Source organism: Streptomyces lunaelactis (assembly GCF_003054555.1).
Taxonomy (GTDB): Bacteria; Actinomycetota; Actinomycetes; order Streptomycetales; family Streptomycetaceae; genus Streptomyces; species Streptomyces lunaelactis.
This window is the reverse complement of record NZ_CP026304.1, coordinates 7,969,718-8,024,860: the sequence shown is the minus strand read 5'-3', so window position 1 is coordinate 8,024,860 and position 55,143 is coordinate 7,969,718. Positions and strand designations below refer to the sequence as shown.

The 55,143-nt window shown below is 70.1% G+C and carries 54 protein-coding genes, 2 pseudogenes and 1 riboswitch (1 of these 57 running past the window's edge); of the genes and pseudogenes, 22 read left to right on the top strand and 34 right to left on the bottom strand.

Going from position 1 to position 55,143, the window contains the following annotated elements; all coding sequences use genetic code 11:
* A protein-coding gene (locus SLUN_RS36705; protein ID WP_159100416.1) for a hypothetical protein crosses the window boundary here: on the top strand, nucleotides 1–370 show its 3' portion. 248 nt of this gene lie to the left of the window's left edge; 370 of the gene's 618 nt are visible here — the last part of the coding sequence; its start codon lies off the left edge, out of view; the stop codon is at nucleotides 368–370.
* A 149-nt stretch (nucleotides 371–519) separates the two neighbouring features.
* Nucleotides 520–2,409, top strand: a complete 1,890-nt coding sequence (locus SLUN_RS36700; RefSeq protein WP_108154184.1) for an ABC transporter ATP-binding protein — start codon at nucleotides 520–522, stop codon at nucleotides 2,407–2,409.
* A 39-nt stretch (nucleotides 2,410–2,448) separates the two neighbouring features.
* Here SLUN_RS36700 and SLUN_RS36695 read toward each other — a convergent pair whose 3' ends face one another.
* Nucleotides 2,449–3,318 carry a UbiA family prenyltransferase gene (locus SLUN_RS36695; protein ID WP_108154183.1) on the bottom strand — a complete coding sequence of 290 codons (870 nt, stop codon included), beginning with the start codon at nucleotides 3,316–3,318 and terminating at the stop codon, nucleotides 2,449–2,451.
* 119 nt (nucleotides 3,319–3,437) lie between these two features.
* On the opposite strand from SLUN_RS36695, the gene SLUN_RS36690 reads away from it, so the two are divergent.
* From SLUN_RS36690 to SLUN_RS36665, 6 genes are all read left to right on the top strand, one after another.
* A complete protein-coding gene (locus SLUN_RS36690) occupies nucleotides 3,438–4,493 on the top strand; it encodes a type III polyketide synthase (RefSeq protein WP_108154182.1) in 1,056 nt (351 codons plus the stop codon).
* A gap of 12 nt (nucleotides 4,494–4,505) precedes the next feature.
* Nucleotides 4,506–5,033, top strand: a complete 528-nt coding sequence (locus SLUN_RS36685) for an isoprenylcysteine carboxyl methyltransferase family protein (RefSeq protein ID WP_108154181.1) — start codon at nucleotides 4,506–4,508, stop codon at nucleotides 5,031–5,033.
* Nucleotides 5,030–6,043, top strand: a complete 1,014-nt coding sequence (locus SLUN_RS36680) for an NAD(P)/FAD-dependent oxidoreductase (protein WP_108154180.1) — start codon at nucleotides 5,030–5,032, stop codon at nucleotides 6,041–6,043. Before SLUN_RS36685 ends, SLUN_RS36680 begins: the two co-directional genes overlap by 4 nt.
* Before the next feature lie 50 nt (nucleotides 6,044–6,093).
* Nucleotides 6,094–6,858, top strand: coding sequence for a YqjF family protein (locus SLUN_RS36675; RefSeq protein ID WP_108154179.1), 765 nt, complete (start codon nucleotides 6,094–6,096; stop codon nucleotides 6,856–6,858).
* 117 nt (nucleotides 6,859–6,975) lie between these two features.
* Nucleotides 6,976–7,407, top strand: a complete 432-nt coding sequence (locus SLUN_RS36670; protein ID WP_159100415.1) for a hypothetical protein — start codon at nucleotides 6,976–6,978, stop codon at nucleotides 7,405–7,407.
* A 118-nt stretch (nucleotides 7,408–7,525) separates the two neighbouring features.
* Nucleotides 7,526–7,984, top strand: coding sequence for a DUF5709 domain-containing protein (locus SLUN_RS36665; RefSeq protein ID WP_108154177.1), 459 nt, complete (start codon nucleotides 7,526–7,528; stop codon nucleotides 7,982–7,984).
* A gap of 91 nt (nucleotides 7,985–8,075) precedes the next feature.
* Here SLUN_RS36665 and SLUN_RS36660 read toward each other — a convergent pair whose 3' ends face one another.
* The 4 genes from SLUN_RS36660 to SLUN_RS36645 form a co-directional block, all read right to left on the bottom strand.
* Complete coding sequence (locus SLUN_RS36660; RefSeq protein WP_108154176.1) at nucleotides 8,076–9,047, bottom strand: NAD(P)-dependent alcohol dehydrogenase; 972 nt, start codon at nucleotides 9,045–9,047, stop codon at nucleotides 8,076–8,078.
* A 5-nt stretch (nucleotides 9,048–9,052) separates the two neighbouring features.
* The gene (locus SLUN_RS36655) at nucleotides 9,053–9,277 is read right to left on the bottom strand and encodes a helix-turn-helix transcriptional regulator (protein ID WP_108154175.1); all 225 of its coding nucleotides are present in this window, start codon (nucleotides 9,275–9,277) and stop codon (nucleotides 9,053–9,055) included.
* Nucleotides 9,271–9,699, bottom strand: coding sequence for a hypothetical protein (locus tag SLUN_RS36650; protein ID WP_108154174.1), 429 nt, complete (start codon nucleotides 9,697–9,699; stop codon nucleotides 9,271–9,273). The genes SLUN_RS36655 and SLUN_RS36650 overlap by 7 nt, the downstream gene beginning before the upstream one ends.
* Before the next feature lie 85 nt (nucleotides 9,700–9,784).
* Nucleotides 9,785–10,609, bottom strand: coding sequence for a (2Fe-2S)-binding protein (locus SLUN_RS36645; protein ID WP_257153865.1), 825 nt, complete (start codon nucleotides 10,607–10,609; stop codon nucleotides 9,785–9,787).
* Between the two features lie 282 nt (nucleotides 10,610–10,891).
* On the opposite strand from SLUN_RS36645, the gene SLUN_RS36640 reads away from it, so the two are divergent.
* The 4 genes from SLUN_RS36640 to SLUN_RS36625 are packed head-to-tail and all read left to right on the top strand — an operon-like array spanning nucleotide 10,892 to nucleotide 16,880.
* Complete coding sequence (locus SLUN_RS36640) at nucleotides 10,892–12,076, top strand: ATP-grasp domain-containing protein (RefSeq protein WP_254709852.1); 1,185 nt, start codon at nucleotides 10,892–10,894, stop codon at nucleotides 12,074–12,076.
* The gene (locus SLUN_RS36635) at nucleotides 12,073–13,890 is read left to right on the top strand and encodes an IucA/IucC family protein (RefSeq protein ID WP_108154172.1); all 1,818 of its coding nucleotides are present in this window, start codon (nucleotides 12,073–12,075) and stop codon (nucleotides 13,888–13,890) included. The genes SLUN_RS36640 and SLUN_RS36635 overlap by 4 nt, the downstream gene beginning before the upstream one ends.
* Nucleotides 13,891–13,896: 6 nt before the next feature.
* Entirely contained in the window at nucleotides 13,897–15,654 is a 1,758-nt protein-coding gene (locus tag SLUN_RS36630) for an IucA/IucC family protein (protein ID WP_108154171.1), read from the top strand.
* Entirely contained in the window at nucleotides 15,651–16,880 is a 1,230-nt protein-coding gene (locus SLUN_RS36625) for a type III PLP-dependent enzyme (protein WP_108154170.1), read from the top strand. The genes SLUN_RS36630 and SLUN_RS36625 overlap by 4 nt, the downstream gene beginning before the upstream one ends.
* 58 nt (nucleotides 16,881–16,938) lie before the next feature.
* Here SLUN_RS36625 and SLUN_RS36620 read toward each other — a convergent pair whose 3' ends face one another.
* Entirely contained in the window at nucleotides 16,939–17,895 is a 957-nt protein-coding gene (locus SLUN_RS36620) for an NHL repeat-containing protein (RefSeq protein ID WP_108154169.1), read from the bottom strand.
* 272 nt (nucleotides 17,896–18,167) lie between these two features.
* A complete protein-coding gene (locus SLUN_RS36615; protein WP_108154168.1) occupies nucleotides 18,168–18,677 on the bottom strand; it encodes a mycothiol transferase in 510 nt (169 codons plus the stop codon).
* A gap of 333 nt (nucleotides 18,678–19,010) precedes the next feature.
* Between SLUN_RS36615 and SLUN_RS36610 the strand changes: the two are divergent.
* Nucleotides 19,011–19,412 (top strand): annotated as a pseudogene (locus tag SLUN_RS36610) (hypothetical protein); the annotation flags it as partial.
* A gap of 110 nt (nucleotides 19,413–19,522) precedes the next feature.
* Nucleotides 19,523–19,768: a DUF6158 family protein gene (locus tag SLUN_RS36605; protein ID WP_108154167.1), complete on the top strand. Its 246-nt coding sequence runs from the start codon at nucleotides 19,523–19,525 to the stop codon at nucleotides 19,766–19,768.
* A gap of 10 nt (nucleotides 19,769–19,778) precedes the next feature.
* Here SLUN_RS36605 and SLUN_RS42155 read toward each other — a convergent pair whose 3' ends face one another.
* The gene (locus SLUN_RS42155) at nucleotides 19,779–21,251 is read right to left on the bottom strand and encodes an ATP-binding protein (protein ID WP_108154166.1); all 1,473 of its coding nucleotides are present in this window, start codon (nucleotides 21,249–21,251) and stop codon (nucleotides 19,779–19,781) included.
* Nucleotides 21,248–22,906, bottom strand: a complete 1,659-nt coding sequence (locus SLUN_RS36595; RefSeq protein WP_108154165.1) for an NAD(P)/FAD-dependent oxidoreductase — start codon at nucleotides 22,904–22,906, stop codon at nucleotides 21,248–21,250. Before SLUN_RS36595 ends, SLUN_RS42155 begins: the two co-directional genes overlap by 4 nt.
* Here SLUN_RS36595 and SLUN_RS36590 point away from each other — a divergent pair.
* On the top strand, nucleotides 22,905–23,090 hold the full coding sequence (locus tag SLUN_RS36590) for a hypothetical protein (RefSeq protein ID WP_159100414.1): 186 nt from the start codon (nucleotides 22,905–22,907) through the stop codon (nucleotides 23,088–23,090). The two genes, SLUN_RS36595 and SLUN_RS36590, sit on opposite strands and share 2 nt — an antisense overlap.
* A 189-nt stretch (nucleotides 23,091–23,279) precedes the next feature.
* Here SLUN_RS36590 and SLUN_RS36585 read toward each other — a convergent pair whose 3' ends face one another.
* The 3 genes from SLUN_RS36585 to SLUN_RS36575 all read right to left on the bottom strand — a co-directional run bounded on the left by SLUN_RS36585 (nucleotide 23,280) and on the right by SLUN_RS36575 (nucleotide 27,919).
* Nucleotides 23,280–24,110: a LysM peptidoglycan-binding domain-containing protein gene (locus SLUN_RS36585; protein WP_108154163.1), complete on the bottom strand. Its 831-nt coding sequence runs from the start codon at nucleotides 24,108–24,110 to the stop codon at nucleotides 23,280–23,282.
* A gap of 4 nt (nucleotides 24,111–24,114) precedes the next feature.
* A riboswitch (cyclic di-AMP (ydaO/yuaA leader) is annotated at nucleotides 24,115–24,273 on the bottom strand.
* A 640-nt stretch (nucleotides 24,274–24,913) separates the two neighbouring features.
* Nucleotides 24,914–26,296: a DUF1996 domain-containing protein gene (locus SLUN_RS36580; protein WP_254709848.1), complete on the bottom strand. Its 1,383-nt coding sequence runs from the start codon at nucleotides 26,294–26,296 to the stop codon at nucleotides 24,914–24,916.
* Nucleotides 26,297–26,695: 399 nt separating this feature from the next.
* Nucleotides 26,696–27,919: a saccharopine dehydrogenase family protein gene (locus tag SLUN_RS36575; protein ID WP_108154161.1), complete on the bottom strand. Its 1,224-nt coding sequence runs from the start codon at nucleotides 27,917–27,919 to the stop codon at nucleotides 26,696–26,698.
* 153 nt (nucleotides 27,920–28,072) lie between these two features.
* Between SLUN_RS36575 and SLUN_RS36570 the strand changes: the two genes are divergently transcribed.
* Nucleotides 28,073–28,801 (top strand): TetR/AcrR family transcriptional regulator, encoded by a 729-nt coding sequence (locus tag SLUN_RS36570; protein WP_108154160.1) that lies wholly within the window; start codon nucleotides 28,073–28,075, stop codon nucleotides 28,799–28,801.
* 62 nt (nucleotides 28,802–28,863) lie between these two features.
* Here SLUN_RS36570 and SLUN_RS36565 read toward each other — a convergent pair whose 3' ends face one another.
* The 12 genes and pseudogenes from SLUN_RS36565 to SLUN_RS36510 form a co-directional block, all read right to left on the bottom strand.
* Nucleotides 28,864–29,556: a class F sortase gene (locus SLUN_RS36565; protein WP_108154159.1), complete on the bottom strand. Its 693-nt coding sequence runs from the start codon at nucleotides 29,554–29,556 to the stop codon at nucleotides 28,864–28,866.
* 159 nt (nucleotides 29,557–29,715) lie between these two features.
* Nucleotides 29,716–30,255: a hypothetical protein gene (locus SLUN_RS36560; RefSeq protein ID WP_108154158.1), complete on the bottom strand. Its 540-nt coding sequence runs from the start codon at nucleotides 30,253–30,255 to the stop codon at nucleotides 29,716–29,718.
* A 314-nt stretch (nucleotides 30,256–30,569) separates the two neighbouring features.
* A pseudogene (locus tag SLUN_RS36555) lies at nucleotides 30,570–30,726 on the bottom strand (IS481 family transposase); the annotation flags it as partial.
* 5 nt (nucleotides 30,727–30,731) lie between these two features.
* Nucleotides 30,732–32,813 (bottom strand): SpoIIE family protein phosphatase, encoded by a 2,082-nt coding sequence (locus SLUN_RS36550; protein WP_108154157.1) that lies wholly within the window; start codon nucleotides 32,811–32,813, stop codon nucleotides 30,732–30,734.
* Nucleotides 32,814–32,869: 56 nt separating this feature from the next.
* A complete protein-coding gene (locus SLUN_RS36545) occupies nucleotides 32,870–33,166 on the bottom strand; it encodes a hypothetical protein (RefSeq protein WP_108154156.1) in 297 nt (98 codons plus the stop codon).
* A gap of 148 nt (nucleotides 33,167–33,314) precedes the next feature.
* The gene (locus SLUN_RS36540) at nucleotides 33,315–34,052 is read right to left on the bottom strand and encodes an SRPBCC family protein (RefSeq protein ID WP_108154155.1); all 738 of its coding nucleotides are present in this window, start codon (nucleotides 34,050–34,052) and stop codon (nucleotides 33,315–33,317) included.
* 36 nt (nucleotides 34,053–34,088) lie between these two features.
* A complete protein-coding gene (locus SLUN_RS36535; RefSeq protein ID WP_108154154.1) occupies nucleotides 34,089–35,201 on the bottom strand; it encodes an XdhC family protein in 1,113 nt (370 codons plus the stop codon).
* Entirely contained in the window at nucleotides 35,194–36,336 is a 1,143-nt protein-coding gene (locus SLUN_RS36530; RefSeq protein ID WP_108154153.1) for a vWA domain-containing protein, read from the bottom strand. Before SLUN_RS36530 ends, SLUN_RS36535 begins: the two co-directional genes overlap by 8 nt.
* 20 nt (nucleotides 36,337–36,356) lie before the next feature.
* On the bottom strand, nucleotides 36,357–37,235 hold the full coding sequence (locus SLUN_RS36525) for an AAA family ATPase (RefSeq protein ID WP_108154152.1): 879 nt from the start codon (nucleotides 37,233–37,235) through the stop codon (nucleotides 36,357–36,359).
* Nucleotides 37,236–37,239: 4 nt separating this feature from the next.
* Nucleotides 37,240–38,097 carry an FAD binding domain-containing protein gene (locus tag SLUN_RS36520; RefSeq protein ID WP_108154151.1) on the bottom strand — a complete coding sequence of 286 codons (858 nt, stop codon included), beginning with the start codon at nucleotides 38,095–38,097 and terminating at the stop codon, nucleotides 37,240–37,242.
* Nucleotides 38,094–40,469 carry a xanthine dehydrogenase family protein molybdopterin-binding subunit gene (locus SLUN_RS36515; RefSeq protein ID WP_108154150.1) on the bottom strand — a complete coding sequence of 792 codons (2,376 nt, stop codon included), beginning with the start codon at nucleotides 40,467–40,469 and terminating at the stop codon, nucleotides 38,094–38,096. Before SLUN_RS36515 ends, SLUN_RS36520 begins: the two co-directional genes overlap by 4 nt.
* Nucleotides 40,470–40,480: 11 nt before the next feature.
* A complete protein-coding gene (locus SLUN_RS36510; RefSeq protein WP_108154149.1) occupies nucleotides 40,481–41,044 on the bottom strand; it encodes a (2Fe-2S)-binding protein in 564 nt (187 codons plus the stop codon).
* A gap of 210 nt (nucleotides 41,045–41,254) precedes the next feature.
* Between SLUN_RS36510 and SLUN_RS36505 the strand changes: the two genes are divergently transcribed.
* The gene (locus tag SLUN_RS36505; protein ID WP_108155148.1) at nucleotides 41,255–41,935 is read left to right on the top strand and encodes a TetR/AcrR family transcriptional regulator; all 681 of its coding nucleotides are present in this window, start codon (nucleotides 41,255–41,257) and stop codon (nucleotides 41,933–41,935) included.
* 162 nt (nucleotides 41,936–42,097) lie between these two features.
* Nucleotides 42,098–43,201 (top strand): endonuclease/exonuclease/phosphatase family protein, encoded by a 1,104-nt coding sequence (locus SLUN_RS36500; protein WP_108154148.1) that lies wholly within the window; start codon nucleotides 42,098–42,100, stop codon nucleotides 43,199–43,201.
* 118 nt (nucleotides 43,202–43,319) lie between these two features.
* Here the strand turns inward: SLUN_RS36500 and SLUN_RS36495 are convergent, their stop codons facing one another.
* The 5 genes from SLUN_RS36495 to SLUN_RS36475 form a co-directional block, all read right to left on the bottom strand.
* Nucleotides 43,320–44,636, bottom strand: coding sequence for a phytase (locus SLUN_RS36495; protein WP_108154147.1), 1,317 nt, complete (start codon nucleotides 44,634–44,636; stop codon nucleotides 43,320–43,322).
* 287 nt (nucleotides 44,637–44,923) lie between these two features.
* On the bottom strand, nucleotides 44,924–45,853 hold the full coding sequence (gene tgmB / locus SLUN_RS36490; protein ID WP_108154146.1) for an ATP-grasp ribosomal peptide maturase: 930 nt from the start codon (nucleotides 45,851–45,853) through the stop codon (nucleotides 44,924–44,926).
* A gap of 16 nt (nucleotides 45,854–45,869) precedes the next feature.
* Nucleotides 45,870–46,061, bottom strand: a complete 192-nt coding sequence (tgmA, locus tag SLUN_RS36485; RefSeq protein WP_108154145.1) for a putative ATP-grasp-modified RiPP — start codon at nucleotides 46,059–46,061, stop codon at nucleotides 45,870–45,872.
* Nucleotides 46,062–46,202: 141 nt separating this feature from the next.
* Nucleotides 46,203–46,874, bottom strand: coding sequence for a hypothetical protein (locus SLUN_RS36480; protein ID WP_108154144.1), 672 nt, complete (start codon nucleotides 46,872–46,874; stop codon nucleotides 46,203–46,205).
* A complete protein-coding gene (locus SLUN_RS36475) occupies nucleotides 46,871–47,467 on the bottom strand; it encodes an RNA polymerase sigma factor (RefSeq protein WP_108154143.1) in 597 nt (198 codons plus the stop codon). The genes SLUN_RS36480 and SLUN_RS36475 overlap by 4 nt, the downstream gene beginning before the upstream one ends.
* Nucleotides 47,468–47,928: 461 nt before the next feature.
* On the opposite strand from SLUN_RS36475, the gene SLUN_RS36470 reads away from it, so the two are divergent.
* Nucleotides 47,929–48,672: a type 1 glutamine amidotransferase domain-containing protein gene (locus SLUN_RS36470; RefSeq protein ID WP_108154142.1), complete on the top strand. Its 744-nt coding sequence runs from the start codon at nucleotides 47,929–47,931 to the stop codon at nucleotides 48,670–48,672.
* A gap of 38 nt (nucleotides 48,673–48,710) precedes the next feature.
* On the opposite strand, the gene SLUN_RS36465 is transcribed toward SLUN_RS36470, so the two are convergent.
* Nucleotides 48,711–49,646, bottom strand: coding sequence for a nitroreductase/quinone reductase family protein (locus SLUN_RS36465; RefSeq protein WP_108154141.1), 936 nt, complete (start codon nucleotides 49,644–49,646; stop codon nucleotides 48,711–48,713).
* A gap of 513 nt (nucleotides 49,647–50,159) precedes the next feature.
* Here SLUN_RS36465 and SLUN_RS36460 point away from each other — a divergent pair.
* Nucleotides 50,160–51,113 carry a lysylphosphatidylglycerol synthase transmembrane domain-containing protein gene (locus SLUN_RS36460; protein ID WP_108154140.1) on the top strand — a complete coding sequence of 318 codons (954 nt, stop codon included), beginning with the start codon at nucleotides 50,160–50,162 and terminating at the stop codon, nucleotides 51,111–51,113.
* A 39-nt stretch (nucleotides 51,114–51,152) separates the two neighbouring features.
* On the opposite strand, the gene SLUN_RS36455 is transcribed toward SLUN_RS36460, so the two are convergent.
* Entirely contained in the window at nucleotides 51,153–51,530 is a 378-nt protein-coding gene (locus tag SLUN_RS36455; protein WP_108154139.1) for a DUF2795 domain-containing protein, read from the bottom strand.
* Between the two features lie 172 nt (nucleotides 51,531–51,702).
* Here SLUN_RS36455 and SLUN_RS36450 point away from each other — a divergent pair, with 172 nt between their 5' ends.
* Both SLUN_RS36450 and SLUN_RS36445 read left to right on the top strand, forming a co-directional pair.
* Complete coding sequence (locus SLUN_RS36450) at nucleotides 51,703–51,879, top strand: CsbD family protein (RefSeq protein ID WP_108154138.1); 177 nt, start codon at nucleotides 51,703–51,705, stop codon at nucleotides 51,877–51,879.
* Between the two features lie 205 nt (nucleotides 51,880–52,084).
* Complete coding sequence (locus tag SLUN_RS36445; protein WP_108155147.1) at nucleotides 52,085–52,312, top strand: DUF6296 family protein; 228 nt, start codon at nucleotides 52,085–52,087, stop codon at nucleotides 52,310–52,312.
* 33 nt (nucleotides 52,313–52,345) lie between these two features.
* Here SLUN_RS36445 and SLUN_RS36440 read toward each other — a convergent pair whose 3' ends face one another.
* From SLUN_RS36440 to SLUN_RS36430, 3 genes are all read right to left on the bottom strand, one after another.
* Nucleotides 52,346–53,164, bottom strand: coding sequence for a methyltransferase domain-containing protein (locus tag SLUN_RS36440; protein ID WP_108154137.1), 819 nt, complete (start codon nucleotides 53,162–53,164; stop codon nucleotides 52,346–52,348).
* 102 nt (nucleotides 53,165–53,266) lie between these two features.
* Nucleotides 53,267–53,776 carry a GNAT family N-acetyltransferase gene (locus SLUN_RS36435; protein WP_108154136.1) on the bottom strand — a complete coding sequence of 170 codons (510 nt, stop codon included), beginning with the start codon at nucleotides 53,774–53,776 and terminating at the stop codon, nucleotides 53,267–53,269.
* A 17-nt stretch (nucleotides 53,777–53,793) separates the two neighbouring features.
* Nucleotides 53,794–54,855 (bottom strand): tetratricopeptide repeat protein, encoded by a 1,062-nt coding sequence (locus SLUN_RS36430; protein ID WP_108154135.1) that lies wholly within the window; start codon nucleotides 54,853–54,855, stop codon nucleotides 53,794–53,796.
* Nucleotides 54,856–55,143 lie beyond the last annotated feature (288 nt).

The following is a 55,143-nucleotide window of genomic DNA, read 5'->3' as shown; positions in this document are numbered from 1 at the left end:
GTCGACAGTGATCTACAGTCCCGACACCGCAGCCTTCGACGACGACCCCGACCGCCTCCGTGGTATCGCACGAGCGCTGTACGCGTTGAAGGGCACAGGCCAGGAGGACGCGGAGCTCGCGGCTTTCTCCAGGACGCTCGCCAGTGAGATGGAGTACGAGATGAGGATGCGTGTGCCTCAGAGCCTGGCAGGAGATGCCGAGGTGTACTGCACCGACATCATCGTCTCCCGTCGCCACCTTCCCGACGGGGTCCTCCGCAGCCCGCTCTTCCCCTTGATCATCCACCCGGAGAAGACCGCCATGACCATGATGCTGCCCAGCCGTTACTGGCCGAACGAGCTGATCGAGACAGAACGGCCCCCTGCCTGACCTGGCCCCGATCCTTGGTCGGTGCGGGGTGGCATCTTGGGGAAATGGTTGACCTCAAGTTTGGTTGAGGTCTTAGCGTTCTGGGTGCGCCCCGGGCCACGCCGGCCGACGGGAACCGCGTCGGCCCACCAGACTCCGGAGGCACGCCCATGGACATGGAAGTCACCGCGTGGACATCGCTGCACAGCGCGATGAACGCCCAACAGGACCGGAGGCCCTTCTCCCGGGCCACCCTGCGCCGCATCGCGTCCTTCGCCCGGCCGCACCGCCGGCAGCTGTACCGCTTTCTGCTGCTCAGTGTGGTCACCGCGCTGCTCGCCGTAGCCACACCTGTGCTCGCCGGACGCGTCGTCAACGCGATCGTCCAGGGCCGGGACACCGGCACCGTCACCCGGCTCGCGCTGCTGATCGCCGTCATCGCCGTCGCCGAGGCCGGACTCGGTCTGCTCACCCGCTGGCTGTCGGCCACCCTCGGCGAGGGGCTGATCCTCGATCTGCGCACGGCGGTCTTCGACCACGTCCAGCGGATGCCGGTCGCCTTCTTCACCCGCACCCGCACCGGCGCACTCGTCAGCCGCCTCAACAACGACGTCATCGGGGCCCAACGGGCCTTCAGCAACACCCTCTCCGGCGTCGTCTCCAATCTCGTCACCCTGTTGCTGACGCTTGCCGTGATGCTCAGCATCTCCTGGCAGATCACCCTGCTCGCCCTCGTCCTGCTGCCGGTGTTCGTTGTCCCCGCCCGCCGGATGGGCTCCCGCATGGCCAAGATGCAGCGCGAGGCCGCCAACCACAACGCCGCCATGGGCACCCAGATGACCGAGCGGTTCTCCGCCCCCGGCGCGACCCTCGTCAAACTCTTCGGACGGCCCGCCGACGAGTCCGCCGAATTCGCCGCCCGCGCCCGCCGGGTGCGCGACATCGGCATCCGTACCGCCATGGCCCAGTCCGTGTTCATCACCGCCCTCACCCTGGTGTCCGCCCTGGCGCTCGCCCTCGTCTACGGACTGGGCGGCTACTACGCACTGCGCGGCAGCCTCGACCCGGGAGCCGTCGTCGCCCTCGCCCTGCTCCTCACCCGGCTCTACGCACCGCTGACCGCACTGGCCGGCGCCCGTGTCGAGGTGATGAGCGCCCTGGTCAGTTTCGAGCGGGTCTTCGAGATCCTCGACCTGAAGCCGTTGATCACCGAGAAGCCGGACGCCCGCCGGGTGCCGGACGGACCGGTGTCCGTGGAGTTCGACGGGGTCCGCTTCGGCTACCCCTCCGCCGACAAGGTCTCCCTCGCCTCCCTCGAAGAGGTCGCCACCCTCGACACACGCGGCGGCACGGACGTTCTGCACGACGTCTCCTTCCGCGCCGAACCCGGCCGGATGGTCGCGCTGGTCGGCTCCTCCGGCGCGGGCAAGTCCACGATCGCGCAGCTCCTGCCCCGGCTGTACGACGCCGACACCGGTTCCGTACGGCTGAACGGCATTGACGTACGCGATCTGACCTCGGCCTCGATCCGCGAAACGATCGGCATGGTCACCCAGGACGGCCACCTCTTCCACGAGTCCATCCGCGCCAACCTGCTCCTCGCCCGGCCCGACGCCACCGAGGACGACATCTGGGACGCGCTGCGCCGGTCCCGGCTGGCCGGGCTCGTGGCCTCGCTGCCCGACGGTCTGGACACCGTCGTCGGCGAGCGCGGCTACCGGCTCTCCGGAGGCGAGCGGCAGCGGCTGACCATCGCCCGGCTGCTGCTGGCCCGCCAGCGGGTCGTCATCCTCGACGAGGCGACCGCCCACCTCGACTCCACCTCCGAGGCGGCCGTCCAGGAGGCCCTGGGCGAGGCGCTGGAGGGCCGTACCGCCGTCGTGATCGCCCACCGGCTCTCGACCGTACGGGCCGCCGACCTGATCCTGGTCGTCGAGGAGGGCCGGATCGTCGAACGCGGAACCCACACCGAACTGCTGGCCGCCGGCGGCCGCTACGAGGAGTTGTACCGCACCCAGTTCGAACGCCCGGGGACGGAGGAGGCATACCCCGTCCACTGAGCCCACCGCACCGGCAGCAAGCGGACGGAGAACGGATGGTCAGGCAAGGGCGGTCCCCCGTACCAGGAGCAGTGTCAGATCCGCCGCCGCCACGGCGATCGTCCCGGCGAGCGCCGCCTCGCGCCAGTACCGGCCGAGTGCGAGCCCCGCGAGCGCCGTCAGCGGCGCCGCCGCGAGCGTGGCCACTCCCCACGCACTCGGCGGTCCCGCGGGCGCCAGCACCAGAACCGCCGTTGCCGCCACCAGGGGGACCGGCAGCAACAGCCGGGTGCCGGTGACACCCAGCCGGTGCGGCAGACCGCGCAGTCCGGTCTTCAGGTCGTCGCCGATGTCCGGGAGCACGTCGCCCAGATGGGCCGCGACACCGAGCAGTGCTCCGGCCGTAACGGCCCACCACGCGGGCCAGGGATGGCCGGGCAGACTCAGGGCGACGACAGCGGGCAGGCCGCCGAATCCGACCACGTACGGAAGCCAGGACAGCGCCGTCGCCTTCAGCTTCAGGTTGTACAGCCACGCCGCCACCACCGCGGCCAGGTGCACCATGCCGGCCAGGAGGCCGCAGGCCAGCGACAGCGGAACACACAGCAGGAGGGCGGCAAACGCCGCCGCCCACACCGCGCTCCGGCTCACCGCACCATCGGCCACAGGTTTTCCCCGGCGGCCGACCGCGGCATCGCGCTGGGCGTCGAACGCGTCGTTGCACCACCCCACCGAGAGCTGGCCGGCCAGTACGGCAGCGCCGATCAGAGCGCAACGGGCGCCGCCAAGGCCGGCGCTGACTGCCAGTGCGGTGGCCAGGGACGTCACAGCGACCACGGGCCCCGGATGGCAGGACCTCGCCAGCCCCACCGCACGGCGGAGCGGAAACGCGGTCGCCCCGCACACCTGCGACTGATCCGTAGCGCCCATCGTGTGATGGTAGGCACTCGTGCCGGACGAATGTGGCAGCCGCACGGGCGACTTACGGTGTCCCCACGCCCGTGCTCGGGCAGTGATGCGGTCATGATCCCTCCGAAGCGGGAACCTGAATGACCCGGATCGCAGCTGTTCACGGCGTACTGGCACCCCACCGTCACACCCAGCGCGAGATCACCGACCTGGTGGCGCGTATGTGCCTGCCACCGGGCGCCGACCGCCGTGTCCTGGATCGGCTCCACACGAACGCGCAGGTGCGCACGCGGCACGTAGTGCTCCCATTGGAGCGCTACTGCGAGCTGGACGGCCTCGGCGCCGCCAACGACGTCTTCATCGGCGCGGCAGTCGATCTGGGTGCCGAGGCGGTCCGCGGCGCGCTGCGGACCGCAGGGCTGCGTCCCACTGATGTGGATCTGCTGATGTTCACGTCCGTCACCGGCGTGGCCGCGCCCTCCATCGACGCACGGCTCGTCGGCCGTCTCGGCCTGCGACCCGATGTGAAACGGCTGCCCGTCTTCGGCCTGGGCTGTGTTGCCGGGGCCGCCGGTGTGGCTCGGCTGCACGACTACCTTCTCGGCTGGCCCGACCACGTGGCCGTGCTGCTCTCGGTCGAACTCTGCTCCCTCACCTTCCAGCGCGATGACGCGACGCCCGCCAACCTGGTGGCGACCGGGTTGTTCGGCGACGGCGCCGCCGCCGTGGTCGCCGTCGGCGACCGGCGGGCGACGACGGCCGGCCCCGAGGTGGTGGCCACCCGCAGCCGGATGTACCCGGACACCGAACGCGTCATGGGCTGGGACATCCGGAGCTCCGGCTTCAAAGTGGTGCTCGACCCGGCCGTCCCCGACGTCGTACGCCAATACCTCGCCGACGACGTCCACGGTTTCCTTCAGGAGCACGGCCTCAAGCCGAAGGACGTGGCCCACTGGGTGTGCCACCCCGGTGGCCCCAAGGTCCTGGAAGCCGTCTCCGATGTCCTCTCGCTTCCCGAGGGCGCACTCGACGTCACCTGGCGCTCGCTGGCCGCGGTGGGCAACCTGTCCTCGTCCTCGGTCCTGCACGTCCTGCGGGACACGCTTGAGCAGAAGCGGCCCGAACCGGGAACTCCCGGTCTGCTGATGGCCATAGGGCCCGGCTTCTGCTGCGAACTGGTACTGCTGCGCTGGTAGGTCGGAGGACGCATGATCTGGTACACCGCTCTGGTGCTGGCTGTCGCAGCCGAGCGTCTCGCCGAACTCGCCGTGGCACTGCGCAACACGCGCTGGAGCCTCGCCCGGGGCGGCACCGAAGCCGGCAGAGCCCACTACCCGGCGATGGTCGCCCTGCACACCGCACTGCTGGCGGGCTGTCTCGCCGAAGTCCGGCTGGCCGACCGCCCGTTCCTGCCGCTGCTCGGCTGGACCATGGTCGTCGTGGTCGTCGCCGCACAGACCTTGCGCTGGTGGTGCATCCGTACGCTCGGCTATCAGTGGAACACCCGAGTCATCGTCGTCCCGGGCCTGCCCCTGGTGACCGGCGGGCCCTACCGATGGCTGCGCCACCCCAACTACGTCGCGGTCGCCGCCGAGGGACTGGCGCTGCCGCTGGTCCACGGCGCCTGGGTGACCGCCGTCGTCTTCACCGTGCTCAACGCGGTGCTCATGGCGGTCCGTATCCGGTGCGAGGACGGGGCGCTCGGCTCCGTGGCGGCAGTGGACGTACGGACGTGATCGATCTCCTGGTGGCCGGCGGAGGCCCGGCCGGCCTGGCGGCGGCGATCCATGCCGCCCGGCTGGGGATGGAGGTTGTCGTCGTCGAACCTCGCGCTGCTCCCGTCGACAAGGCCTGCGGCGAGGGAATCATGCCCAGCGGTGTGGCGGCGCTGCGGTCCCTGGGTGTCGAGGTGCCCGGCCACGACCTGCGCGGGATCCGCTACCTCGAGGGCGCCCGCAGCGCGGAGGCCACGTTCCGGGACCGTACGGGGCTCGGCGTACGCCGCACCGCGCTTCACTCCGCTCTGTATCAACGCGCCGTGGAACTCGGGGTATCGATGGCGGAAGGCAAGGTGCGGGGGATCCGCCAGGGACACGACAGTGCCGGCGCGGCGGGGCTGACAGCGCGTTGGCTGATCGCCGCAGACGGCCTGCACTCCCCGCTGCGCCACGAGCTCGGCCTGGACCGTCCCGGGGGTCCACCGCGCCGCTACGGTCTGCGCCGCCACTACCGCATCGCCCCGTGGACGGACTTCGTGGAAGTCCACTGGTCCCGCCAGGGCGAGGCGTACGTGACGCCGGTCGGGGACAACCTGGTGGGCGTCGCCGTACTCAGCCGCGACCGCCGTTCCTACGACGAGCACCTGACACTGTTTCCCGCCCTCGCCGCTCTGCTCCGGGGCCGGGAGGCGAGTCCCGTGCGCGGCGCCGGGCCCCTGCGACAGCGCGCACGGAGCCAACGGGCCGGACGCACCCTGCTGGTCGGCGACGCGGCGGGCTACGTCGACGCACTGACGGGCGAAGGCATCGCCCTGGCCATGGCGACGGCCGCAGCGGCGGTCAGGTGCCTGGCCGCCGACCGCCCCGAGGCCTACCCCGCGCAGTGGGCCCGGCTGACGCGACGTCACCGGCTGCTCACCGAGGGCCTGCTGCGAGCAGCTCGGTATCCCGCCACAGCCCGCCTGATCGTTCCGACGGCTCGCCGCGCACCGGCGGCGTTCAGGGCGGCGGTACACGCACTGCAGTAGACGCGGGGGCGCGGGCCAGGGTGCCGAGTGGGCTCTGCGATGCTGACCATGTGCCGCACACGCCCCGTACCCCGCAATCCATCACGGCCGACTCGCCCCACCCCGAGGTGAGCCCCCTGCTGACCCAGTCATGGCTGGACCTGGCGTTCCTGCACTGGGCGGCCGATCCGGCCGACGTGGCACCACTCCTTCCGGCCGGCACCGTTCCCGACTCGCTCCACGGGGTCACCTACATCGGACTCGTCGCCTTCCGGATGCACCGCGTGGGCTGGTTCCGCCTGCCCGGCGTTCCCTATCTGGGCACCTTTCCCGAGACCAATGTCCGTCTCTACTCCAGGGACGCCCATGGCCGCCGCGGGGTGGTCTTCCGCTCACTCGATGCCTCCCGGCTGATCCCGGTCGCGGTCGCGAGAACGGTGTTCCGGCTGCCGTACCAGTGGTCCCGGATGGCGATCCGGCGCGACGGCGACACGCTCACGTACACCAGCACGAGGCGCTGGCCCGGACCACGAGGCGCGCACAGCCGGATCGCTCTGCGGATCGGGGAGCCCGTCGAGGCGCCCAGCGAGCTCGAACACTTCCTGACCGCCCGCTGGGGCATGCACAACACGTTCTTCGGACGCTCGCTCTACCTGCCGAACACCCATCCGCGCTGGCCCCTGCACCGTGCCGATCTCATCGAGTGCGACGAGGACCTGGTGGCGGCAGCAGGACTTCCCCAGCCGAAGGGAGAACCGGTGAGCGTGCTGTACTCGCCGGGCGTCCCCGTCCGCTTCGGCCCCCCGGCGCGACTCGGCGGCATCCCGACCCCTTGAAACCACCGCGCACCCGGCGGTCGGGTCGTGAACTCGTGTCCGGGCTTCGGGTAAGTACTGATGTCAGGACGCGCATGGGCTCACTCGTGCTCGTCTGTTCACGGGAGGGAAGACGTCGTGAAGAAATTGATGGGTAGCGTTGCCACCGTCGCGGTGTGCGCCGGATTCTTCGGGGTCATGGGAACGGGGACGGCTGCGGCCGTCAACACTCAACCGATTGACCTCTGGGATGCCACCTATGGATACGCCCAAGGCGGCGTGACTTTCCACAACCGAGATGTCGTGATCCAGGGTTCAGTGAAGTCCCACACGACTGGGTGTGCTCAGGCCGAATTCGAGATCTTCGCGAACTTCACGGACGAGACGCCGCTGAAGACGGAGACGCGTACGGCGTGCGGCCGTGGGACCGGCACCAGCACCGATTTCCACTTCACTGTCGACATGCCCGCAGGTGGCGCCGCCTATCTGCGAACGAGTCTCAACGAGAACACGACCGGTAGCTGGAAATTGGTTTCGTGGGAGACAGCCAACAACACCGACCGGCTCTGAGCCACCCGAAAGCCACGGCGCCCGGACTTCACCTCACGTCCGGGCGCCGTTGGCGTTCCAGTGCGCCCGGCGCCACAACCTGGCGGAGACTGAAAGCACGGGACCGTGAGGAGGAGACATGAGCGAGAGCTCCATGGGAGACGAGGTCTACCAGCCGGACGGGTCCGAGGTGCAGGATGATGCCGGGCTGCTGGACGCCGAGGACACGCTCGAGGATCCCGCACTGCAGATCCTCTCCGACGGGTACTCGCCACCGGAGAGACCGTGGGCCGTGGAGCATGTGGGCACCACCGCAGCGGAGCAGCGCCGGGGCGAGAGCCTTGATGAGCGGCTGGCCGAGGAAGCACCGGACATCACTGTTCCCGCGGGCGACGGGCTGGGGGATGTCTGGGATACCGACGGCGAGCTGATCGACGACGAGGTCGGGGCGGAGCGCGCGGGCCGGCTTGTGGCCCCTGACGAGGGGGCCCACTCCGACCTGGAGAGGGAGCTGCTCGCCACCGATGTCGGCATCGACGGCGCCGCCTCGGCGGAGGAGGCGGCGATGCATCTGATCCCGGAATCCGAGCAGCCCTGATCCGCACAAGGCTGCTCCGGGCGCTCGGCTGAGCGTCCAGCCCGCGCCTTGCGGGCCCTCGCACCCGCCGGGGCACCGTCCGAGTCTCTCCTCACACCGTGACGACGACCTTGCCGCATGCGTGGCCGCCCCGCAGGTACTCAATGGCCTCGGGAACCTCACTCAGCGAGAACGTCCTGTCGAGGACCGGAGTGATCTTGCCGCCTTCGATCAGTTTCCCCAGCAGCTGGAGGTCCTCCTCGTTCTCCGTGGACACCAGCATCCGCAGTTTCTGACTCACGAACGGTGACAGCATCGCCGCCCGCAGCGCGCGGTCCACGCCCTGCGCCCACCGTCCTCCCCTTTCGGATCCGACGATGACAAGCGTTCCCCGAGGATCGAGAGCGCGCCGGAGGTGTGACAGCGAACGACCGCCCGCGATGTCGAGGATCAGGTCGTAGCGGCGCGGCCGGTCCGCGAAGTCCTCGCGTGTGTAGTCGATGACGTCGTCGGCGCCGATCGAGCGGACCAGGTCCGTCTTCTTCGTGCTGCATACACCGGTGACGTCCGCTCCGAACGCCTTGGCCAGCTGCACCGCGAACGTCCCGACGCCGCCGCCCGCGCCGATGACCAGCACCTTCTGTCCTGCCTGGACCTTTGCAGCGCGGCGAAGCCCCTGGAGGGCGGCGAAAGCGGAGGTGGGGACTGCCGCCGCCTGCTCGAAGGTGACGTTCGCCGGCTTGGGCGCGAGCTTGTCCTGGCGCGCGCGGGCGTACTCGGCGTAGGAGCCCTCACAGGTGCCGAAGGCCTCGTCACCGGCCTGGAACCGGATCACGTTCCGGCCGACCGCCTCGACACGCCCTGCGACATCCAGACCCGGAACACGGTTTTTGGGTCTGCGCAGCCCGAATCCTGCGATGCGAAGGAGGTACGGCAGGCCCGTGACGAGGTGCCAGACGCCCTGGTCGACGCCGGCGGCGTGAACGCGTACGAGCACGTCGTCATCGCCGACAACCGGCTTGTCGATCTCAATCAGTTCCAGGCCATCCGGTGGCCTGTACGTGTCCCTGACCATTGCCTTCATGACGGCTATCCTTCGCTGTCCGGGTACTGGAACACCGTGTCGAGCGGGACCTTGAACACCCTGGCGATGTGAAATGCCATTTCGAGCGAGGGCGAATACCTGCCTTGCTCGATGGCAATGACGGTCTGGCGTGACACACCGATGCGTTCGGCCAGCTCCGCTTGTGTCATCTCTCCGTGCGTGAACCGGAGGGCCCGGATCGCGTTCGTGACCCTGGTGGGCTTCACCATGGCTGAAATCCTCGGCGGTACGCGACGATCCTGGCCGTGGAGCCGAGGATCGCCGACAGCACGAACGCGAGGTAGACCGCGTTGGCGATCCAGAAGTAGTCCAGCTCGGCCATCGCCATGCCGAGCGCCGCCACTCCCCCTATGACGACGAACGACTGGCCGATGTGTTCGCCGAACCGATTGATCTCCCTGTCGCGCTGATCCTTCTTGCGGGCGCCCTTCGGCGAGAACGTCGCGACGAGTGTATGGATCACGATCGACGCTGCGATCGAGACGCCCAAGGCCCACAGCAGCGGCGCCACGTACGACACCTCGGCGAGAGGAGTGTCCCCCGCTCGCCCAAGAATGACGATGAGGTAGCCGGTATAGGTACCGACCGCCAGCACCCCCATGACCCACGCGCTCTTCTCTTCGAATGGCATGTCATGAATGTAAAGCAATCCAGACACCATGTCAAAGTTTCTTAACACCTGAGCGACGCCCTCACCTTCGGGCAGCCGTACGGACTTACGACGGCCCTGCCTCCTCGAGCCGGCGCAGCCGCTCGGCGTCACAGGTTCGGGGACAGGTGCCGCAGGCCTGGGCGGGGCGGATCGTGTAGTAGAGGCAGCAGCCGAGGCGCGTACGGGTGGGATACGACTGCCCGTCACTGCCTGCCAGTTGGCGGAATCCGGCGCCGCCGGGGAACGGCGGGACGGGCCCCGGCAGCAGCTCGCCCGCTTCCCGGACAGCACGCTCCTCCTCGCCGAGCGTCCGTCCGAGGTGCCAGATGCCGGACACCAGATCGTCGCCGACCATGCCCCACAGCGCTCGCGGCCCTCGCCGCAGCCGTGGACCGAGCGCCGCCAACAGCGGCCGTACGTGATCGGCGACCACCGCACGCAGCTCGCCACGCAGGGCTTCCTCGTGGGGCAGTACGCGAGCGCCGGGAAGTCCGGCCGCCGGATCTCCGGGGAGGCAGGCGAAGCCGCCGGGGACGACCGCGTAGGCATCGGCCGTCCGGCTGACGTGGACGTCGCCGGGACGGATCCGCGGGACCCGCCGCTCCAGGTACCAGGGGCCGGCCATCAGCAGGCAGACGGACCAGAGGTAGCCGTGCAGCGCGCGGGATGCGACGACATCGGGCCGGGCGGTGTGCGCGTACCGGTTCTGGATTCGTACCGCCTCGGTGTCGAGGAAGGCGTCGAGGAGTTCCGGACGGTACGCCAGTTCGGCGCCGTCGACCCAGCCTTGGCCGGCCGGTGCGCAGGGCTGGGCGACATCCACGTCGAGCGCCCGGCACAGGGCGGTGAGCCGTCGATACGTGGATGCGAGCAGGGCGGAGCAGCTCACAGCAGGGCCGGCCGGTGTCAACGACGGTGTCGGCCCTGGCGTCAACGTCGGCGCCGAGGCCGGGGCCAATGCCGGGGCCGGGATCACAGGGCACTCCTCAACAGCAGAGCGAACGCGAAGGGGTAAGGGAAGGCTCACCTTAACCACATCGGGAACCTCCCCCGCGAACCGGGGGCGCGACACGACGAATTGGCACTTTTAGGCATGCCTAACCTAAGCTCTCGGATCGTGATCCAGAACAACCGGGCAGCCGTACCAGGGGGTTCATCAGACCCGGCGCGGATGTACCTGCTCGCCCTCAATCCAACCGACTCGGTCACCGAAGGCTTCATCCCCGCCGCCCGCCGGCTCGGCCTCGCCGTCACCGTTCTGACGGACCAGCCCGAGGCGCACCGCGCCCTCTACCCCGACATCGAGCTCCTTGCGTGCGACGTCCGCGACTTTCACGCGGTCATCTCCCGGATCTCGGCCCACCACACCCCGCACGCGGTCTTCACCAACAGCGACCACCTGCAGACCCAGACCGCACTGGCCGCCGGCTACTTCGGCCTCCCCGCCAAGAGCTGGCAGGCCGCGCTCCGCACCAAGGACAAGGCGGAGATGCGCCGGCACCTCGCCGCCACCGCTGCCTGCACCGTCCGGTCGGTGGAGCTGACCGCCGGACAGGATCCCGCCGCGCTGTCCGCCCTCGACGTGCCGTTCCCCTGCGTGGTCAAACCGCGCGAGGGCGTGGCCAGCGAAGACGTCATACGCGTCGACGAGCCCGCAGCGCTTGTCCAGCGCTGCAAGGAGATCCGCTCCCGCCGGCCGCGCGCGGCGCTGGTCGTCGAGGAGTATCTGAGCGGCGAGCTGTGCACCCTGGAGACTCTCGGCGACGGCCGGCGCCTGCATGTCCTCGGCGGCTTCCGCACCGAGCTGTCCCCTCCCCCGTACTTCATCGAGGAGCGGCTGTCCTTCGTCCCCGGCCACCCCGGGCCGGTGGTGGCCCAGGTGCTGGCTCAACTGGACTCACTCGGTGTGGGGTTCGGCGTGTGTCACACCGAATTCGTCGTGGAAGAGGGACGCGTACGGATCATCGAGGTCAACTACCGTGCCATCGGCGATCAGTGCGACCTGCTGCTCGCCGAACTGCTCGGGATCCCGCTCTTCGAGCACATCCTGCGTACGCACCTTGGCGAGCCGCTGCCGCCGGACCTGGGAGCGCGTACCGACGGCGCGGCCCGGCTGGACTACCCGTGCGCGGACCGCGCCGGCACCTTGACGGCCGCTCCCGCTCCGGCCGATCTGATGGTCGGCGACGTGAAGTTGACGTACCGTCCGGTGCGCGGGATCGGGGAGCGGCACGAGCTTTACCACACCAATCGCGACTTTCTGGGCATCATCAGAGCCACCGGAACCGACCAGGAGTCCGTGGACCGGGCCGTGGCCGACTTCCTCGACGGGCAGCGCTGGGAGATCACGCCGTGACGGTGACGAGTGCGGGCGGCGCGGATGCCGGCGGTACGGCGGCCGAGGGGGAGCTCCTGCTCCGCAGCCTCAGCGCACTGCTGCGCGAGGACGTCGTCGGTCTCCGCACACGCAGCACGGCCGTGGAACGGCCGGACGGAACCTGGCTGCGCCTGGACACCGCCGACAAGGACGCGCTTCTGCTGCCGGTCCGCGACGACGGGATGCGCGGATTCCAGAGCCGGACCACCGCCCGCCTGCCGCTGCTGCGGCGCGAGTCCGACGGGACGGATCTGACCACCGCCGACGACATCCTGACCGCACTCGGCACCCTCGCCGACCCCGTGGACCGCAGCGGTTTCGACGCCTTCGCCGCCGAATACCGGCAGGCCCTCGCCGCGCTGCGACTGCACACCGCGACAGACGACGAGGTCGCCGCGCGGCTCGTCGCCCGGTACGGTTGCGACCCGGCCGACTGGACAGGCCTGGCCGCCGGGCTCGCCTTCGACACGCTCGCCGCCCGCACCGACCATCCCGTGTACCCGACGGCACGCGGCCGCTCCGGCCTCTCGGACAGTCAACTGCGTTCGTACGCACCGGAGTTCCACCCGACCCTCGCGCTGCGCTGGCTCGCTCTGCCCGCCGAGGCGGTCACCGAGGCGCGCACTCGGACGGACGCGGTACCGGGACGGGACACAGCCCCTCACGGCTGGTGGCCACTCCCTTCGGCGCTGGGGCTGCCGCCGGAACTCGACGGCAGCCATCTCGCCCTTCCGGTCCACCCGTTGACCACGGGTGGCCCCTTGCGGGACGCCCTGCGCGCCACCGGACTCGACGGCCGGGCCGTCCTGGCCGAACGGCCGTATCTGGAGGCCGTGCCGACCCTGTCGATGCGGACCCTGGCACTCACCACCCATCCGGATGTCCATCTCAAACTGCCCCTGGCCACCTCCACGCTGGGCCTGCTCAACCGCCGCACCATCAAGCCCGGCACACTGATCGACGGCGCGGCGGGCCAGCGCCTGCTGCACACGGTCATCGCCCGTGAGCCACGCTTCGCGGACACCGTCCTGCACGCCGACGAGTCGCACTTCGCGCATGCCGGTCATGAACTCCTCGCCGTGCTCGTACGCCGCTGTCCCACCGGTCTGGAGGGCGCCGTGGTCGTTCCGATGGCGGCTCTGCTGGGCCCGGCCCCCGGCGGCCGGCTGCTGATCGACCGCCTCGCAGACCGCTTCTACGGCGGCGACGCGCTCGCCCTCCTCGACGCCACCCTCACGCTGCTCTTCGACTGGCAGACCACGCTCTTCGGATACGGGATCGCCCTGGAGTCCCATCAGCAGAACATTTCGCTGGTGCTGGACCAGCCCGGTGGCCGCACACGTCCGAGGCTGCTGCTCAAGGACAACGACGGCCCGCGCATCAACACCGTCCGGCTGCGCGAGGCCCTCGGCGCGGATGCGCCGGACCCGGCCGAGTTCGACGACGCGCGGATCTCCGGCGACAGCGACGGGCCGCTCCTCGATCTGTTCACCACCATCACCGTCCACCTGTGCGCGGGCGCGTACGCCTTCGGTCTCGCCCGGCACGGCCGCGCCCCGCTCGACCGGCTGCTGCGGCTCGTACGCGACCGGCTCGACGAGGCCGTCGAACGGCTCGGTACGCAGCCGGGCCGGCCCGGAGCCGTACTGCGCGCACACGTCCTGGACGCAGCGCACCTGCCCGTCAAAGCAATGGTCACGGCGGGCACGCTGCTCACCAAACACCGATCGGGGGCGTCCGACATCAACAAGCACTACACCACCGGCCCCAACTACCTGTTGCCCGGAGCGTGACCGGCGATGACCAGCACAATCCCCGGCCGCCCGGCGTATCCGACGGAGTCGTCGTCCGGGCTCCCCACCGCCGACCGGGCCGTCGCCCACACCCTCCTCAACTGCCTGCTCCGTGAGGTGTCCGGCCGCGAGCGCCAGACCGCCGTCGTCGACGGCCGTCTGCTGCTGCGCCTGCCACACCGGGGAGTGCTGCTCCGGGTGGCCCTTCGCCGTACGTCCGTCCTCGGCGCCCACCGCTTCACGGGGCCGGTCACCGAGCAGTCCGACGGCGGGTGGTCCGAGGTCGACTGGCGGCGGCTCGCCGAGTACATACATGCCGAACTGTCACTGCGTACCGGCGCGCGCAATGACGAGTTCCTGGCGCAGGTCGCCGCGAGCCACCGGGGAGTCACCGCCGCGCTCGCGGTGCACGCGCACCGCCCGCAGGCGATGGACGGGGACCGTCTCGCCGCCTATCTCGCGTCCGAGCAGTCGCTGGTACTGGGCCACCGTTTCCACCCCACGCCCAAGGCACACGGCGGCGATCCCGCCTCCTGGTCCGCGTACGCCCCCGAGGCCGGGGCCTCCTTCCCGCTCCGCCTGCTCGCCGTACGCGACCACCTGGTCGTCCAGGAGTGCGCAGAGCCCGGTGCCGCCGACCCGCTGGACCGGCTGGGGGCGGTGCCTGAGGGGTACCGGCTGCTGCCCGCGCACCCCTGGCAGTACGAACTGCTGCGCACGCAGCCGACGCTGCGGGCAGCCGTCGGCCGGGGCGACATCCTCGATCTGGGCCCCGGGCATACGCACTTCACGCCCACCGCGTCCGTACGGACCCTCTACGACGGTGACACCTTCCTGAAGTTCAGCCTCAACGTCCGCATCACCAACTGCGTACGGAAGAACGCTCATTACGAACTCTCGGGCGCGGTCGCTCTCACCCGGCTGCTCGGCCCGGCCTTCAGCGACCTGGCCACCCGCTTCCCGGGCACCGGCGTGCTCCGCGAACCCGCGTACCGCAGCCTCGCGCTCGCCGGGCCCGACGGCCGCCCCGACCTCGCGCTGCTGGAAGGCTTCGGGGTGATCGTCCGCGAAGGGCTCGACGGCCGCCTTCTCCCCCGTACCACTCCCCTCCTCGCCGCCGCGGTCGCCGACGAGTACCCCACGGGTCCCGCACACATCTCCCGGCTGCCGGCCGGAGCGGACCCCGCAACCGCCCTCGGGTGGTGGCGGGACTATCTCGCGCTGCTCGTCCCGCCCGTCCTGGCCGCCTACTTCGACCACGGACTGGTGCTCGAACCGCACCTGCAGAACGTCCTCGTAGGCGTCGACGCCGACGGCAGACCCGCCCAGGTCCTCTTCCGCGATCTGGAAGGCACCAAGCTCGTCCCCGAGCACCACGCCCACGCCCTCGCCGCACTTCCCGCAGAGATCGCGGGTCCTTTGACGTACGACGCCCGGCGCGGCTGGGACCGCGTCGTGTACTGCCTCGTGGTGAACCACATCGCCGAGATGCTCGCCGCTCTCGCCGATCTGCACCCGGGGACCGAGCGGGCACTGTGGTCGCAGGTGCGCCGCACGATCCGGGACTACGCCGACGAGTACGGCTGCCCGCCCCGGCTGAGGGCCTTGCTGGCGGGTGTGCCGCTGCCCGCCAAGGCCAATCTGCTCGCCCGGTGGGGGCGTGCCGCCGACCGCGACGCGGGCTATGTCCGGCTGCCCTCCCCGCTCGCCGAGGACGTGCTGTCCGGAGCGACCCGTGCCGACGCCTGCCGGAGCGCCCGTTGACCACTCCTGCCGCCCTTACTCCGCTGGTCCGGGACCGCGCGCTGGCCCTCCCGGCCGACGAGCTGCCCGCATACCTCTACGACCTCGTCGCACTGCGCGAGCACGCGGCCTTCGTCCGCTCCGCCCTGCCCGAACGCGTCGAGCTGTACTACGCCGCCAAGGCCAACCCCGAAGCGGAGATCCTGACCGCCCTCGCTCCGTACGTCGACGGCTACGAAGTCTCCTCGGGCGGCGAACTCGCCCATGTCAGAACGGCGTTCCCGGGCCGCCCGCTGGCCTTCGGCGGCCCCGGCAAGACCCCCGCCGAAATCGAGTCGGCCCTGCGACTGGGCGTGGAACGCTTCCATGTGGAGAGCGCGTACGAACTCCGCATGCTGGCGGACCTCGTCGCCTCCCGCTCGACGTCCGGCACCCGCGTCCGGGTCCTGCTCCGCCTCAACCTGCCCCTGGCCGAGGAGTCCTTGGAGGCGAGCGCACTGGCCATGGGCGGGCGCCCGACACCGTTCGGTCTGGACCCGTCCCAGGCGGACGACATGGTCCGCCTCCTCACCGACGGCACCTACCCGCAGCTGGAACTGCGCGGCATCCACGCGCACCTGGCCAGTGGCCTGGCGGCCCCCGAGCAACTCGCCGTAGCCGAATCCATCGTGACCTGGGCATCGAAGCTCGCCGCCCGGCACGGCATCCCCCTGCGCGAAGTGAACGTCGGCGGCGGCATGACCGTCGACTACGCGCGCCCGGACGCCAGATTCGACTGGGCCGCCTACGGCGCGGGCCTCGCCCGCCTCACCGCCGCGCACCCCGGGCTGCTGCTGCGCATCGAGCCGGGCCGCGCGCTGACCGCGTACTGCGGCTGGTACGCCACGGAGGTCCTGGACGTGAAGCACAGCCACGGCGAGGACTTCGCTATCGTCCGCGGCGGCACGCACCACCTCCGCACCCCGGCGACGAAGGGCCACGACCAGCCGTGCGCCGTGCTCCCCGTGGACGCCTGGCCCCACCCGTGGCCACGGTCCACGAGCCGCCACGGTCCGGTCACCCTGGCCGGGCAGCTGTGCACGCCGAAGGATGTCCTCGCCCGCCGTGTCCCGGCGGAGGGTCTTCGCGCCGGAGACCGAGTGGTGTTCGCACTGGCCGGGGCGTACGCGTGGAACATCTCCCACCACGACTTCCTCATGCACCCCCGGCCGGGCTTCCACTTCCTGGCCGGGGACGAGGACGCCTGACGACCGGCGCGGTGACGGTCACGGGGCGCCGTCACCGTCCGTCATCGCGTCCCGATCGTCACCAGCCGGGGCGGGCCGGACGGATCGCCAGCCCGGTCGGACCGTTCAGGCCGTTGGCGGGGAGGGTGGTCTGCCCGCCGCCGTCGGCGGCCACCTTCACGACGCGGTTGTTGTAGTTGTCGGCGATATAGAGGTTGCCGGCGGCGTCGAGCGCCAGCCCGAGCGGGTCGTTCAGGCCGTTGGTGGGAACGGTGGTCTGCCCGCTCCCGTCCGCGGGCACCTTCACCACCCGGTTGTTGCCGGTGTCGGAGATGTACAGGTCGCCCGCTCGGTCGAGGGCAAGCCCGGCGGGCTGGGAGAGGCCGCCGGCAGGAACCGTGGTCTGCCCACTGCCGTCCGCGGGCACCTTCACCACCCGGTCGTTCACGAAGTCGGAGATGTAGAGGTCACCGACGCGGTCGAGTGCGAGTCCCCACGGGTGAAGCAGGCCGGTGGTGGGGACGATGGTCTGCGGGCCACCGTCCGCGGGCAGCTTCACCACCCGGTCGTTGAAGGAGTCGGCGACGTACAGGTCACCGCCGGCGCTGATCACCAGCCCGAGCGGGCGGAGCAGGCCGGTGGTGGGGACGACGGTCTGCGGGCCGCCGCCGGCGGGCAGCTTCACCACCTGGTTGTTGCCCGTGTCGGAGATGTACAGGTCGCCGGCGGCGTCGAGCGCCATCCCGGTCGGGCGGACCAGACCGGTCGCGGGGACGGTGATCTGCGGACCGCCGCCGGCGGGGAGCTTCACCACTCGGTTGTTGCTGTAATCGGAGATGTACAGCGGTGCGCCGCCGCGGGTGGGTACGGCGGCCGCGGCCGTCGGCCCGACGGGCACGAGTCCGGCCGCGCACAGCATCACGACTCCCGCTGCCGCGGCCAGCCGGTTCCGCCACAACCGGCGTCCCGGACCGGACGGTTCGGACGTTTCCCGCGTGCACGACTCGACGGAATCGGGCGCTTGAGAGCGGCCCATGAGACACCCACCTGTTCTGGTCGGCCGGCCCGATGCCGTACCGGCCGGCAGAGACGGCCGGCGCCCCCGGCGCAGTACATCGAGGAGGCAAGGGAGCGCCTTTGACGTGATGGGCCGTCACCGAGCGGCGGTGGTCACATGCCGCGCCGGCGGCGGTCCGTCAGCCGCCGACCTTAGGGACCATCACCCGACACCTGGCGTGCACCACGCCATCGGCCGCCCGGCATCCACCCCAACGGCAGGGACAGGACGTGGCCTCGGCGCCGGGCTTCTCAGCGGCGCTCCAGCGATCCTCGGACGAATGCCGCCTGGCCGGCGTGCTGCAGGTCGTCGGCCAGGACGCTGATCAGCCGGACGCCCAGGGTGACCGGCGGGGACCAGGACGCGTCCACAACGCCGTCCAGCGCCGCGTCGTCGAGCCCGCGGACGAACCGCACGGTCTGCTCGTGGACGGCGTCGTAGTAGCCGAGCAGGAGTTCGGCCGACTGGACCCGTACCGCGGCGACCTGCTTGCTGGAGTGGCCGTACCCCGTCGCCTCCTTGGGGAAGGGCAACTCGAAACGGGCCGCCCAGTCCTGGGAGAACCACACCTGCTCCACGTCGGCCGCATCGGCCACATGGTCGTCCTGGATACGCGTCAGATGCCACACGAGCCAGGCGATCGAATTCGCGTCCGCGTCCAGCCGTGCGTTCACATCCTCCGGCGAGAGCCCCTCGACCGCGCCGTGTACCGCCTCCCGAATGCGCTCGAACCCATCTGCCAGCAAGTCTTGGCTGTTCATGCACCGATCCTCGGTCCTGGGCCAACCCGGCGAGTGAAAGTGTCCCGGAACCACTATGTACCGCCCGCGTGGCTCCGGTACCGGTGAACCGGGCCGGGTTCATCCTCAACGGTGCGGATATTTTCGGCCAGTAACCCTCCTGAATATGCGTCACATCTGCCCGGAACCTTGTGGTGACATGAATCAGAAGAAGCGGATACTCATAGACTGGGGCCATCCAAGATTGAACAAATCGCTCTCCCGGGAACCGCTTCACAGCACGCGCGCCACATCGATGCAACGAAAGGGCGGCAGCGGCCGCCTCGCGACGAAAACGGTGCAAGGAGAGCAGCCGTGCATGACGAATTCCTGTGTCACGTCACCGCGTACGGAGTGGCTGGAGGCCGGCGGATCGGCGTACCTCTGGGGACCTATCGTGCGCCCACTCTGCCGCTCGCGATGTGGTGGCTGCGCGACCGCGCCACGTGGATCGCCGAGAGGCTCGATCCCACGCCCGACAGTCCGCACTTCCCGGCCGAAGCACTCTGCCCGATAGGTGCGCACGTCCCCGATGTGCCGGGCCTGCTGCGCGCCTGGCGCGACGACAACGCGTGTCAGAACAGGATCGCTGAACAGCTGGCCGGCGGCCGGCTCATCCGCTACACGGTCCACGACGAGGTGACCGAGTACGAGCTGCTCGCCGAGTCGGTCGACGCCCTCCGTATGCACCGGGCTGTCCCTCGACTGACGGCACCTCCCACGGGCCTCCGAAGTGCCGGCACGCCCACGGCCACGACAGGTTCCGGAAGAGGGCGCATCATGGTCGTTGTGGATGAGTTCACGAATCTGCTGGAAGGAATTCCCCGATGAGCGACGCCGGGGCCGGCCACCGAGGCGTGGAGCCGGCCGATCTCGACGACCAGCAGTTGATGCGGGAGCTCGAGACCATTCACCGCACGCGGCACGACACGTTGCTGCACGGTTCACAGAACGCACTCGTGGCGCACAGCATCCGCATGACGGAACTGGAGGCCGAGTACCTGAAGCGGCACGCGAATCGCCCCGTGGCGAGCGGCAGGACACGGCACGGAGCCCGCGCCAGGACCGACTGAGCGTCCGGTTTCAGGAGTTCTCGGCAGTGGCGGGCGACGGTTCCTCGTCGTGCGAATCCGGCGTGATCGGCAGGCAGACGCGGAACCTCGTGCTGCCCGGCTGCGAGTCCACTCTGATATCGCCGTGGTGCTTGTTGACCACGATGCGGTAGGAGATGTCGAGGCCGAGCCCGGTACCCTCACCGACCGGCTTCGTGGTGAAGAAGGGCTCGAAGATCCGCGGGCGAATGTCGGCCGGGATGCCGGGGCCGGTGTCGCGGACCTCGACGAAGAGGCGGTCGGCATCGCGCCAGGTGGCGATCGTGAGCGTGCCGCTGCCGTTCATCGCGCCGAGGGCGTTGTCGATGAGGTTCGTCCAGACCTGGTTGAGCTCCGCACCGTACGCCGGGATGGGCGGCAGACCGCGGTCGTACTCCTTCACCACGCGCACGCCCGAGGGGATCTTGGCCTGCAGCATCACCAGCGTGGCGTCGAGGAGTTCGTGGATGTCGACGGGCTGCTGGGCGGCGCGGTCGAGCTGGGAGTACTGGCGTGCCGCATCGACGAGGCCGGAGATGCGGTTGACGGCGTCCTCGATCTCCCCCATCAACAGCTCGGTGTCGATGGTGTACGTCAGCCACCCCACCGCCGCCTGCCGGTTCTCGTCGCCCAGGCTGTCGGTCGCCTCGGACAGCCATGCGGGGTCGATGCCGCCGGCGACCAGGACGGGGGCGATGTCCCAGGCCCGGTCGATCTCGTGGTCCTCGAGCCAGTCGGTGACCTCGTCCTCGGCGTCGGAGGCTTCGATCGCCGACAGCTTGGGGGCGTTGGAGGCGCGTTGGACGGCCGCGTCCTGCATCTCGACCAGGTGGTGCAGACGGGTGCCGTCCACCCGGCCGTCGGCGATGAGGGCGAGCTTGTGGCGCATCTTGGTGACCCGGTCGCGCAGGGTGTCGGTGGCGCGTACGGCCGCGGCCGCGGGGTTGTTGAGCTCGTGGGTGAGCCCGGCGGTGAGGGAGCCGAGGGCCTCCAGTCGTTCGCGTTCGCCGATGATGGTGTTGCTGGCACGGGTGCCGAAGAACAGGCCTTCGAGCAGATGCAGCGCCATGGGGAACCAGGTGCGTACCGCGTGGGCGAACTCTTCGGCGGGCAGCACGAAGAGTTCGACGTCGGTGATGGCTCGCAGCGTGTTGGGGTAGACCTGGTCCACCCGGTCCCCGAGGTAGGCCTGCGTGGCTCCGCTGTAGACACCTACCTGCTCGGTGCGGCCGAGCTCGATGTCGTCGCCGTGGAGATGGCGGACCATGGCGACCGTACCGCTGAGAAGTACGAAGAAGCAGGTGGCGGCCTCGCCCTGGGAGTAGACGGGCGCTCCGCCCGGCCGCACCTCGACGCTGCCGCGCTCGGCGAGCCACGCCAGCTGTTTGTCGTCGAGGGCCTCGAAGAGGAACAGGGTCTGCAGTTCGGCCGGGGTCAGCTTGTCGCGCGGGCTCGGGGCATTCATTGCGCCTCCATGTAGCGGTGCACCAGGGAGACGGCCATGGCGCCTTCCCCGACCGCGGATGCGACCCGTTTGACCGATTCGGCCCGTACGTCGCCGGCGGCGAAAACACCGGGCACACTGGTTTCGAGGTGGTAGGGGTCCCGTGACAGCGGCCATCCAGCGGGGCGCGCTCCCTCGGACAGCAGGTCGGGACCGGTGAGCACGAAGCCCCGTTCGTCACGGCGGACGACGCCGTCCAGCCACCCAGTGGGCGGTTCGGCGCCGATGAAGACGAACAGCCACGAGGCATCGGTCGTTCTCACGTCGCCCGTGCGGTTGTCGCGCAGGGTCAGTCGCTGCAGGTGCCTGTCGCCCTCGCCGCCCGCCACCTCGGTGTGCGGGTGGACGTGAATGTTGGCGATGCCGTCGATCTGCTGGACCAGGTAGTGCGACATCGACCTGGCCAAGTCGGCTCCGCGGACCAGGAGATGGACGCGGTTGGCATAGCGGGAGAAGTAGACGGCGGCCTGGCCGGCGGAGTTGGCGCCGCCGACGATGTACACGTCCTCCCCCGTGCAGTTGGCTGCTTCGAAGGACGCCGAGCCGTAGAAGACTCCGGCTCCGGTGAACTCGTCGAGGCCCGCCCCCTCCAGCCGCCGGTACGACACCCCCGTCGCCAGGACGACGGTGTGCGCCCCGATCGAGGTCCCGTCGCTGAACCGCAGCACCCGGCCCGCCCCTGCCGCTTCCAGTGACACCACTTCCCGCGCGCTGAGGATCTCGGCGCCGAAGCGGGTGGCCTGCCGACGTGCCCGGTCCGTCAGCTGCGCCCCGGACACTCCGTCGGGGAAACCCAGGTAGTTCTCGATACGGCTGCTCTGGCCGGCCTGCCCGCCGGTCGCGCTCCGCTCCACCAGCACCGTTCGCAGCCCCTCGGACGCCGCGTAGACGGCGGCGCCGAGCCCTGCGGGGCCCGCGCCGATGACGACGACGTCGTAGAAGTCGGCGGCCGGGGTGGTGCTCAGTCCCACTTCGGCGGCGAGCTCGGCCTCGCTCGGCGCCTGCAGGGTCTTGCCGTCGGCCGTGATCACCAGCGGCACGTCGTCGGCGCTGAGACCGGCCGCGTCCAGGAGCCGCCGCCCTTCGGGTTCGTCCGCGGCGACCCAGCGGTAGGGCACGAGATTGCGGGCGAGGAATTCCCGTACGGCGAAGGACGGCGCCGACCAGCGGTGGCCGACGATCCGTGTCTCCCCCACCGCCAGGTCGGGCGCCGCCGCCCACAGCTCCAGCAGCGCGTCCAGCACCGGGTAGAGGTTCTCCTCCGGCGGACTCCACGGCTTGAGCAGGTAATGATCGAGATCGACGATGTTGATCGCGTCTATGGCCGCGCCCGTGTCGGCGTACGCCGTCAGAAGCACCCGTCTGGCCAGGGGGAAGAGGTCCATGGCCGCTTCCAGAAACTGCACGCCGTTCATCGTCGGCATGCGGTAGTCGGCGATCATCACGGCGAGCGGCTCGCCGCGCAGCTTGACCTCCCGCAATGCCTCCAGGGCCTCTGCACCCGAGGGCGCGCGGAGCACGCGATACCGGTCGCCGTACCGGCGCCGGAGGTCGCGGGCGATGGCTCGGGAGACTCCCGGATCGTCGTCGACGGTCAGGATGGTCGGCTTCGCCATGCCCACCATCATGCGCCGCACCGATCACGAATGCGATGCGAATGCGGAACACGACCGGAGTAAGGGCTCGGGCGGCGATCTTCGGCCCGTCGCCATGCAGCCCCTCCGTGACCTGAAGGTCACGCTCGTGGAGCGCCGTCACGTCGGCCCGGTCCGTGCGGCGAGCGCGATCTGTTGCGTTTGAACCTTTCGGCTAAAGAGTCGGTGCGGTGGTACGGGCCAGGCCGGGCCGCAGATCGACGTCGGCGAGCACGTCGCAGCAGGCCGCGCCTGCCCGAGCTGCGGGCGGCAGCAGCCGGGATCGGGGCCGACCTGCACATCTCGGGGCGCTTCACGGGGATCCCGGCGGCCCGAGCCGCCGGGACCCAGAACGTCAGTAAGGTCCGTTGACGTTGTCGATCGAGCCGTACTTGTCGGCGGCGTAGTTGCACGCGGCGGTGATGTTGGCGACCGGATCAAAGCTGTCCATCGCCGTGCCGGGCACGTGGTAGGCCAGGAAGGTCGGCTGGATGACCTGCAGGAGCCCCTTGGACGGCGTTCCGGCGGCGGCGTTGGAGTCCCAGTTGTTGATGGCCAGCGGGTTGCCCGCGGACTCGCGCATGACGTTTCGGTGGATGCCGTCGTAGCTGCCCGGTATGCCGTGCCGGGCCATGACGTCCAGCGACTCCTTGATCCAGCCGTCGAGGTCATTGGAGTAGGCCGCGGGCTTGGAGACGACGGCGGCCTTCTTGGTGGACAGGGTGGACGTCCGCTCGGAACGGTCGGCCCGCTGGGAGGAGGATGCCTTGGACGCGGACGCCTTGGCGGAGGGCGCCTTGGCGGAGGGCGCCTTGGCCTTCTTACCGACGGTCAGCTCGAGTCCGGGATGAATCAGCCGCGGGTCGTCACCGACAGCCTTCCGGTTGTCCTGGTACAGCTTCTTCCAGCCGCCGCTCACGGCGAGCTGGTCCGCGATCTTGGAAAGGGAGTCCCCCGCGACGACCGAATAGGTCGTGGGGCCCGCCTTCTTCGCGGGGGCCGGCGCGGCCGCCGCGATGGCCGGTGCCACGGCCTTCTCGACAGCAACGGGCTGCGCCTGCGCCGCGCCGGCAGCGGTCGCGCCGATCACCGGAAGGACGAGTGCGGCGCCACCCGTGCCCACGACGGCGAGACCCCGGGTGAGTGAGCTGGACTTGGGGCGACGGTGCTTACCCTTTGCGGGCATGACGAATTCCTCTCCGTCGCCTGCGAGGTGAGCTGTCGGGTTCGGGCTGGAGATGCCCGGCCGCAGTATGAATGCGACTTCACCCCAAGCCGTTCCGGATTCCGGATCGGCGGCTTACCTGGGTCCCCCGCTCCTGCCGTACGTGAGTGGGTCGGTTCGGTTTCCGGATGGCGGCAGGATTCGGCGGTCCATCCGGATTGCCGTGACCGTAAGCGAGATGCACCGGAGGGAACAAGCCCTGAATTCAATAGGGCATTCCGCGAGGAGGATCCGCCGCGAGAATATCCCTTGATCCATCCCGAGCGGGAAACTCAACTTTCTTTCTGTGGAACGGGACTGGGCTCATCGGCGCTGTCCACAAATCGCCATAGACGTGACCCATTTCACTGGAGGCAATGCGGAACGGTGTGCCGTGCGGCAGGGCGCGAGAGAAAGATATTTCGCGCGAGTACTACCAATTCAGGCATCATGCGAAATATCAGAGCAACTGCCCACGCAGTAACTTTTCGGGCGAAACGTCACTGCCGGAACGCTTTCTCGACCAAGGTCGCGCAGCGAGTCGCCCTGGCGGACCGCGAAACGCCCCGCGGTTCGCACCACTATTCGCCGCTGTAGGCAAATATGGAGGCTTATGCCGCCTCTGTCCGTTTATCGACCGGCCGCCCCAGACTCTCGGCCGCCGGGACCCTGCTCCTGGGCCTGCGCCCACGCGGTGAACGCCTGAGTGCACAAGAGCGGGGTCCCCATCGTCGACGAGAGGAAACGGGCGGGCGGCGTGGCATCCGCCGCGCCGGATCCGGACGTCAGCCGCACCTACGGCCGTTGTTGATGCAGCTCACCGCTTTCCTCATCAGCGACGCGGACATCACGTTGATGAAGTCGCCATGGTCCGTCACCGGCTTGTGCAACTGCTCAGGGAAGCTGTCGACGGCGAACACGGAGCCGGGCGCGATCTTGTACGTGATCCGCTGGACCAGTTGAGGAATGGCCCGGAATCCCTTCGGGCACGCGCCGTTGGGGCGCGCGAAGGTCACATGCGTGCGGTGGTTCGCGCTGTCGGTGTTCTGGCCGTCCCAGCAGCTCTGGAAATTGAACGTACGCACCACGTTGCTGCCGCGCGGGCACAGCGGGTATTTGTCCTTGAGCTGTCGGTTCTCGAAGCCGGTGCAGCTCCAGGATGCGTTGGCATTGGCTGTTCCATTGGTGAACGCCTTGGCGTCGCCGGTGATGATGCGCAGGAATGTGGGCATCGCCGTGACTTTGCCGACGGGACTGCCGCGGAAGGTGAGTTGCACGGAAGCGGGCTGGAGAATGCGTCCGACGTTGCCGTCCTGTCCGCCGCCGGGAAGATTGGCGTCGGCCTCGATCTTCCCGTTGCGCAGTCGCAGCACCGGCCAATAGTGCGTGGAGCGGTCGCCGTTGGTGCACGTCGTATTGGCGGTGGCCAGGTCGTCATTGGTGGAGAAGGCATCGGTCTCGAGGTTGCCGACGTAGTCGTGCATGTGGTGGGCGCCGTTGCTCACACCGGGGGCGACGATGACGTTGTCGGGGTTGAAGTGCTTGTTCTCGTTGCGACCGCAGCGCGACTTGAAGGTGCCACGGGAGGCGTTGCTCCGTACGCGGGGCTCGGCGACATTGGGCCGCACCTTGCGGATGTCCACGAAGTCCGACCTTCGGGGACCCGTCTGCCCCTGACCGCCCGCGGCCGGCGCGGAGGCACTGGCAGCAGGGGCGCTCGGAGCGTCAGATCCGGAACCGGCCGCGGAAGCGGGGGCCACATCGTCCTTCTTGACCGTGCAGGACGCCAGCGAGTCCATCCCCTGGGGCCGGCTCGAGACCCGCTCGATCTCGGCGGCGATGCGGTCCAGAGTGCCGCGGCGCTGGGAGGACAGCGGATCCAGTACGCGCGTGCGTACCCACTTCTGGTCGGCTTGAGCGCCGCCGGTGGCGAGTTGCCGATAGGCATCCGCGACCTGGCTGTCCAGCTGCGCGAGTTCACCGTCCACGGCCGGCCGCGCCTGCTCCGGCACACTCGACAGACGGACCGCGACGTCCGGACAGTTGATGGTCATCGGCGCCTGCCAGCCTGCGGCCTTCGTGGAACCCCGGGCGGCCGAGGCGTCGTTGTCCGTCATCAGGAGAGCCCCGCCCCCCACGGCCATCGCTGTCACCCCGGCGACAGTCATGCCGATCAGTCTGGACCGCTTGTGTCTCTGTCTGTACCTCATCAGTCCGCCCCTCTTGATTGCCGTCGCACACCGTGGGCTTCATGCCCCTCGGCCGAGTCGGGCCGTACTCTCGCCCGCTCCGGCGGAAGACACAGCACAACGCAGAGGGATACGGAAACCAGGATGGTTCTGCTCAGTCGAAGCGGAAACTCGCTGAAACTCCGTGCGCCGGGCGGGCGTCGACGGGCTCTTGCGGACGGCGGAAGGGATCACGCCGTCGCGGAGATGATACGGATCAGAACAGTAGCGCCAATTCGGGGGCGCGGGCCCCACTTCACCTGCGAGACGGCGCCAGCCGGCGCCGGTACGCCGAGTTGGTCCAGACCTATTGACGCACACAGCACCGGCGTTGGGCTGTCACTGCTCGCGCATGCCCCAGGGTGAACCGTACTCGGTCAACAGGTCCAGGAAAGGCCGGGCGGGGAGTGCCTCGGGACCGAGGACGCCGCTGCCGGACCAGGTGCCGGCGGCGATCAGTTCCAGGGCCACGACCGGGTTGATCGCGGTCTGCCATACGACGGCCTGGCAGCCGTACTCGCGCATGGACCACTGGTTGTCGACCACGTGGTACAGGTAGACCTCGCGCGGGCGGCCGTCCTTGGTGCCCTTGACCCAGGTGCCCGCGCACGTCTTGCCGTGCATGCGCTCCCCCAGGGCTGCCGGGTTGGGCAGGCAGGCGGCGACCACGTCCCGCGGAGAGACGTGGACCGTGCCCGATCCGTCCGCCGCGGGCACCGGCACCGGATCGGTGCGGTCCAGGCCCAGCTGGTGGAGCGTCTGCAGCGTACCGATGAAGTCCGCACCGAGGCCGTACTTGAAGGTGACACGTCCCGCGTCCACCCACCGCGGCACCAGGAGAACCTCCTCGTGCTCGACGTTGACGCACTCGACGGGCCCGATCCCCTCGGGGAAGTCGAAGACCTCCGGCTCGCTGAAGGGGGCGGTGGTGAACCAGCCCCGGCCGGCCTCGTAGACGACGGGCGCGTTGAGGCACTCCTCGATGGTGGTCCAGATGCTGAACGAGGGCGCGAAGTCGTAGCCGTCGACGGTGAGGTTCGCCCCGTCGCGGATGCCGATCTCCTCGATCTCGTCGAAGAGTTCCTCGGCGGCGTGCCGGGCGAAGACGTCGGACAGTCCCGGCTCGACGCCCATGCCGACGAGGGCGAGTGATCCGGCCTTCTCCCAGTCCGCGGCCCGCTCGAACTGGGCGTCGCCGAGCTTGACACCGCAGAGCTCGTACGGGCGCTCCGGGTGCGGGCGGGACAGCGACATCGCCATGTCCAGGTAGTGCGCCCCGGCGGCCAGGGCCGCCTGGAACAGCGGCATCACAAAGCGGGGGTCGGTGGCATTGAGCAGGACGTCGCAGCGCTGCCGGTGCAGCAGGGAGGTGACGGCCCCCTCGTCGCTCGCGTCGATCCGTTCGGCGCTGAAGCGGCCGTCCGGCTGCAGGGCCGCGACGGCGGCTTCGGCGCGGGAGAGGTCGTAGTCGGCAACGACCATGTGGTCGAAGAAGGACCGGCGGGCCGCGATCCGGGTGATGGCGGTACCGACGCCGCCGGCCCCCACGAGCAGTACACGCATGGCAGAACTCCGTTTCCCAGGCACAGCCTGCGGGGCGCTGCTGATGGTCGCAGCGCCTCTCTGATCCGATCCAACGTGCCTGCCACTGTTCACGTCAATGGTGTTGGCATAAGGTCGGTGGGGTCATGGTGGGTGTCATGGAGGGAGCGTGCCGTGCCCAAGCCCGTAGTGCCGGAGGAAGCCCGGCGGCGTCGTCGTCCCACGAAGAGCGGTGCGGTGCTCTCACAGCAGCTGATCGTGGAGACCGCGCTTCGCATGCTGCAGGAGCACGGGAGCGCGGGTCTGACAGTGCGCCGTCTGGGCACCGCTCTGGGGGCGGACCCGAGCACGCTGTACCGGTACTTCAGCGGCATCGACGACCTCACCCTCGCGATCGGTGACACGCTCGTCGGACGTGCCGTGGCGGGTTGGGAAAGCACCGGTGACTGGCGCGCGGACCTGCGGGAGCTGGGGCTGCGTATCCATGCCGCCTATCTCCGTCATCCGCAGGCGGCCGTGCTGACCGCCAGCCGGGTGACCGGCAAGGCCTACGAGGTCGCGGCCGACGAGACGATCCTGGGACTGCTGCGTACCGCCGGCTTCACGGACACCGACACCGTCCGGATCTATCACGCCTTCATCGACCAGAGCCTGGCATTCGCCGCGCTGGACGCCGCCTCGCTGGCCCTGCCGGCGGGATCACGCACGGCGGACGAAGAGGTCTGGCAGGCCACGTACGCCCGGCTGCCCGCGGCGACCCATCCGCACATCGCCGCGACCGCGCACCTGCTGGCCGCCCGGATGAACCACAGCGCGTATCCCACCGCGCTGGAGATGCTGCTGGACAGCGCCTGGGCCCAGCTCGGCGCAGCACACCGCGGAAACGACGGCGGGAACGGCTGACGCGGCGCAGCCACCCATCACGATCACCTTCGCCGCATCGTTTTGGGGGCGGCGGCTCAGGCTCACTTGACCGAGTCCAGGTGGGCGAACACCACCACGTTGTCCTCGTAGTCCTTCGCCTTCCTGTCGTAGTCGCCTCCGCAGGTGATCAGCCGCAGCTGCGGGGACGGAGTGTCCGCGTACACCCGCTCGTTGGGAAAGCGGGCCTTGCTGAAGGTTTCGACGGAGTCCACCGTGAAGATGGCGACGGTGCCGTCCTCGCGAGTGATGTCGACCCTGCTTCCCGGCTTGAGCGCGCCGAGCAGCAGGAACACGGCGGGGCCGGTCTTGGTGTCGACGTGGCCCGCCACAATCGAGGTGCCACGTTCGCCGGGCGTCGCACCGCCCCGGAACCAGCCGACGAGATTGTTGTTGTCCGGGGGGGGTGCGTCCAGCTGTCCGGAGGCGCCGACGGACAGCTCGGTGAAGGGGGCGTCGACGGCGATCTCCAGGATCGACAGCCTCTTCGGCGCGGAACGGGGCAACACCAGCTCAGGAGCAGAGGCGTCGGCAGCCTTGGTCGGGGCGGGGGCGGCAGCCGCAGGACGGATCTGTGGGGACCGTGGCGTGCCTTGTGCCGAGGTGTCGAACGAGCTGTAGATGAGGATGACGCCCAGCCCAACCGCCACGAAGGGCCACATCAGGGCGCGGCCGAGGGGATTGGAGGCGGGGACGGTCCGGGACTGGTTCGAACCGGGCGGCTGCGGGGCGGCCATGGGAGCGTGCCTTTCGTTGTACGGGGCGTCAGAGGGGTGTCAGCGGGTGTGAACGAGCGGCGGAACGGGGCTGCGGAGGCAGAAACGCAATCGCCGCGGCCACCGTCCGCGAGGGACGGCGGCCGCGACAGCGAGCGGCCTGCTGGTGGTTCAGCCCCGTCAGGCGGCCGCGGCACCAGATACGTCGCGGCGGCGCAGCTTGTACGCCGCGGCGCCGAGGCCGCCGAGCATCAGCACCGAGCCCGCGGCCAGGCTGCCGCCCGACAGGGCCAGGGCGCCACCGCCGGTGTGGACACCACCCTTCGGCTTCCCCTCCTTCCAGCCGCCCTCCGACTTGCCCTTCTCCCAGCTGCCGCTGCCGCTGGACGACGAGCCGGAGTCCTGCTCCCAGTCCCCTGCCGCGGCGAGGGCGCCACCGCCGGTGGCGACACCGCCCTCGGGCTTCTCGCCTTCCCAGGTCTTGCCGTGGTCGCTCTTCTCGGCCTTCTCAGGCGTCTCGGCCTTCTCGGGCTTCGCGGCCGTCTCAGGCCTCTCGGCCGCCTCAGGCCTCCCAGAATTCACGGTGGGGTCGCTGCTGGAGGAAGGGCTGCTGTCCTTCTCCCAGCTGTCGTCAGTAGTCATGGCCATGGCGGCCGGTGCGGAGATCATGAAGGCCCCGGTGATGGCGGCTGTAGCGAGCAGGGTGCGAGCTGTGCGCATGGAAGCGAATTCCTTTCGACGCGGCTGCGATGGCTGACCAACCGTCAGCTCCGCGGATCGCAGTGGCGACGTGATCCACCGTCAACCGGAATTCGCTTCCGCACCACCGGAGAGCGGCGCAATCCAGCTACGGCATGGGCTCTTCGAGTGGTGAATCGGCGACATTCACCCGTTGGACGGCACGCCACGCCGAGGCCGTGTTTGCGCATCGTCACGAGAGTCGTGCTCTGACGGCACGTCATCAAACGGGTGCCCCGGGATGCTGGTCACGGGCGTGATGACGAGGCGATCACGTCGAGCGATACCTGCCACCCGGTGGCCGGGTTGAGGCCCAGGAGGTAGGCGATGCGGGCAGGTCCCCAGCGGCGCAAGGTGCGGACCTTGATGATCCGGCGCTCGGTACGGGTCGGGGTCCGGCGCGGGCTGCGGTGGGGGCCGGGAGGAGCGGTCGGTCATCCCGGCCTCCCCGAGAACACCTAGGGCGATGAGACGCGGGCGATGACCAGGGCGACGTCGTCGTGGTCGTCCGGCCGGCGCAGGGAATCCAGGAGCCAGTCGCACGTTTCCTCCAGCGGGCGGCCCGTGTTGGCGAGCAGCTCCAGCAGGATGTTGAGACGCGCGTCGATGGGCTGGTCCCGGGTTTCGACCAAGCCATCTGTGTACAGCACCAGTTCGTCGCCGACCATCATGCTCACGGTGGTCGCCTCGAAGGGGATGCCGCCCACGCCCAGCGGCGCGCCGGTCGGCAGGTCGAGGAGTCGGGGGGCCTCGCCGGGGCGGGCGAGAACCGGCGGCAGATGCCCCGCGACGGCGATGCGGCACTGCGCGCTGCGCGGGTCGTAGACCGCGTAGATGCAGGTGGCGATGGTCTCGCCCAGACCGGAGGTGATGCGGTCGAGGTGCTGGAGCACCTGGGTGGGATCGAGGCCGAGTTCGGCGAGGGTGCGGGTGGCGGTGCGCAGTTGCCCCATCGTGGCGGCGGCATTGATGCCGCTTCCCATCACATCTCCGACGACAAGGGCCGTCGTGCCGTCCGCCTGCGCGATGGCGTCGAACCAGTCGCCCCCGATCTCGATGGTGGCCGCGGCGGGCCGGTACCGGTAGGCGACTTCGAGCCCGACGAGTTGCGGTGGCCGCTGCGGGAGCAGGTGGCGCTGGAGGGCGATGGCGGCGTTGCGTGCGCTCCGGTACCAGCGGGCGTTGTCGATGCACACAGCGGCACGGGCGGCCAGTTCGCCGGCCAGGACGATGTCGTCGGCGTCGAACGGCAGCAGGTTGCGGGTGCGTTTGAGGTCGAGTGCGCCGAGCACCTCGCCCCGGGCGATCAGCGGCACAGCCAGGTAGGAACGCAGCCCGGCGCGGGCCAGCAGAGCGGCGGCGTCGTCATCGCGGGCGATACGTGACAGGTCCCGGGCCTGCACATGGGCCACGAGCACCGGGTGACCGGTGGTCGCGCACTGGGTGACCAGGCGGTCGGCGTCGTACCTGGCGACGTCGCCAGGAGGGTCCGCGGCGCGAACGGCCTCGCTCGAGTAGGCGGCTGACACTGCCAGCGCCCGGAACACGGCGGGCCCGCGGGCGGCCCCCGCGACGCTGGGACGGCCTTCCAGAACGGAGTCGAGGATGTCCACCGCCGCGACGTCGGCCAGCTCCGGTACGACGACGTCGGCGAGCTCGCGGGCGGTCTGGTCCAGGTCGAGGGTGGTGCCGATACGCACCGAGGCGTCAGCGATCAGAGCGAGCCGCCTGCGGCCGTGGGCGATCTCCTTGGCCGCCTGGTGGCTCTCCGTGACGTCCACGACCGATGTGGCCACGCCCAGGACCCGCCCGGTGGCGTCCTCCAGCCGGTAGTACGACACCGACCAGGCGTGCTCGGTGCTCTCGTCGGCGTGGGTGCGGCCCGCGGTGAACTGCTCGAGCAGTGGGGTGCCGGTGGCCAGGACCTGGTGCATCGCCGATTCGACCGCCCCCGCGTCGTCGAGGAACGACAGGGCCTCGAGGGGACGGCGGCCGATGTGCTCGGCAGCGGGCAGGCCGTTGATGCGCTCAAGCGTCGGGTTGACCAGGACGTAGTGCAGGTTCGTGTCCAGCACCGCCAGCCCGATCGGGGACTGCGCCACCAGGCGCGACGACAGAGCGAGGTCCCTCTCCAGGTGCCGCAGCATGGCCCGGTCCGTCGCGATCCCCAGCGCGTACAGGTCACCCTTCTCGTCCAGCAGCCGCATGTTCCGGAACTCCACGAGGCGCGAGCTGCCGTCCTTGCGGCGCACCGGGAAGGCCCCGGCCCAGTCCCCGTCGCCGCCCATCACCCGTGCGAACAGCTCCAGCACCATACCGACGTGTTCCTTGGCGGCCAGCAGCCCGGCAGCGGGCCGGCCGAGCGCCTCCTCCGCGCTCCAGCCGAACAGCTGCTCGGCCTGGGGGCTCCACAGTGCGATGTTCCCGTCCGCGTCCAGCACGACGGCTGCCACGCTCAGTACATCGAGCAACCCACTCGGCGCGGACAGCATGGCTCCCGTCGGCCCGCCACCGGCCTCCAAGCCATCGGTCGTATCCATCGCAGGCGCTCCCTTCCGACCGCCGCGTCTGCCGCGTCCGGCCGCCGCGCTCTGGCTCAGGCCGGCGGAACCATGTCCTGCCCGAGGGAAACGGGGGCGGCCGCCTCGGCCCGTACGGCTTCGACAACGGATTGGTGGAGGGTACGGCTGGCCTCTTCGGAGGGGCAAGGGACAGGACTGCCCGTCAGGGTGAACCAGTCCGAGGAGCCGCTGAATTGAACGGCGATCTGGGCCTCGCCGTCCGACCAGGTGGTGTGGACGGTCAGGTCGCCCTTGATCACGCCGACTTCCTCGGTGAGGACGCCACCAGCACCCGCGTAGATTCCGCCGGTTGTCCACGATGCCCAGCTCATGGTGCATGCCTTACTGACGGTGGGAGACATTCAGCGCCCGCGGCGTTCCCCCGAGCGCGGCTCTTCGAGTCTGACACTCGCAGGACGCGGGCGCGCGGTGGTGCCGTGCCGGACGCGTGGGCCCTCGGTGACCGCTGCGGGCGCATCGTCATCGCCTTCTGCGGATGAGTCGGACGAGGAAGACGGCCAGTGCGGCGAGTGCGGCCACAGCGAGGGGGCCCGCTGCGCGCTTGGCGACCGGGAATCCCGCTGTACGCAGCAGATCGATCGGCTCGGCCTCGTGCGTTCCGGCGCCTGCGACCACGGCGAGCTCGGCGTCGTCGGACTTCACACCCTCGGACTTCACACCCTCGGACTTCACGTCGTCGGACTTCACGCCCTCGGCATGTGCGTCGGCTTCCTCCGGGGCGGCGGCCTCGGCAGACGCGCCCGCAGCCGGTTTCGTGCCTGCCAGCAGCTGCGACAGGCAGTCGGCGAACCGCCCGATGAGCTTGTCCCCCACTTCGGCCATGACCCCGCGGCCGAACTGGGCGGGGCGTCCGGTGATCAGCAGGTCGGTCACGACGACGACCGCCGTACCGCCGTCGCGTTCGGCGAGCGTTCCGGTCACCGTGGCGTTCGCGGTGCCTTGGCCGCGTACTTCCTTGCCCCGGGCGTCCAGGACGATCCGGTGGGCCGATTCGTCCTTCTCCTTGAAGGTCGCGGTGCCCCGGTACGTCACGGTGAACGGGCCCACCTTCACCTTCACGGCGCCCTTGATGGTCTCGCCGTCGAAGGCCTCCACGGTGGCACCCGGCATGCACGGGGCGACCCGCTCGATATCGAGGAGCACCCGCCACGCCTCGTCTACCGGGACAGGGACGGTGAAGGAGTTCTGCAGCCTCATGGTCGCCTCCTCGCGCGCTGACACGGATCAAACCGATCACACGGACCTGAGCCGCGGTGGATGGATGGCCCCGGCCGTGTCCGCGAGGGGTGTGCCACTGCCGCCCCAGCGCAGAGCGACGATCTCCGCCGCGATCGAGACGGCCACCTCCTCGGGAGTACGTGCGCCGAGGTCGAGGCCGATGGGCGAGCGCAGCCGCTCGAGTTCCGCCTCGTCGAGTCCGGTCTCCCTCAGCCGCGCCAGCCGGTCCTCGTGCGTGCGACGGCTGCCCATCACACCGATGTACGCGGCCGGGGAGCGCAGCGCCACCTCGAGCAGCGGAACGTCGAACTTGGGGTCGTGGGTGAGTACGCACATCACCGTCCGTCCGTCGACCTCCGTCTCGCGCAGATACCGGTGCGGCCAGTCCACGACCACCTCCGCCCCGTCCGGGAACCGCCGGGGGTCGGCGAAGGCCGGGCGGGCGTCGCACACGGTGACGCGGTAGCCGAGGAACGCGCCGATGCGGGCCACCGCGGCGGCGAAGTCGATCGCGCCGAAGACCAGCATCCGCGGAGGCGGGGCGAAGGACTGCAGGAACACGGTGACGTCGTCCTCGCGCCGCTCGCCGTCCGGGCCGTAGTGCCGCCGGCCTGTCGCCCCTTGCGCGAGCTCACCGCGCGCGTCGGCGGTGACCGCCGCGTCGAGACCGCTCGACCCCAGCGAGCCGGCCACGGTGTCCGGCCATACGGCGAGCGCGGCGCCGCGCCGGGCAGGACCGTCGATCACGGTCGCCACCACCACCGGGCGGTGTTCGGCGACCGACAGGGCGGCGTCGCCGAAGGAGACGTCGGCCGCGGGCGACACGGAGCGTACGAGGAGCGTGATCTCGCCGCCGCAGGTGAGCCCGACGGCGAACGCGTCCTCGTCGCTGTAGCCGAAGGTCTGCAGCTGTGCCTGACCGGTCTCGACGACCTCCTTGGCCAGTTCGAAAACCGCCCCCTCCACGCAGCCGCCGGAGACGCTGCCCACGACCTGGTCGCCGGGGCCCACCGCCATCGCCGCCCCGGGACCGCGCGGCGCACTGCGGCTGACGGCGACGACGGTGGCCAGCCCGAACGGCTCTCCGGCGGCGTACCAGCGGCTCAGCGCGGGGAGGATCTCACGCATCGGACGCACCTCTCACCACAGCTGCCAGGCGCTCCAGGGCTCCCAGGCTGTGACCCTCGACGAATGCGTCAACGCTGGGCAGCGCCGCCGCCATACCCGCCGCGAGCGGCTCGTATCCCGGGCGTGCCTTGCGCGGGTTGGCCCACACCACCCGGTGTGCCAGTCGGTGCAGCCGCCGCATCTGAGCGGCGAGCAGTGCCGGGTCGCCACGCTCCCACCCGTCGGAGAGCACGACGACGACGGCTCCACGGGCCGTGCCGCGCTGCCCCCACCGGTCGAGGAAGCCGCGGAGCATCTCGCCGAGCCGGGTGCCTCCGCTCCAGTCGGGCACCGCGGACGCGACAGCGGCCAGCGCCGCGTCCGGATCGCGGTGCGTCATCTCCCGGGTGACCCGGGTCAGCCGGGTGCCGATCGTGAACACCTCGGTGGGCGTCCGGGAGGACGAGCCGTGCGCGGCTGCGTGCGCGAAGCGCAGCAGGGCGTCCGCGTACGGGTCCATCGAGCCGCTCACATCGAGCAGCAGCACGACGCGGCGGGGCTTGGTGGCGGGGGCGCGGTAGCGCAGCCGGGCCGGCTCGCCGCCGCGGTGCAGCAGCTCGCGTACGGTGCGCCGCGGATCGACGCCGCCGCGCCGCGCCGGACGCAGCCGGGGGGTGCGGCGCGGCTCACCGCTCAGCGAGAACGCCGCGAGCAGCCGCCGCAGTTGGGCCCGCTCGGCCGCGTTGAGCTCGGCCATGTCGCGATGGCGCAGGACCTCCGCGGAGCTCGCCAGGGCCGCCGCGGGCTGTGCAACGGCGTCCTCCTCGTCCCTTTCGGGAGAGGTACCGGCCTGGGCGGCCACCGGGCGCGGTACCGGCTTGGGGGCCGGGGCCGGGCGCGCCCGTTCGCCGGGGTGCGGATGCTGCGCGAAGTACGCGGCGAAGACGCGGTCGTACCGTTCCAGGTCGTCCTGGCTGCCGCAGAGGGTGAGCCGGCCCGCCCAGTAGACGTCGGAGCGCACCTCGGAGCCGAGGAGTTCGAGTGCGCCGAGGAAGGTCTGTACGCGGTCGGGGCCCGCGGCGACTCCGGCAGCGCGCAGCGCTCGGGCGAATCCGACGAGGACGGCGGTCGCGTCCACCTCTGGTACTGCCGGCATGGGCGGGCGGGGCACGGTGTTCACGCTCCCCGTGCCGCGAGGATCGCGGACAGGTCGAGGGATCGGGCCCGGTCGGCGTCCTCGCGGTACTTCAGCACCGATCCGAGCGTGGCGACGGCCAGTTCGGCGTCGAGTTCGGTCGCGCCGAGCGCGTCGAGGGCCTCGGCCCAGTCGATGGTCTCGGCCACCCCGGGCGGCTTGAGCAGATCCTGGGTGCGCAGGGTCTGCACGACGGCGGTCACCTGGGCGGCGAGCCGTTCGGTCACCTGGGGCTGGCGTCTGCGGACGATCGCGAGTTCGCGCTCGAACCCCGGGTGGTCGAACCAGTGGTACAAGCAGCGCCGTTTCAGCGCGTCGTGGACCTCGCGGGTGCGGTTGGAGGTGAGGACGACCACGGGCGGCGACGCAGCCCTCAGCGTGCCCAGCTCGGGGACGGTGACGCTGTACTCGGAGAGCAGCTCCAGCAGAAACGCCTCGAACTCGTCGTCGGCCCGGTCGACTTCGTCGACGAGCAGGACCGACGGCTGTGTCTCCAGCGCCTGCAGCAGCGGGCGCGCGATGAGGAACCGCCTGCTGTACAGCTCGCTCTCCAGCCGCCCCGCATCGGTGACGCCGACGGCTTCCGCGGCCCGCAGGTGCAGCAGCTGGCGCGGGAAGTCCCAGTCGTACAGGGCCTGGGACGCGTCGATGCCCTCGTAGCACTGGAGGCGGATCAGGGGTGCGCCCTGGACCTGGGCAAGGGCGGACGCGAGCGCGGTCTTGCCCGTGCCCGCGTCGCCCTCGCAGAAGATCGGCCGGTGCAGCTTGAGGGCCAGAAAGCAGGCGATCGCGAGACCGTCGTCGACGAGATAGCCGGTCTTCTCCAGTCTCGCCCGCAGCTCGCCGGGCCCGTCCGTCACACCCTCACTCCATCCCGGCCGCCGCCAGCACCGCTCGGCGGGTGAGCACCCGCGCCAGGTGTTCGCGGTACTCGGGCGACGCCGACAGGTCGGACGCCGGACGAGTGCCGTCCGCCGCCGATTCGGCGGCCCGCGCCACCGCGGCCGGGTCGGCGTCCGCCCCGGCGAGCGCCTCCTCGGTGGCACTCGCCCGCAAGGGGGTCGCCCCCATGTTGGTCAGCGCGACACGGGATTCGACGAGGTGGCCGTCGTCGCGTCGCACCATGGCCGCCACACCGACGATCGCCCAGGCCTGCGCGACCTGGTTGAACTTCTCGTAGTGGTAGCCCCAGTTGTCGCTCTTGGGCACCCGGACCTCCACCAGCAGCTCGTCGGGCCGCAGCGCGGTCTGCAGGTAGTCGGTGAAGAATTCACGTGCCGGGATGATGCGCCGGCCCTGCGGCCCGATGGCGACCATCTCGCCGTCGAGTGCGAGCAGCACAGTCGGCAGGTCCCCCGCAGGGTCGGCGTGGGAGAGCGAGCCGCCGATGGTGCCGCGATGGCGTACGGACGGGTCGGCGACGGTCTCGGTCGCCGCGGCCAGCAGCCCTGCGTGGCTGCGCACCAGCGGGTCGTGGATGACGTCGTGGTGGGTCGTCATGGCTCCGATCACAAGAGTCCCGGCGTCCTCGCGGACACCGCGGAGTTCCGGGATCCGGCCGACGTCGACCAGCAGTTCGGGGAAGGCGAGCCGAAGCCGGAGGATGGGGATCAGGCTCTGGCCGCCGGCCAGAACCTTCGCCTCCTCGCCGCCGTCCGCCAGGGCGCGTACCGCTTCGTCGACCGTCTGCGGGCGTGCGTAGTCGAATGCCGCGGGAATCATGCTGTTCCCTCCTCGGCCCGGGCCGCTGTGACGGCCTGCCAGATCCGCTGCGGTGTGCACGGCATCGCCACGTCTCTCACGCCCATCGGCCGCAGTGCGTCCACGATCGCGTTGACCACGGCGGGTGTGGACGCGATCGTCCCGGCCTCGCCGACGCCCTTGGCGCCGAGCGGGTTGGATGTCGCCGGGGTTTCGGTGCGGTCGGTGACGAAGTCGGGCAGGTCGACGGCGGAGGGCACCAGATAGTCCGCCATGGTGCCGGAGACCAGGTTGCCCTCGGTGTCGTACACCGCTTCCTCGTAGAGCGCCTGGGCGATGCCCTGGGCGAGGCCGCCATGGATCTGCCCCTGGACGATCATCGGGTTGATCACCTTGCCGACGTCGTCGACACAGACGTAGCTGCGGATCCGGGCGTGGCCGGTCTCGGTGTCGACCTCGATCGCGCAGAGGTGGGTGCCGTGCGGGAACGAGAAGTTCTCGGGATCGACCAGGTGCTCCGCGTTGATCGTCGGTTCCATGCCGTCGGGCAGGTCGTGGGAGGAGAACGTCGCGAAGGCCACCTCCTGAATGGTCTTCGTCGCCTCGGGCGATCCTTTCACCGAGAAGGTCCCGCCGGAGAACTCCAGGTCGGCCTCGTTCGCCTCCAGCAGGTGGGCTGCGACCCTGCGGGCCTTGGCCACCACCTTCTGCGCGGCATGGTGGACGGCGACCCCGCCGACCACCAGCGAGCGGGAGCCATAGGTGTCCATGCCCTGCGGCACCACCTTGGTGTCGCCGTGGACCACCTCGACGTCCTCGAACGGAACACCGAGCGCGTCGGCCGCGATCTGGCTCCAGCAGGTGGCGTGCCCCTGCCCGTGCGGGCTGGTGCCGGTGGCCACTTCGACCTTGCCAGTGGGCAGCATGCGGATGCTCGCCGCCTCCCAGCCGCCGGCCGCGTAGTTCAGACTGCCCAGCATCCGGCTGGGGGCCACGCCGCACATCTCGGTGTAGGTCGAGATGCCGATGCCGAGCCGCACCGGGTCGCCCCGTTCGTTCCGCGCGCGCTGTTCGGCCCGCAGGTCGTCGTAGCCGAAGAGCGCCATCGCGCGGTCGGTGGCCGCTTCGTAGTTGCCGCTGTCGTAGGTGAGCCCCGCGATCGTGGTGTACGGGAACTCGTCGTGGCCGATCCAGTTGCGACGGCGCACCTCCATCGGATCAATACCGAGTTCCGCGGCCAGTTCGTCCATGGTCCGCTCGATCGCGAACGTCGCCTCCGGACGGCCCGCGCCGCGGTAGGCGTCCGTGGGGGTCTTGGTCGTGAAGACGCCGGTGCAGTTGAAGCTGTACGCGTTCATCTTGTAGATGGCCGGACACATGAACGCGCCCAGGAGCGGGACGCCGGGAGTGATCAGCATCAGGTAGGCGCCCATGTCGGCGAGCAGATCGACGCGCAACCCGAGCAGCTTGCCGTCCCGGGTCGCCGCGAGCTCGATGTCCTGGATCTGGCCGCGGCCGTGATGGGTGGCCTGGTAGCCCTCCGACCGGGACTCGGTCCACTTGACCGGCCGGCCGAGCCGCCTGGCCACGGCGAGGGCGACTGCCTCCTCGGGGTACACCTGGAGCTTGGAGCCGAAGCCGCCGCCGACGTCCGGGGCGACCACCCTCAGCTTGTGCTCGGGGATTCCCGTGACCATCGAGAGAATCACTCGCGCGACGTGCGGGATCTGGGTCGATGAGTACAACGTGTATTCGTTGGACGTCGTGGGCGGTGTGGCAACCACGGCCCTCGGCTCCATCGCGTTCGGGATGAGCCGCTGCTGGGTGTAACGGCGCCGGACGACGACATCCGCCCGGGCCTTCTCCGCCTCGTAGTCGCCGGCGGCGAGCGGCCAGGTGTAGCAGCGGTTGGTGCCCTTGTCGGAGTGCACCAGGGGGGCGCCGTCGGCCAGCGCGGCCTCCAGGTCCAGCACCGGAGGCAGTGGTGTGTAGTCGACCTCGACGGCCTCCAGCGCATCGGCCGCGACGTATCGGTCCCGGGCGATCACGATGGCCACCGGGTCGCCGGCGTACCGGACCTCGTCGACGGCCACCGCCGGGTGGTCGGGCATGACGATGTCCTCGGTCACCGGCCACACGCAGGGCATGGAGCCGAGTTCGTCCGCCAGGTCCCGGCCGCTGAAGGCGGCGATGACTCCCGGCCGCTCCAGCGCGGGCGAGACGTCGACGCGGTCGATCCTGGCGTGCGCCATGGGGCTGCGCAGGATCGCCATGTGCAGCAGGCCCGGGACGGCGATGTTGTCGGTCCAGGTCGTCCGGCCCGTGACGAGCCGGGCATCCTCCTTGCGGGTGCGGGAGCGACCGATTTCCGGGGCAGTGAGCTGGTCGGTCATACCGGCGCCTCCTACCCGGCCGAGGCCGGGGTTCTTGGCATGGCCGGAGCGGCTTCCGGCCCGGCTCCGGGTGCGTGAGCTTCTTCCGCCCCCGGTGCGGGAGCGCGGCGGCGGCGCTCTTCGGCAGCCGCCGCGAGGACGGCGCGCACGATGTTCTGGTAGCCGGTGCACCGGCAGAGATTGCCCTCGAGACCGTGGCGGATCTCGTCCGGGGTCGGGTCGGGGTTCTCCTTGAGCAGGTCACGCGCGGCCATGATCATGCCGGGCGTGCAGTAGCCGCACTGCAGGGCGTGCTGTTCGTGGAACGCCGTCTGCAGCGGGTCCCATTCGGCGTCGGTGGCCAGGCCCTGGATGGTCGTCACCGCGCTGCCGTCGGCCTGGACGGCCAGAACCGAGCAGCTCTTGACGCTGTCACCGTCCAGGTCGACCGTGCAGGCGCCGCAGTTGCTGGTGTCGCATCCGACGGGGGTGCCGGTGAGGCCCAGGCGGTCGCGCAGGTAGTGAACGAGGAGAAGGCGAGGCTCCACGTCGTCCTCGTACGCCGTGCCGTCCACCGTCAGTGAGATACGGGTCATGTGCCCTCCCAGAGACACGGGCAAGGGGTATCTGCCGTTCTGCTCTGATATTGGCAACTCTAGGCCGCCGTGCGGGGACGCGCGAGCCCTCGGCGGACGCCGCGTTGGGCCACGGGCTGTCCCTGCCGGCAGGCGAGTTCTTCACGGGTTCCCGGAACAGCCCTTTAATGAACATCGTTCACGTGAACGTCGTTCACTATAGTCGTGGCCATGAGTCCGTCGTCCACCCCCCAGCCCCCCGAAGCCACCCGCGCCACAAGAGGAAGGCCGCCGAGACTGGACCACGCCCGCACCGTCGAAGCCGCTCTGCAACTCCTGGACGCATCAGGGCTCGACGCGCTCACCATGCGGCGCCTGGCCGACGCCGTCGGCACACAGGCCGGCGCCCTCTACCGCTACTTCGCGGCCAAGCAGGATCTGCTGACCGCGATGGCCGAGCGCATGCTGGCCGACTGCACCCCCCGGTCCCCCGCCCACGGCGACTGGAGCGAGCAACTGGCCGACCTGGCCCGCCGGATGCGTACGGCGCTGCTCAACCACCGCGACGGCGCACGCGTCTACGCCGGCACCCACGCGACCGGCGAGAACACCCTGGGCTTCGCCGACACCCTGGTCGGCGTCCTGCTCGACGCGGGCTTCCAACCCGACGACGCGGCACGCGCGGCACTGGCCGTCGTCCACTTCACCGTCGGTCACACCCTGGAGGAGCAAGCCGCCACCCAGGCAACGGACGAGGAGCCCGCGGACCCCGAACGCCTGCGCCAGGCGGTGACTTCGGGCCACTACCCGCATCTCGCCGCGGCACTGCCCGTACTCACCAGCAGCGACTTCACGGCCCACTTCGAATTCGGTCTGCGCCTGCTCGTCCGGGGACTGCGATCACTGGACTGACACCGGCAGTGCCCAGAGCCGCGGCCCCCTGACCCGCCGCGCGTTTCCTCCTCCGTTGGACAGGGACCGCCCACTCTCGGAGTATTGGAGTGTCGGCGAGCAGTGATCTCGGCGGCGCCTGCCCCGTCGACCGCGTAGACCCGCGCCGCACAAGGAGGCGCCATGACCATCCGTATCGCAACCTTCAACGCCGAGAACCTCTTCCGCCGACCCCGTGTCTTCGCAGTCGAAGACACCTCGGAGCGGCGGAAGACGCTGGAGGACTTCGCGACCCTGGTCTCCGTCCTCGACCACGAGACCTACACGGCCGAGGACAAAGAGCAGATCGCCGGGATACTCGAGAAGTACGACGTCCCCGACTCCCTGTCGAAGACCCGGCCGATCCTGGTGAACGAGACCCGTGGCGGCGCCAGACTCTTCAAGGTCAAGCGGGGTGGCGCCATCGAGATAATCGCCAAGGGGCGGCCCCACTGGGTCGGTTGGGCCGAGCTCGTCCGTGACGACCTCAACTGGGACGCCGTCCAGAACACCGGCCGGGTGATCGCCGAGGTGGACGCCGACGTGCTGCTGACGGTCGAGGTCGAGGACCGGCTCGCCCTGCAGCGTTTCAGCGACCAGGTACTGGGCGATCTGATGGGCGCGAAGCAGTATCCGTTCAACATGCTGATCGACGGCAACGACAGCCGCGGCATCGACATCGGGCTGTTCAGCCGCCGCCCCGTCACCTCGATACGGTCGCACATCTTCGACGCCGAGTCCGGTCGGGCGATCTTCAGCCGGGACTGCCCGGAGTTCGAGGTCGACCTCGAGGGCGGGAAGCCGCTGTGGATTCTGGGCAACCATTTCAAGAGCAAGGGATTCGGAAAACCCGCCGTCAGCGCCAACAAGCGCAAGGCGCAGGCCAAGCGGGTCAAGGCGATCTACGAGGCCGCCCTCGAGCGCTCCGCGCGCGTCGTGGTCGCCGGGGATCTCAACGACACCCCGGACAGCGAGCCGCTCGGGTTCCTCCTGGCCGCCGGCCTGCAGGACGCGATGGACCACGGCAGTTACACGGGAGCGCCCGGCACCTACGGGACGGGCCAGTCACTCAAGCAGAAGATCGACTACCTGATGTTCTCGCCGGATCTGTGGCGGCACGTGCAGGCGGTGGAAGTGGAGCGGCGCGGAATCTGGGCGCCCAACACCTTCAAGTCGTTCGAGACCGTGACGTCGAAGGCCACCCAGGCATCCGACCACGGCGCGCTGTACGCGGACCTCGAGGTGTGAGGCCTCAAACCCGTGCGGCAGGCCCCGCACCCCCACCTCGCGACCGAGCCCTCCGGTGCCCGATGCACCGGAGAGCTCCACGAACCGGCGGGACCACCCGAGGGCGCGTCCGGGCAGGTCACATGTCGGCGGCGTCCACCACCGCACCGAGATCGACGAACTTGAAGCCGGTCGACTCCCTTTCGCCGCCCTCTCCGTCCGGTGCCGCGGGCGTCTCATGTCCGTCCTGGACGACGAGAAGGCCGCGCGGATAGCGCGCTCCCAGCGGCGCGTTCAGCACCGCCGCGCCGTCGCACTCCTCGCTGCCGTCGAGCGTGGCCGAGGCCGCGCCGATCCTGAAGCCGCCCTCGTACTCATTGCGTTCGGAGATCTCACGGTCGTACAGCGCGAATGTGTTGTCGCCCTGGCTCGACGACATCACATAGCCGTCGCCGTCGGACTCCTGGAAGAGGGTCAGGCCCTCGACATCGGCCGCCAGTCGCCTGCCGCCGTAGCCGGGATCGGCGCCCGGGGCGCACTCCTCCGTCTCCGCGTCGTAGACGCCGGGGATGCCGTACTCCTTGACCTTGTCGACCAGGACGGGCTTGCCGGTGAGGTCGGCGCGCATGCGCCAGATGCCGATGTCCTCCTGGCCGGCGTAGAGCATTCCGTTGGCCGGGTCCACGACCATGCCCTCGACCTGTGGCAGCTCGTCGGGCTCAGCACACGGGCTCCACCGGGCACCGTTGGGGAGGCGGAACGACGACGGGAGTTCGAGCGTACGGATCTTCCGGTAGCCGACCGTGCCGGTCGCGGTCGCCTTCAACTCCAGCAGCGCGACCTCGGTCCGATTGCGCCGACTGACGAGTGCGTACGAACGCCCCGTGCTCCTGTCCGTCCACGTCGCCAGGCCGTACGCCGTCCGCTGCTCATTGATCTCGGACTGGCTCGCGGAGAACACCGGGGCAGCCGCCGGATCCGTGACGTCGGTCAGCGGACGCCCCGGCCGGGAGGGGTCAATGCGGTAGACGCGCAGCCGGTCGTTGCCACGGTCGCTCACCACCGCCACATCGGCGCGACCGGTGGGCGTCCGCAGTCCGGTGACGAGGTCGACGTTGTTGAACCGGCCCGGCGCGTCATCCGCCGCGGGCGGCGCCGGGGCGGGGATCGACTGCACCAGCCCGGCGTCGAGACCGTAGACCCGCAGGCCGCCCTCCTTCGCCGTGGCCACGACCAGACTGCGTGCCGGATCGGCGGCGTTCCGCCAGATCGCCGGGTCGTCCGCGTTGGCGTTGCCGCCTGCCTCGTCGTCGTAGAGGGCCGCCGTTTCCGCCGTGGCGGTCACCGTCGGCAGCGCCGACGGACGTGCCTGCGCGGGGGGCGGGGCGAGGAGGGCGACAAGTGCGGCACCCAGGGCGGCGGTTGCCGCCGTGCGGGGAGAGCGGTGCAGTCTCACTGGCGCTTCCTTAATGTCGGGGACATGCCGATGGTCCGTCAGGGAGCATGCGGCCAAGGGGCGGCGCCGGACTGTCGTCGAGATGATGCGGCCATGTTCGGACGGTGAATTCGCCCGGTCCGGGGCCTAAGCGGTGTCGGGGAAGTCCGGGTGGGTGAAGGAGCGGGTCGAGGGCCGAGTCTGGCAAGGCGGAGGAAGGAGTCCACGCGGAGCGTCGGCGACTGACGACAACGCAGCCAGGCGACAGCCATCGGCCCGCGACGCCGCCCGGACTTCCCCGGGGCCGCTCAGGCAGCGGTGTACGCCAGCCAGGAAGCGACCGCCTCCGCGATGGGCTGACCGGTCTCCAGCTCGACAAAGCCGAACTGGCCGCCCTGGTTGCACTCCAGGAACCACCAGACGCCCTCTGCGTCCTCGGCGAAGTCGAAAGCGCCGTAGGCCAGACCGGCAATCCCCGTGAACTCATGGACAGCCCTGCCGATACGGTCGGGCACCTCGACGGGCTCCCAGGCGTGACCGGTCTCGCCGTAACGCCCGTCCACCTGACCGGACTCGGACACCTTCCGGGCGGCGAAGAGCCGTCCGCCGACGGATGTCAGCCGGATGTCGGCCCGCTTGGGGATGTACTGCTGAAGCAGGGTGGGCGCGGCCGCGACGTCGGCGAAGTCCGTCTCGGGCCCGATGCGGGTGGTGGGCAGGGTGATCGGTGGATCACTGCGCGGCGGGCCGGAGGCGGACTTCACGACGATCTCCCGGTACTGCGCCGCGAACTGGCGGGCCACGCGCGGGAAGGTGGTGATGAGCGTGGGCGGCACCGCGAAACCGCTGCGGTGGGCGACGCGCAACTGCCATGGCTTGCAGCGGGCCTGCGCGGCCACGCAGGGGTGGTTCATCCAGCGTGCCGTGGTGGAGTTCAGCATCCCGTAGAGGGCCTGCCCGGACTCGGCGGTGAGCCACTCCGACGGCTCGGCGGCGTGCGCGGCGGGCTCGCCGGGCCTGCGCACCCATATGGAGCGCAAGCCGCTCATGCTCAACAGGCGTCCGTCGTACGACAGATAACCGCGAAAGTCGCCACTGATGAACTCGGCGGACATGGAGGCTTCACCGGGAAGGTCAGCGGGGTCGAACCGCACGAGCGGGATGCCGCGTTCGTGCAGACTTGCCACCACCATGTCCGTCGTCACATCCTGCCGGCAGGTCAGGATCAGCACAGTCATCGACGTGCCGGGCCGGTCAGTCGTCGAAGTGTGTCTGGGAACCGGCCGTGGACGTCGTCGTCCCGGCTGCCAGGAGCACCGCCGGGTCGGTGATGGCGGGGCGTCCGTCGGACAGGACGTTCAACTGAAGGGCGGAGTCGTACGTATAGGGATCCGCGAACGCCGAATTCTCGGCCGGAAGTGCGTAGTTCAACACGAACGGTCGCATGACTCTCCTCCAGTACCCCGTGTGTGGTCCAACGCCACACGTAACAGTACGTACTGACGTTGGAGTGGTCTCACTACCCTCCGTCACATTCGGCTCATAGTGGCGTGAAGGACGTCACACTGTCCGGCCCTCGCGCATGGATCAGCGGCGGGCGGTGAAGTCGTGAAGCCGCTCGGCGAGTCGGCGGTCGGGGCGGCTGACGATGCCGCAGCTCTTGTTGCGTGAGGCCAGCCGGTCGACCTCTGCCTCCAGGCCCCCGGTGGGCGCGCTGGCCGCGGAGCCGTTGACGCGGACGTAGCGGGCGAACAGCTCAAGCCCCTCGAGGAACGCGTCGTCGGGAGCCGAGGTGTCGGACGGCGCCTGGGTGACCTGGTGGTACCAGTGCCGGGCCTCCCTCGCCTCCCCCAGCTCCAGGTGATGAAGATGGAGGCAGTACGAGGCCCCCCGGTGACCGGCGCCGGCGGCGAGCTGCCACCAGAACTGTGCGCTCTCGGGGTGTCCGGTCAGATAGAGCAGGCAGGCGAAGACGAGCGCACCCTCCACGTCCATCTGCTCCTCCGTCAGCTGGACGCCACCTTCGGGGCCTTCGGCCAGGCGGTCCACGTGGATGGCAGCGCCCGGCCCGTTGAGCACCCAGCGCGAGACGACGCCGAGGCGCTGGCCGGCCTGCGAGGCCCGGAGCACCTCCGAGGCAGGGGAGGCGAGGGCCGCGTCGGTGGCCAGCCGGCGCAGCGCGGCCGCGACGTCGAAGGCGCGGGGCTGCGTGGGGGGTATGGCGGAGTCGGCCAGCAGGTCGTCTATGGCGGAGGTCACTTTCGTTCCCCTCTCTTCTTGGTGTCGGCGGGCAGGCCCAGCTGCACCCGCAGCCGCTCTTTGCCCTTGCGGCCGTGGTAGTCCACGGTCCGCTCGTTGAGACCCATGAACCAGGCGATCCGGGACGTCGGATAGCCGAGGAGATACCGCAGCACGATGACGTCGAACTGACGGGACGGCAGGGCGGCGATCGCCTCGTACAGTCCTCGCCTGCTCTCCATCACGCTCAGCTTGTCCCGGGCGGCGCGCAGTACGCGGGCGATGGCGCCGTTGATGACGAACGCGGGCGGCCTGCCCTCGGCCTCCAGCCGGCGGCTCACGGTCCGGCGCACGATCGCCCACGCCCGCTGTTCCAGGTTTCCCGCCTGCAGGAGCTCGTCCCAGCTGGTCAGGATGGTCAGGAACACGCCGTGGACCGCGTCTTCGGCCGCGCGGCGACTGCCAAGGTGGAGCTCGGCATAGTTGTGGAAGAGCTCCTGGTGTCCGAGGTAGTAGGCCTCGAAGTCGAGCGGGAGCGCCAAGAGATCGCGTACCGGCTGCGTGAGCCTGCCGTGGTGGGGTGAGTCGCCTCTCTGGACGTCTTCGCCGTTCAAGCCGGCCTCCCCTGGGCGTGGGTCATCGCGGTTCCTCTTCGTTGAGGGCGGTACGTCAACTCACTTGTACCGGATGCCTGTTCGGCCTCACCTCCACCTAAGCGATTTCGACGGACGACCACTCATGCGCCACCCAGAAAGACTCGCCACCGCCGGCACACGACCACGATCGACAAGATCATCCGCGTCGCGGCGAGAGGCTGCCGATGCCGCTGAACAGCGGAGACGGGCAGCCGTCGCGCACCTCCCGACCAGAGCGCGCCACCGAGGTGGCAAACGTCACGCCTGAACCGTCCACGAACCGGCGCGAGTTGTGAACTGTCGATCGGAAGTTGTCAGGAAGCCGAACGCCGATATCCGCAAGGCCGTTTGGACGCGCCGCCACAGCGGTGAACCGGCCGCAGCGCAGAAAACCGGCCCGCGCCGGGGGCCCTGTCCGCTGCGCCTGCGAGGATGGTCGGATGCGTGTGCTGATGCCGGTCCCGGACCGCGATTTCGACGTCACCGAGGTGGCCGTGCCCTGGCGGATACTGACCGACGCCGGGCACCAGGTGGTGTTCGCCACCGAGCGCGCGGGAACCCGGCCCGCCGCGGATCCGCGGCTGCTGACCGGAGTGCTCTTCGGGCAGCTCGGCGCCGCTGAGGAGCCCAAGGCCTTCTACGACGAACTCACCCGGTCCGAGGAGTTCGCCGCGACCGTGGGGTGGGCGGATGTGGACGTCGATGGGTTCGACGGTCTGATCCTGCCGGGCGGGCACGCGCCGGGAATGCGGCAGTACCTCGGCTCGGAGGTGCTGCACCAGCAGGTCGGCAGGTTCTGGGCGCTGGGGCGGCCGGTCGGCGCGATCTGCCACGGGGTGCTGGTGCTGGCGCGGTCGCGTGAAGTCGGCGGCGATCGCAGTGTGCTGGCGGGCCGCCGTACGACCTGTCTGCCCAAGTACATGGAGCGCTCGGCGTATCTGAGCACGGCGTGGCGCCTCGGCCGCTACTACCGCACCTATCCGGCCTACGTCGAGGACGAGGTCAAGGCCGCCCTGGACGATCCGGGCACCCTCTTCGAGCGTGGACCGAGGGTGCTCACCGCGCGCGGCAGCGCGACCGACGACGCCCCCGCGTTCGTCGTCCAGGACCGCAACTACCTCTCGGCCCGCTGGCCGGGGGACGCGTACCTCTTCGGCCGCCGATTCCTCGAACTCTTGGCTTGAGGACCCAGTATTCGCGGACTCCGGCACTTCCTCCCCCATCAGGGCGTGGTGCTTTCCGCCGCGTCGGGTATCGGCGGGGCCGGAGGCCACGGGATCTCGGCCAGGACCGGAAGCAGCGATTCCTCCTCGTAGTCGAGGTGCGTCGTCAGCTCGTCCGACATCCGGGCCAGCTCGGCGCGGAAGCGCAGGGGGTCTGCGGTGCTGATGTCGGCCAGCAGAGCGACCAGTTCGCCCTGTATGCGCGCGACCGTACGGTGTTCCTCGCGCAGCCGGTCGAAGGTGCCGCTCAGATGCGGGTGGTGGGCAGCGATTCCCGGGAACAGGTGCACGTCCTCGCTGGTGTGGTGGAACTCCAGGAACTGGCAGAACGCCAGGCAGTGCTGCCGGATCTGCAGGCCGAGACCCGGGGCCGGCGGTTCGCCGGGGCCTTGATGTGCCGCTCGCGCGGCGAAGTGGGCCTCGGTCTCGGCGTGGACGTGGCGCAGCTGCGAGCGCAGCCAGGTGTGTACCTCCACGAGCTTGTCGGCGAGATTGCGGACCTCGTGGGGAGTCTCCCCTTCCTCGGACTCGGCCCGCTCCAGCACCACGACCGGGAGGGTGCGGGTGGTGCGGGTCTGGTAGTCCGCGTATCCGGGTGCCGCGCGCACCACGCGCTCGAACAGCCGGTCGCGCCGCGCGCCTTCGGCGGGAACGGCGATCGCCTCGAACGTCTCGGTGCCGATCTCCACTTGCACCGAGGGACGGGCCAGCAGGTTGTGGTACCAGGCGGGATGGCGGGGCGCGCCGCCCGCGGATCCGACGACGAGCAGCAGATCGCCGTCGCGGACGTAGCCGAGCGGAGCTGTGTGTTCCGTCCCCGACTTCGCGCCGGTGGTGGTCAGCAGGAGCAGATCGCCGCCCTCGAAGGGACCGCCGACCTTTCCGCCGTTGGCTCGGAACTCCTCGATGATGGCGTGGTTGAAGGATGTGGGCATACGGATCTGGGTCTCCCAAGAAGTGCGGTGGACCGGATCGAGTACGCGGAGCCGTGGACGGGCGAGCCGGGGCACGGCAGCCGTCGGGGAGGCATGGCGTACTGAGGTCACACGGCGGTGCCGGGCACCGCGGAGGACTAGGCCCAGGACCGGACAGGACCTGGGAACGACGTATGGAGGCGCTTACGTCAGGCGCGGGGTGCGGAGTATGAACTCATGGCAACGTCCCTGGGTGAAGGGTGCCGCCCAACTGCCAACCCGCCCACTGCTCTTTGGTCGGCGTCACGCGACACGCTGATCATTACAGCCACTGGGTCGCCGGCTGTCAACGTGGCCGGCACCAGGGGCGGGCTGCTTCTTCCGGTACGAGCCTTCGGCACGGTCGCCGTCTCCCGGTCACCGGCGCGCCCGCGGGGCGTCGGCCGCACGACGCCAGGACGTCGCACAGCGTGGGGAACCTGGTGCCGGCGACAGGCCGGCAGTGCGGGTGAGGAGCGGAGACGAACCGAGGCGATGTCCACACCTCAGGGAAACCGCCTTCGGCGGCTGCCGCTGCGCCAGCTCGCCTGCCTGCTGCCGATCGCCGCGGTCAGCGTCTGGGCGGCCCGGCATTGGCCGATCATCACGGCCGGCGGCAGCAGACTCCTGTCGGCCGACGAGTACTGGCTGCTGGTCGCCGTCGCACTCACCGTGCTCGGATGGGTCGCTGTGTCCTTCTCACGCCAGGGAGCGACCCTCCAGCGGCTCCCTGTGCTCCGGCTGTTCGTGACGCAGTTCGCCGCGGCAGCCGCCAACCACCTTCTCCCGGCGGGGCTCGGCGCGGGCGCGGTCAATCTCCGCTTTCTCCAGCGCTGCGGACTCTCGCTGTCCCGCTCCTCCGCCGCGCTCGCCCTGCACATGCTGGCGGCGGGCACCGGACGCGTCGTCCTGCTGCTGGCTCTCGTCGCCCTGTCTCCGCACGCGCTGAGCCTCGACAGTCTCATGCCGGGTGCGGCAGGCCCTGTGCTCGTGGTGGCGGGCACTCTGGTCTGTGCGGTGGCGGTGCTGCTGGTGGCCGTAACCCCGCTGCGCGGGGTCATCCGTACGTTCGTCGAAACGGCTCTGAGCGACGCGCGTTCCGTGCACACCAGGCCCGCGCGAGCGCTGGCCCTGTGGGGTGGCGCGCTGGCCTTTCCCACGCTGCAGGCCGCGGGACTGGTCGCCGTGGCGATGGCTCTGGACGTGTCCGTTCCGGCGGTCCATCTCGGGATCGCCTATCTCGCCGGAAGCACCCTGGCCGCCGTCGTACCGACACCGGGCGGCCTCGGCTCGGTGGACGCGGCGCTGGTCATCGCGCTCGTCACGGCCGGGGTCCCGATCGCCCTGGCCACGTCCGTGGTCCTCGGCTACCGGATCATCAGCGTATGGCTGCCCCTGGTTCCCGGGGCGCTCGTCCTCGGTGTCCTGGTCCGCTCGAAGGTGATCTGACCGCAATCGCAGGTGTTCCGAGGAGCGATTCAGCCATGGCTACGCCTGGCGAGCGAGGGTACTGACGACTTCGTGAGCGCTGCGGTATTCCTCCTTTGCCGGCAGCCGGTTCACGAGCTCGACCAGCCGGTCAGAGGCGTGCCGCTCGCTCAAAGCGTCCGCCAGTTCGCCGCGGGTGGCGGGGAAGGCCGTACGGCTCAGATGCCGGGCCAACTCGACCTCCAGCTTTGCGTCGGGGCCCACCGAACCCCTCTCGGGCGCGGCGCCTGACGCGATCTCCGGGTCGTCATCCGCACCCGGCTCCGGGTCCTGCCACTCCTTTACCCGCGTGGGGTGTCCTGAACGGAGCAGGCCCTGCAATTCATGCTTCATCTCGTCGTCCTTTCGGACGCTGAGGCGATCGCTGCCTCGCTGCATGTCTCACTCCTTAGGTCCGGCGACTGAGCACGTACCCAATCCGTCGCTTCTGACACCGAACACGACATTTCGCCCCGCGGGACCCTGTTACCTTTTGCGCCCGTTTGCGCACTGTGAGCGACGAGCGCAAGGTGGGTACGCCAGTCCACCCCCAATGTGAGAGGACACCATCATGGGTAAGGCAAAGACGAAGGCGAAGCAGGTCAAGGGCAGGACGAAGGAAGCCGCCGGCAAGACCATGGACGACCGGGCCATGCAGATGCCGGGCCGCGGCGAGCAGATCGCGGGTAGGGCGCAGGAAGCCGGCGAGAAGACTGCCGAGCGGATGAAGAAGCCGTCCGGGCGGTAAGCAGGAGACGCACGAGCTGGGCCTGAGGCGGTGCGCCTCAGGCCCATTCTCCGTATGGCCGGCGCAGGAGGAAGAGCATGCGGACGATCTCCGTGCGCCGACGCCACTGCTTGCCCGCCGCACACATCGTCGTGAGGCGGAGCGGGCGGGTGTGGGTGACGATGGAAGGGCCCAGTACGGCGGCGCGTGGAGCGAGGCCTCAGGTATGGATTACCCGGAAAGCTACGAGCTGATATTCCAGGCAGCCCTGGTAGAGGACGATGTGGTGATCGTCCGGCGCACCGACAGGGCCGGAGCGGGCGGCTATCCGGTCTACGAGGACGAAACGGGGATCGTGCGCGCCGAGATCAGCGACCGGGGAGAGGTTCGCATGCTGGCCAGTGGGGGGCATCAAGCACCGGGGACGCCAACGGCGCGGGCACTCAGTTCCTGAGTGGCCGGGGCGGCCGGGAAGGGCCGCCCCGAGTCAGGCCGGACGGTGGGCGATGACGCCGAACATGGTCACCGACATGTGCAGCGCGCTCCGCTCGGCGGCCGCGGTGAGGTCGGCGTACAGCCGGTCCCGCTGCTGCTCAGTGATCAGCTCGCTCCGTACGGCCCCGTCGCACAGCAGCCGGACCAGCGGCCAGGCGACCTCTCCGGGGTCCTGGATCAGCGCCTGCGAGCCGAGGTCGCCGATCTCCAGCCCCGCTGCGGCCAGCTGACCGGCGAGTTTCCGCCCGGCGTACGGATTGGCGGCCGCCGAGACCGCCGCTCCGGTCAGTGCCGCGACCACCTCGGGCTCACCTGGGTGCAGGATCGCGGTCGCCCAGTCGGAGTCGATCAGCGCGACCCTCCCGCCCGGACGCAGTACCCGGGCGATCTCCGCGGCGGCCTTCTCCGGTTCGTCGAGGTGCTGGAACACTCGTTCGCACCAGACGACGTCGGCTTCGGCGTCGCCCATCGGCAGCGCGAGCGCGTCGCCGTCCACGAATCGTGCGGCGCTGCCGGCCTCCGCCGCCCGCCGCTCGGCGACCGACCGCAGACCGGGGTTGGGTTCCACCCCGATCGCCTCACCGTCCGGCGCAACCGCTGCCGCCAGCATCTGGGTCACCGACCCGGTGCCGGCTCCCATGTCCAGCGCGCGCTCGCCCGGCCGCGCGGCCACGCCGAGGTGCGCCCATTCCCGCAGCCGCCGCACGCCCGCGCTGAGCGCCTGCACGTCCAGCAAGCCGACCAGCTCGTCGGTGTGCGAGTCGTCGAAATTGTCCGAATGGAAAGCCGAAGTCGGCCGGTTGTCCCCCATATCGGCCACTCTAGTTGTCCTGCCGGCCGGCCGCCGCCGGTCAGCGGTCGGAGAGGGGTCGGAGAGGCGGGGGCATCTGAGGGCCGGGGGACAAGACCGTTCTCAGAGTGGGAGCCGCAGCACCGTCGAGGCGCGGCCCAGCCTGTGGTCCCTCCCCCAGCGGACGAACTCGTACCCGAGGGCCGTCCAGAACGCCAACCCCCTGGGGTTGTTGTCGAGCACGGCCAGCTTGAGTCCTGTGCGTCCCCCGGCCCGGAAGCGGTCCGCGACAATCCCGGCCAACCGGCGCCCGTGCCCCGTGCGCTGCACCTCTCCGTGGACCATCAGCAGCCCGATCCAGGGGTCGGGATCCGCCGGGTCGGGATGACGCGCCAGCGTGACCGCGAACCCGACGAGCTCCCCGGCGGACCGTGCGAGCAGCATCTCGACTTCCGGGTTCACCAGCTCGTCCGCGAGCGAGGCCGCGACCTGCTCGGGCGTGATGCCGTCCGGGTCCGGGAAGTCCCCGCTGAGCGCATGGAACTCGCGGTTGGAGAGGTGGAGCGCGGTCAGCTCGGTGAGCAGCACCCCGGGGAGGGCGCCGTCCACCGGCACCAGCGGTTCAATGATCACGACCCGCAGGTTAGTGGCTACCCCTGTGCCACCCGGCGGTCCTCTCTCCGGCGATCCTCTGTCAGCTCGGCGCGGAAGGCCACGACCGCCTGCCGGGCGTGACGCAGCCCGATCCGCTTGAACTCGGCTTCCAGTTCGGCGAGTTCCGCCAGCGTCGCGTCCGGTGCGTGGCCGTCGACGTGGCCGTGGCGGGAGCGGGACTTGATGAGGCCGAGGCGGGAGAGCGCCGTTCCCCGGGGCTCGTTCATGTCGCGGAACTCGCGCAGGGACAGCGCGTAGGCGACGCCGGCATCCTCGTAACGCGCCGCGCGGAACAAGACGTTGCCGCGCATCTTGTGGTTGTACGCGAGGGCACCGGCCAGATCCATGTCGCGGCAGATGGTCTCGGCGTCGGACAGCAGTGCCAGCGCCCGCTCCGAATCGCCCTGCACGGACACCACGTCGGCTATGCCCCGCAGCGACCATGCCCGCCCGCGTGCGTCGTCGGCCGCTTCCGCGATCCGGGCGGACTCCTCGAACAGCTCCAGGGCCTTGTCGTACGCGCCGGTGTTGCGGTGCATCTGCGCGATGCCGGACATCGCCCAGACCATGTGCCGGGACTCGCCATGAGCTCGCGCCTGGGCCAGTAATTGCTCGTGCGTCTCCGCGACCGCCTCGTAGTCGCCCTGGATCCGGCCCGTTTCGGCGAGGCCGGCGAGCGAGTACCCGTGGGCGAGGCGATCACCGCTCTCGGCGGCGAGTTCGACGGCGGACGACAGCAGGCGGCGGGCCAGCGGCAGAGTGCCGCACTGCCGGGCCAGGGTGCCGCCGCTCCAGAGGGCCCACGCCATCGCGCCCCGGTCGCGGGCCTGCCGGGCGGAACGGTAGCTGTCGCGCCAGGAGTCACCGGCATCGGCCACCCGGCCCAGCCGCCGGTTGGCCTCGGCGAGTGCGAGCGAGGCGCGGGCGCGGTCGAGTGCCGAGACGGCGTTGCGGCGCGCGTGTCTCGCCGTTGCGAGCACCTCGTCGTACGAGGAGTTGACGCCGAGAACCGAGCCCAGTTCGCCCTGGTACTCCGGGGCGAATGCCTTGCCGTACATGTCTCTGTTGCCTCCTGATCATCGCGGTGCTTGATCAAGAAGCTATGAGCCGGCAGGTATGCGGCGAATCCCCCGGCGTATGTGTTGTCGTGTACGACCCGAGTGCTACGAAATCGGACGCGATCATCATCAAGGTGTACGGGGCGCCGCGTTGACCTGGGCAGACAGGGCGGGACCAGGCCCTGTCCGGGCGATCTTGTCGGGCCCGCGACGCTCCCCCAGAGCTTCGCCTGGGAGGTACCCCCGGCTACGGCACCTCGCTCCGTTGTCCTCAGGGCCGGGTCCGCC

Coding starts and splice junctions, on each gene's coding strand:
- SLUN_RS42155 (WP_108154166.1), bottom strand. CDS start 21,251: ATGAATGCCCCGAGCCCGCGCGACAAGCTGACCCCGGCCGAACTGCAG.
- SLUN_RS36620 (WP_108154169.1), bottom strand. CDS start 17,895: ATGGGCCGCTCTCAAGCGCCCGATTCCGTCGAGTCGTGCACGCGGGAA.
- SLUN_RS36605 (WP_108154167.1), top strand. CDS start 19,523: ATGAGCGACGCCGGGGCCGGCCACCGAGGCGTGGAGCCGGCCGATCTC.
- tgmB (WP_108154146.1), bottom strand. CDS start 45,853: ATGACTGTGCTGATCCTGACCTGCCGGCAGGATGTGACGACGGACATG.
- SLUN_RS36585 (WP_108154163.1), bottom strand. CDS start 24,110: ATGCCCGCAAAGGGTAAGCACCGTCGCCCCAAGTCCAGCTCACTCACC.
- SLUN_RS36545 (WP_108154156.1), bottom strand. CDS start 33,166: ATGAGCTGGGCATCGTGGACAACCGGCGGAATCTACGCGGGTGCTGGT.
- SLUN_RS36595 (WP_108154165.1), bottom strand. CDS start 22,906: ATGGCGAAGCCGACCATCCTGACCGTCGACGACGATCCGGGAGTCTCC.
- SLUN_RS36660 (WP_108154176.1), bottom strand. CDS start 9,047: ATGAAGGCAATGGTCAGGGACACGTACAGGCCACCGGATGGCCTGGAA.
- SLUN_RS36590 (WP_159100414.1), top strand. CDS start 22,905: ATGCCCACCATCATGCGCCGCACCGATCACGAATGCGATGCGAATGCG.
- SLUN_RS36515 (WP_108154150.1), bottom strand. CDS start 40,469: ATGACCGACCAGCTCACTGCCCCGGAAATCGGTCGCTCCCGCACCCGC.
- SLUN_RS36510 (WP_108154149.1), bottom strand. CDS start 41,044: ATGACCCGTATCTCACTGACGGTGGACGGCACGGCGTACGAGGACGAC.
- SLUN_RS36465 (WP_108154141.1), bottom strand. CDS start 49,646: ATGCCCACATCCTTCAACCACGCCATCATCGAGGAGTTCCGAGCCAAC.
- SLUN_RS36440 (WP_108154137.1), bottom strand. CDS start 53,164: ATGGGGGACAACCGGCCGACTTCGGCTTTCCATTCGGACAATTTCGAC.
- SLUN_RS36575 (WP_108154161.1), bottom strand. CDS start 27,919: ATGCGTGTACTGCTCGTGGGGGCCGGCGGCGTCGGTACCGCCATCACC.
- SLUN_RS36540 (WP_108154155.1), bottom strand. CDS start 34,052: ATGAGGCTGCAGAACTCCTTCACCGTCCCTGTCCCGGTAGACGAGGCG.
- SLUN_RS36550 (WP_108154157.1), bottom strand. CDS start 32,813: ATGGATACGACCGATGGCTTGGAGGCCGGTGGCGGGCCGACGGGAGCC.
- SLUN_RS36470 (WP_108154142.1), top strand. CDS start 47,929: ATGCGTGTGCTGATGCCGGTCCCGGACCGCGATTTCGACGTCACCGAG.
- SLUN_RS36685 (WP_108154181.1), top strand. CDS start 4,506: ATGATCTGGTACACCGCTCTGGTGCTGGCTGTCGCAGCCGAGCGTCTC.
- SLUN_RS36695 (WP_108154183.1), bottom strand. CDS start 3,318: ATGGGCGCTACGGATCAGTCGCAGGTGTGCGGGGCGACCGCGTTTCCG.
- SLUN_RS36535 (WP_108154154.1), bottom strand. CDS start 35,201: ATGCGTGAGATCCTCCCCGCGCTGAGCCGCTGGTACGCCGCCGGAGAG.
- SLUN_RS36690 (WP_108154182.1), top strand. CDS start 3,438: ATGACCCGGATCGCAGCTGTTCACGGCGTACTGGCACCCCACCGTCAC.
- SLUN_RS36460 (WP_108154140.1), top strand. CDS start 50,160: ATGTCCACACCTCAGGGAAACCGCCTTCGGCGGCTGCCGCTGCGCCAG.
- SLUN_RS36655 (WP_108154175.1), bottom strand. CDS start 9,277: ATGGTGAAGCCCACCAGGGTCACGAACGCGATCCGGGCCCTCCGGTTC.
- SLUN_RS36500 (WP_108154148.1), top strand. CDS start 42,098: ATGACCATCCGTATCGCAACCTTCAACGCCGAGAACCTCTTCCGCCGA.
- tgmA (WP_108154145.1), bottom strand. CDS start 46,061: ATGCGACCGTTCGTGTTGAACTACGCACTTCCGGCCGAGAATTCGGCG.
- SLUN_RS36630 (WP_108154171.1), top strand. CDS start 13,897: ATGACCAGCACAATCCCCGGCCGCCCGGCGTATCCGACGGAGTCGTCG.
- SLUN_RS36615 (WP_108154168.1), bottom strand. CDS start 18,677: ATGAACAGCCAAGACTTGCTGGCAGATGGGTTCGAGCGCATTCGGGAG.
- SLUN_RS36560 (WP_108154158.1), bottom strand. CDS start 30,255: ATGCGCACAGCTCGCACCCTGCTCGCTACAGCCGCCATCACCGGGGCC.
- SLUN_RS36565 (WP_108154159.1), bottom strand. CDS start 29,556: ATGGCCGCCCCGCAGCCGCCCGGTTCGAACCAGTCCCGGACCGTCCCC.
- SLUN_RS36650 (WP_108154174.1), bottom strand. CDS start 9,699: ATGCCATTCGAAGAGAAGAGCGCGTGGGTCATGGGGGTGCTGGCGGTC.
- SLUN_RS36505 (WP_108155148.1), top strand. CDS start 41,255: ATGAGTCCGTCGTCCACCCCCCAGCCCCCCGAAGCCACCCGCGCCACA.
- SLUN_RS36580 (WP_254709848.1), bottom strand. CDS start 26,296: ATGACTGTCGCCGGGGTGACAGCGATGGCCGTGGGGGGCGGGGCTCTC.
- SLUN_RS36445 (WP_108155147.1), top strand. CDS start 52,085: ATGGATTACCCGGAAAGCTACGAGCTGATATTCCAGGCAGCCCTGGTA.
- SLUN_RS36700 (WP_108154184.1), top strand. CDS start 520: ATGGACATGGAAGTCACCGCGTGGACATCGCTGCACAGCGCGATGAAC.
- SLUN_RS36520 (WP_108154151.1), bottom strand. CDS start 38,097: ATGATTCCCGCGGCATTCGACTACGCACGCCCGCAGACGGTCGACGAA.
- SLUN_RS36430 (WP_108154135.1), bottom strand. CDS start 54,855: ATGTACGGCAAGGCATTCGCCCCGGAGTACCAGGGCGAACTGGGCTCG.
- SLUN_RS36665 (WP_108154177.1), top strand. CDS start 7,526: ATGAGCGAGAGCTCCATGGGAGACGAGGTCTACCAGCCGGACGGGTCC.
- SLUN_RS36530 (WP_108154153.1), bottom strand. CDS start 36,336: ATGCCGGCAGTACCAGAGGTGGACGCGACCGCCGTCCTCGTCGGATTC.
- SLUN_RS36640 (WP_254709852.1), top strand. CDS start 10,892: ATGTACCTGCTCGCCCTCAATCCAACCGACTCGGTCACCGAAGGCTTC.
- SLUN_RS36455 (WP_108154139.1), bottom strand. CDS start 51,530: ATGCAGCGAGGCAGCGATCGCCTCAGCGTCCGAAAGGACGACGAGATG.
- SLUN_RS36450 (WP_108154138.1), top strand. CDS start 51,703: ATGGGTAAGGCAAAGACGAAGGCGAAGCAGGTCAAGGGCAGGACGAAG.